Annotated in this window: 49 protein-coding genes (2 of these 49 cut by a window edge); 22 read left to right on the top strand and 27 right to left on the bottom strand. The window is 48.0% G+C overall.

The window, feature by feature from the left end:
- The 5 genes from GRF55_RS07875 to GRF55_RS07855 all read right to left on the bottom strand — a co-directional run.
- Positions 1 to 68 carry the beginning of an HU family DNA-binding protein gene (locus GRF55_RS07875; protein ID WP_220367895.1) on the bottom strand. 367 nt of this gene lie to the left of the window's left edge, so only the first 68 of its 435 coding nucleotides appear in the window; the start codon lies at positions 66 to 68; its stop codon lies beyond the left edge, outside the window.
- Positions 69 to 315: 247 nt separating this feature from the next.
- Complete coding sequence (locus tag GRF55_RS07870; protein WP_220367894.1) at positions 316 to 690, bottom strand: hypothetical protein; 375 nt, start codon at positions 688 to 690, stop codon at positions 316 to 318.
- Positions 691 to 773: 83 nt separating this feature from the next.
- Positions 774 to 1,688: a glutaminase gene (locus tag GRF55_RS07865; protein ID WP_220367893.1), complete on the bottom strand. Its 915-nt coding sequence runs from the start codon at positions 1,686 to 1,688 to the stop codon at positions 774 to 776.
- A 151-nt stretch (positions 1,689 to 1,839) separates the two neighbouring features.
- Complete coding sequence (locus tag GRF55_RS07860; protein WP_220367892.1) at positions 1,840 to 2,586, bottom strand: amidohydrolase family protein; 747 nt, start codon at positions 2,584 to 2,586, stop codon at positions 1,840 to 1,842.
- 55 nt (positions 2,587 to 2,641) lie between these two features.
- Positions 2,642 to 3,841 (bottom strand): hypothetical protein, encoded by a 1,200-nt coding sequence (locus GRF55_RS07855; protein ID WP_255563760.1) that lies wholly within the window; start codon positions 3,839 to 3,841, stop codon positions 2,642 to 2,644.
- A 172-nt stretch (positions 3,842 to 4,013) separates the two neighbouring features.
- Here GRF55_RS07855 and GRF55_RS07850 point away from each other — a divergent pair, with 172 nt between their 5' ends.
- From GRF55_RS07850 to GRF55_RS07840, 3 genes are read left to right on the top strand one after another with little or no spacing between them, the layout of a single operon-like run.
- On the top strand, positions 4,014 to 5,036 hold the full coding sequence (locus GRF55_RS07850) for a low specificity L-threonine aldolase (RefSeq protein ID WP_220369663.1): 1,023 nt from the start codon (positions 4,014 to 4,016) through the stop codon (positions 5,034 to 5,036).
- A 45-nt stretch (positions 5,037 to 5,081) separates the two neighbouring features.
- Complete coding sequence (locus tag GRF55_RS07845) at positions 5,082 to 5,846, top strand: M15 family metallopeptidase (RefSeq protein ID WP_255563758.1); 765 nt, start codon at positions 5,082 to 5,084, stop codon at positions 5,844 to 5,846.
- Positions 5,847 to 5,853: 7 nt separating this feature from the next.
- On the top strand, positions 5,854 to 6,588 hold the full coding sequence (locus tag GRF55_RS07840) for a DUF4468 domain-containing protein (protein WP_220367890.1): 735 nt from the start codon (positions 5,854 to 5,856) through the stop codon (positions 6,586 to 6,588).
- Between the two features lie 95 nt (positions 6,589 to 6,683).
- Here GRF55_RS07840 and GRF55_RS07835 read toward each other — a convergent pair whose 3' ends face one another.
- Complete coding sequence (locus GRF55_RS07835; RefSeq protein ID WP_220367889.1) at positions 6,684 to 8,675, bottom strand: glucosamine-6-phosphate deaminase; 1,992 nt, start codon at positions 8,673 to 8,675, stop codon at positions 6,684 to 6,686.
- Positions 8,676 to 9,155: 480 nt separating this feature from the next.
- Between GRF55_RS07835 and GRF55_RS07830 the strand changes: the two genes are divergently transcribed.
- Both GRF55_RS07830 and GRF55_RS07825 read left to right on the top strand, forming a co-directional pair.
- The gene (locus GRF55_RS07830) at positions 9,156 to 9,632 is read left to right on the top strand and encodes a PH domain-containing protein (protein WP_220367888.1); all 477 of its coding nucleotides are present in this window, start codon (positions 9,156 to 9,158) and stop codon (positions 9,630 to 9,632) included.
- A 56-nt stretch (positions 9,633 to 9,688) separates the two neighbouring features.
- Positions 9,689 to 10,501 (top strand): M48 family metallopeptidase, encoded by an 813-nt coding sequence (locus GRF55_RS07825; protein ID WP_220367887.1) that lies wholly within the window; start codon positions 9,689 to 9,691, stop codon positions 10,499 to 10,501.
- 82 nt (positions 10,502 to 10,583) lie between these two features.
- On the opposite strand, the gene GRF55_RS07820 is transcribed toward GRF55_RS07825, so the two are convergent.
- The 7 genes from GRF55_RS07820 to GRF55_RS07790 all read right to left on the bottom strand — a co-directional run bounded on the left by GRF55_RS07820 (position 10,584) and on the right by GRF55_RS07790 (position 18,100).
- Positions 10,584 to 10,940, bottom strand: a complete 357-nt coding sequence (locus GRF55_RS07820) for a MarR family winged helix-turn-helix transcriptional regulator (RefSeq protein ID WP_220367886.1) — start codon at positions 10,938 to 10,940, stop codon at positions 10,584 to 10,586.
- Between the two features lie 6 nt (positions 10,941 to 10,946).
- Positions 10,947 to 13,412, bottom strand: a complete 2,466-nt coding sequence (locus tag GRF55_RS07815; protein ID WP_220367885.1) for a DsrE/DsrF/DrsH-like family protein — start codon at positions 13,410 to 13,412, stop codon at positions 10,947 to 10,949.
- A 239-nt stretch (positions 13,413 to 13,651) separates the two neighbouring features.
- Positions 13,652 to 14,092 (bottom strand): hypothetical protein, encoded by a 441-nt coding sequence (locus GRF55_RS07810; RefSeq protein WP_220367884.1) that lies wholly within the window; start codon positions 14,090 to 14,092, stop codon positions 13,652 to 13,654.
- Positions 14,089 to 15,147 (bottom strand): zinc ribbon domain-containing protein, encoded by a 1,059-nt coding sequence (locus tag GRF55_RS07805; RefSeq protein WP_220367883.1) that lies wholly within the window; start codon positions 15,145 to 15,147, stop codon positions 14,089 to 14,091. Before GRF55_RS07805 ends, GRF55_RS07810 begins: the two co-directional genes overlap by 4 nt.
- 24 nt (positions 15,148 to 15,171) lie before the next feature.
- On the bottom strand, positions 15,172 to 15,867 hold the full coding sequence (locus tag GRF55_RS07800; protein ID WP_220367882.1) for a glycoside hydrolase family 25 protein: 696 nt from the start codon (positions 15,865 to 15,867) through the stop codon (positions 15,172 to 15,174).
- A 386-nt stretch (positions 15,868 to 16,253) separates the two neighbouring features.
- Positions 16,254 to 17,021, bottom strand: coding sequence for a hypothetical protein (locus tag GRF55_RS07795; RefSeq protein WP_220367881.1), 768 nt, complete (start codon positions 17,019 to 17,021; stop codon positions 16,254 to 16,256).
- 14 nt (positions 17,022 to 17,035) lie between these two features.
- A complete protein-coding gene (locus GRF55_RS07790; RefSeq protein ID WP_220367880.1) occupies positions 17,036 to 18,100 on the bottom strand; it encodes a LacI family DNA-binding transcriptional regulator in 1,065 nt (354 codons plus the stop codon).
- A 106-nt stretch (positions 18,101 to 18,206) separates the two neighbouring features.
- Here GRF55_RS07790 and GRF55_RS07785 point away from each other — a divergent pair, with 106 nt between their 5' ends.
- From GRF55_RS07785 to GRF55_RS07765, 5 genes are all read left to right on the top strand, one after another.
- A complete protein-coding gene (locus GRF55_RS07785; RefSeq protein WP_255563757.1) occupies positions 18,207 to 21,755 on the top strand; it encodes a DUF5112 domain-containing protein in 3,549 nt (1,182 codons plus the stop codon).
- A 29-nt stretch (positions 21,756 to 21,784) separates the two neighbouring features.
- Positions 21,785 to 22,510 (top strand): DUF5932 domain-containing protein, encoded by a 726-nt coding sequence (locus GRF55_RS07780; RefSeq protein WP_220367879.1) that lies wholly within the window; start codon positions 21,785 to 21,787, stop codon positions 22,508 to 22,510.
- Positions 22,511 to 22,534: 24 nt separating this feature from the next.
- Positions 22,535 to 23,143: an AbgT family transporter gene (locus GRF55_RS07775; RefSeq protein WP_255563755.1), complete on the top strand. Its 609-nt coding sequence runs from the start codon at positions 22,535 to 22,537 to the stop codon at positions 23,141 to 23,143.
- Between the two features lie 31 nt (positions 23,144 to 23,174).
- A complete protein-coding gene (locus GRF55_RS07770; protein WP_220367878.1) occupies positions 23,175 to 23,750 on the top strand; it encodes a flavodoxin in 576 nt (191 codons plus the stop codon).
- A 903-nt stretch (positions 23,751 to 24,653) separates the two neighbouring features.
- Positions 24,654 to 25,319 carry an outer membrane beta-barrel protein gene (locus GRF55_RS07765; protein ID WP_220367877.1) on the top strand — a complete coding sequence of 222 codons (666 nt, stop codon included), beginning with the start codon at positions 24,654 to 24,656 and terminating at the stop codon, positions 25,317 to 25,319.
- Between the two features lie 223 nt (positions 25,320 to 25,542).
- Here GRF55_RS07765 and GRF55_RS07760 read toward each other — a convergent pair whose 3' ends face one another.
- On the bottom strand, positions 25,543 to 26,796 hold the full coding sequence (locus GRF55_RS07760; RefSeq protein ID WP_220367876.1) for an ATP-binding protein: 1,254 nt from the start codon (positions 26,794 to 26,796) through the stop codon (positions 25,543 to 25,545).
- A gap of 380 nt (positions 26,797 to 27,176) precedes the next feature.
- Here GRF55_RS07760 and GRF55_RS07755 point away from each other — a divergent pair, with 380 nt between their 5' ends.
- The 10 genes from GRF55_RS07755 (at position 27,177) to GRF55_RS07710 (ending at position 38,666) form a co-directional block, all read left to right on the top strand.
- Positions 27,177 to 28,172, top strand: coding sequence for a MoxR family ATPase (locus GRF55_RS07755; RefSeq protein WP_220367875.1), 996 nt, complete (start codon positions 27,177 to 27,179; stop codon positions 28,170 to 28,172).
- A gap of 76 nt (positions 28,173 to 28,248) precedes the next feature.
- Complete coding sequence (locus GRF55_RS07750) at positions 28,249 to 29,118, top strand: DUF58 domain-containing protein (RefSeq protein WP_220369660.1); 870 nt, start codon at positions 28,249 to 28,251, stop codon at positions 29,116 to 29,118.
- A 16-nt stretch (positions 29,119 to 29,134) separates the two neighbouring features.
- Positions 29,135 to 30,208, top strand: a complete 1,074-nt coding sequence (locus GRF55_RS07745) for a BatD family protein (RefSeq protein ID WP_220367874.1) — start codon at positions 29,135 to 29,137, stop codon at positions 30,206 to 30,208.
- Positions 30,209 to 30,220: 12 nt separating this feature from the next.
- Positions 30,221 to 31,219 (top strand): VWA domain-containing protein, encoded by a 999-nt coding sequence (locus GRF55_RS07740; protein WP_220367873.1) that lies wholly within the window; start codon positions 30,221 to 30,223, stop codon positions 31,217 to 31,219.
- A gap of 17 nt (positions 31,220 to 31,236) precedes the next feature.
- Entirely contained in the window at positions 31,237 to 32,271 is a 1,035-nt protein-coding gene (locus GRF55_RS07735) for a VWA domain-containing protein (RefSeq protein WP_220367872.1), read from the top strand.
- Complete coding sequence (locus tag GRF55_RS07730) at positions 32,268 to 32,960, top strand: tetratricopeptide repeat protein (RefSeq protein WP_220367871.1); 693 nt, start codon at positions 32,268 to 32,270, stop codon at positions 32,958 to 32,960. Before GRF55_RS07735 ends, GRF55_RS07730 begins: the two co-directional genes overlap by 4 nt.
- Positions 32,961 to 32,977: 17 nt before the next feature.
- Positions 32,978 to 35,572: a BatD family protein gene (locus GRF55_RS07725; protein ID WP_220367870.1), complete on the top strand. Its 2,595-nt coding sequence runs from the start codon at positions 32,978 to 32,980 to the stop codon at positions 35,570 to 35,572.
- A 4-nt stretch (positions 35,573 to 35,576) separates the two neighbouring features.
- The gene (locus tag GRF55_RS07720; protein WP_220367869.1) at positions 35,577 to 36,278 is read left to right on the top strand and encodes a phosphatase PAP2 family protein; all 702 of its coding nucleotides are present in this window, start codon (positions 35,577 to 35,579) and stop codon (positions 36,276 to 36,278) included.
- A 3-nt stretch (positions 36,279 to 36,281) separates the two neighbouring features.
- Entirely contained in the window at positions 36,282 to 37,493 is a 1,212-nt protein-coding gene (locus tag GRF55_RS07715; RefSeq protein ID WP_220367868.1) for an S-adenosylmethionine:tRNA ribosyltransferase-isomerase, read from the top strand.
- A 45-nt stretch (positions 37,494 to 37,538) separates the two neighbouring features.
- Entirely contained in the window at positions 37,539 to 38,666 is a 1,128-nt protein-coding gene (locus tag GRF55_RS07710) for a CDC27 family protein (protein WP_220367867.1), read from the top strand.
- Positions 38,667 to 38,873: 207 nt separating this feature from the next.
- Here GRF55_RS07710 and galK read toward each other — a convergent pair whose 3' ends face one another.
- The 11 genes from galK to GRF55_RS07655 all read right to left on the bottom strand — a co-directional run bounded on the left by galK (position 38,874) and on the right by GRF55_RS07655 (position 53,236).
- Complete coding sequence (gene galK / locus GRF55_RS07705) at positions 38,874 to 40,037, bottom strand: galactokinase (RefSeq protein WP_220367866.1); 1,164 nt, start codon at positions 40,035 to 40,037, stop codon at positions 38,874 to 38,876.
- 35 nt (positions 40,038 to 40,072) lie between these two features.
- Positions 40,073 to 41,365: an MFS transporter gene (locus GRF55_RS07700; protein ID WP_220367865.1), complete on the bottom strand. Its 1,293-nt coding sequence runs from the start codon at positions 41,363 to 41,365 to the stop codon at positions 40,073 to 40,075.
- A 39-nt stretch (positions 41,366 to 41,404) separates the two neighbouring features.
- Positions 41,405 to 42,496: an aldose epimerase family protein gene (locus GRF55_RS07695; protein WP_220367864.1), complete on the bottom strand. Its 1,092-nt coding sequence runs from the start codon at positions 42,494 to 42,496 to the stop codon at positions 41,405 to 41,407.
- A gap of 132 nt (positions 42,497 to 42,628) precedes the next feature.
- Complete coding sequence (locus tag GRF55_RS07690) at positions 42,629 to 43,849, bottom strand: folylpolyglutamate synthase/dihydrofolate synthase family protein (RefSeq protein WP_220367863.1); 1,221 nt, start codon at positions 43,847 to 43,849, stop codon at positions 42,629 to 42,631.
- 814 nt (positions 43,850 to 44,663) lie between these two features.
- The gene (gene dnaJ, locus GRF55_RS07685) at positions 44,664 to 45,818 is read right to left on the bottom strand and encodes a molecular chaperone DnaJ (RefSeq protein ID WP_220367862.1); all 1,155 of its coding nucleotides are present in this window, start codon (positions 45,816 to 45,818) and stop codon (positions 44,664 to 44,666) included.
- A gap of 52 nt (positions 45,819 to 45,870) precedes the next feature.
- Positions 45,871 to 46,470, bottom strand: a complete 600-nt coding sequence (locus tag GRF55_RS07680) for a nucleotide exchange factor GrpE (RefSeq protein ID WP_220367861.1) — start codon at positions 46,468 to 46,470, stop codon at positions 45,871 to 45,873.
- A gap of 58 nt (positions 46,471 to 46,528) precedes the next feature.
- Positions 46,529 to 48,142: an ABC-F family ATP-binding cassette domain-containing protein gene (locus GRF55_RS07675; protein ID WP_220367860.1), complete on the bottom strand. Its 1,614-nt coding sequence runs from the start codon at positions 48,140 to 48,142 to the stop codon at positions 46,529 to 46,531.
- A gap of 711 nt (positions 48,143 to 48,853) precedes the next feature.
- Positions 48,854 to 49,297 (bottom strand): hypothetical protein, encoded by a 444-nt coding sequence (locus tag GRF55_RS07670; protein ID WP_220367859.1) that lies wholly within the window; start codon positions 49,295 to 49,297, stop codon positions 48,854 to 48,856.
- A 122-nt stretch (positions 49,298 to 49,419) separates the two neighbouring features.
- Entirely contained in the window at positions 49,420 to 50,016 is a 597-nt protein-coding gene (locus GRF55_RS07665) for a hypothetical protein (RefSeq protein WP_220367858.1), read from the bottom strand.
- A 5-nt stretch (positions 50,017 to 50,021) separates the two neighbouring features.
- Complete coding sequence (locus GRF55_RS07660) at positions 50,022 to 50,522, bottom strand: hypothetical protein (RefSeq protein WP_220367857.1); 501 nt, start codon at positions 50,520 to 50,522, stop codon at positions 50,022 to 50,024.
- Positions 50,523 to 50,527: 5 nt separating this feature from the next.
- Entirely contained in the window at positions 50,528 to 53,236 is a 2,709-nt protein-coding gene (locus GRF55_RS07655) for an FtsK/SpoIIIE domain-containing protein (RefSeq protein ID WP_220367856.1), read from the bottom strand.
- Between the two features lie 462 nt (positions 53,237 to 53,698).
- On the opposite strand from GRF55_RS07655, the gene GRF55_RS07650 reads away from it, so the two are divergent.
- Positions 53,699 to 54,589 carry an RluA family pseudouridine synthase gene (locus GRF55_RS07650; RefSeq protein ID WP_220369659.1) on the top strand — a complete coding sequence of 297 codons (891 nt, stop codon included), beginning with the start codon at positions 53,699 to 53,701 and terminating at the stop codon, positions 54,587 to 54,589.
- A gap of 23 nt (positions 54,590 to 54,612) precedes the next feature.
- Entirely contained in the window at positions 54,613 to 54,768 is a 156-nt protein-coding gene (locus GRF55_RS07645; protein ID WP_220367855.1) for a hypothetical protein, read from the top strand.
- A gap of 247 nt (positions 54,769 to 55,015) precedes the next feature.
- On the opposite strand, the gene GRF55_RS07640 is transcribed toward GRF55_RS07645, so the two are convergent.
- Together GRF55_RS07640 and GRF55_RS07635 are read right to left on the bottom strand one after the other, a co-directional pair.
- Positions 55,016 to 57,277 carry a GH92 family glycosyl hydrolase gene (locus tag GRF55_RS07640; protein ID WP_220367854.1) on the bottom strand — a complete coding sequence of 754 codons (2,262 nt, stop codon included), beginning with the start codon at positions 57,275 to 57,277 and terminating at the stop codon, positions 55,016 to 55,018.
- A 258-nt stretch (positions 57,278 to 57,535) separates the two neighbouring features.
- Positions 57,536 to 57,671 carry the final stretch of a nucleoside deaminase gene (locus GRF55_RS07635; RefSeq protein WP_220367853.1) on the bottom strand. The gene runs 332 nt beyond the window's last position, so only the last 136 of its 468 coding nucleotides appear in the window; its start codon lies beyond the right edge, outside the window; it ends in the stop codon at positions 57,536 to 57,538.

Below are 57,671 nucleotides of genomic sequence, written 5' to 3'. Positions count from 1 at the left end.
GCATAATATTTCCCGTAGTTCTTACTGCTTTTGATTTGATTTTTAATAAGTTTGTAGTGTATTGCCATAGAAAAGATAATTATTAAAGGTTGATTTTAACTTTTGCAAAGTTACTATATATGGAGGCGAAATGCAAGGTTTGGTTAACTAAAAGTTGCACTTTCTAAAAACAAATTCACTGAATTTGCTCACCAATTTCAGTGAATTTGGTCATCAATTTCAGTGAATTTGCATTTCAATCCCTGAACTTTCACGCACACTCTTTTCCAGTTTTGGCGGTCGAGATAGGCAACAGCTATCTGATAAATTGGAATTTTACTTGCTTTCTAGTTTTTCTTTCTTCTCTAGGTAATCAAGCAAATCTATTGTTCCTGTCTCATTTTCAATATTAAGAACAGGTACTTTCTCCACAATCCTTGTGTTACCTGTTTTCTTGTCAACATAAAAATGAACTGTTGCTCCCGTATAACTTCGGAATACCACTTCATACGCAGAATCCGATTCTGCCCCCATCTCGACATTCATGATGGAGGGATTTTCATTAGCGGCACTCCAGTCATAGACATCATGACAATATTTGTTTACTCCCTCGTAAGCGTTTTCTGCCGTAACCCTTTTATCGGGATGGCCTGAGCCGCACGAAAAGAAAAACATAAGTGACAAAGGAAATGTTACGATAAGCGGTTTCATTTCTCTATACGCTAAATTGGAATTTATCCGATTGATGGCTTCGCCTCGGCAGCGAGTTCTATGCTAGAAAACACAATCCACTCTTAGAAAATAGACTCTTCCGTTTCGGTGGTGAGTAGTTCAAGTGCTTTCATTCCCATGACCGAATTGCCTTTCTCGTTGAGTCGCGGACTCCATACCGCTACGGAATATCGGGATGGATAAATGGCGGCGATACCTCCGCCCACACCGCTTTTTCCGGGTAGTCCTACAAGGTAGGAGAACTCGCCAGCCTCGTCGTAGAAGCCACAGGTCTGCATGATGGCATTGATTCTCTTCACTTGCGATGAGGTGAGGCTCACACCATGAAAGTCGAACGACTGCCGATGGTTGGTAAAGGCCAGAAAAGCCTTCGACAGTTCTTTGCAGCTCATTTCAACGGAGCAGGTGAGGAAATAGAAATGCAGAACGTCGGCGATGTCGTTGTCGATGTTGTGGTGGTACTTCAGCAGATTGGCAATGGCCGCATTGAGGTATCCTTGGCTTTCCTCAGAACGCACCACCTCGTCATTGTAGTTGATGGTGTCGTTGTGGCTGATCTCGCGGATGAAGGCGATGTAGTCTTCGTGGGGATGTGAGAGGTGGCTGAGCAGAATGTCGGACATGACGATGGCCCCGGCATTGATGAAGGGATTACGTGGATAGCCTTTCTCAAGTTCTAGTTGTATGAGTGAGTTGAACGCAGTGCCCGATGGCTCTTTGCCCATGCGCAGCCATACATTATCACCAAGGATGCTCATGCAGTAGGCAAGACTGAACACTTTAGAGATGCTCTGTATGGAGAAACGCGTGTCGGCTTGCCCCAGTGCATATTCATCGCCTTGCAGTGTGTTGATGCAGATGCCGAATTGGTCGGGGTCTACCGAGGCAAGAGCGGGAATGTAGTCGGCTTGCTTGCCCACTTGTGCATATGGACGGATGTCCATGTAAATATTCTCAAGTATTTGATGGTAGTTCATGTCGATTCAGATATTCAAATGTTTTCTTTTATTCATGCTTCTGGAATAATACCTTATTTATATATAGCGAAATAACACTGTTGCCAACAGAAGCAGAAAGATGGTCAGTGTCTCGGTATTTCATATTTGTTTCTGTTTGCTAAATTGGAATTTAGAGTCTCATAAATGCCTTCGCATTATTGTAGAATATGTTTTCCAAGCCATTTTCATCTATACCGCATGCCATTACTTTTTGTATCTCTACAGTGGGATGATGAAATGGCGAATCTATACCGAACATCACTCTGTCATGACCTACAGTGTCGTAAGCGTTTTTTATCTGACAACTCATAGATGTGCCAGATGTCTCTAACCAAATATTGTCATATCTGCAAGCCATCGTTATAGCTGCATCAACATATACTCCATGAGCATGCCCCATATGTATCATAACGATAGGCAAGTAGGGATGCCGTTCTGCTAACAGTCCAATTTGCCAAGGCAAAGAAAAAGGTGGATGGCCAGAATGTACAAACAATGGTTTGCCATACTTCTCACACAATTCTGCAACAGGGTCAACACAGGGAGCATCAGCAGTATAACCATCGAACAGCGACTGCAATTTCGCACCAGCAAAATGTTCATCACGAAAATAATGTTCTAAGAGATCATAAGCAGGTTGACCTTGTGCACAATTTACCCACATCAAGGGAATAATCTTGTCTGGATGCTGTTTGTATGCTTTGAGAGTGTCATCATTAGAGTATGCACTTGAAGAGCATAAAATTGTTTTCTCAATATTGTATATGTCCATTTGCTCCAGCAGTCGTTCCGTGTTAAAATCAATATTGAAAGGACTGCCGAATGCCCCTATATGTGTGTGGGCATCTATTTTCTTTAATCTGCTAAAGTGTTCCATATAAATTCCGATTTATCTGTCTTATGAAGAATATATTCTAATTCAGAAGTGCGCATCATCCGAGCAGTTGTTCGAGTTGTTCTCGGTGGTGTCCGGGCATGATGATGTGGTGGTTGCCGATGGGCTGGTTGAGGAAATAGGCTGTGCGCTCGGGGTGTTTCAGTCGGATGACCTGCTGTGTGCGACAGAGGTCGGGCTTCGACTCGTTGGCAATGAGTTCGGCTTCCTCAATGAAGTGGCGGGAGAGGTCGCCCGCGACCTTGAAGATGGTTACCGGTCCTTCCTTCATATATCCGCGAATGCCGACGCCGATGCCCGACTCGAAGTGGGTATCGAACTCGTAACGCTCCACCAGACAGAACGGGATGGTGCAGTGGGCGAACACCATTTCGCCCGTATCGGGACGGATGCTCGCGGGGTTTGCTTGAAATGCGGCGGTGCCTGTCACCGCACGGGCGATGGTCATCGACAGCAATGCCGGTATGTCGCCTTCACACCCGGCGATAAATCCCTCGCTGTTGAGTTTTGCCAGTGCCAGACAGCCCGTGTTTCTGACCGATATGAGCAGGTCGAAACAGCGGATAGTAAAGCCTTGCAAGTGGTATTTTACAATGATGTTTTTCAGTGCGGCATAGATTCTCTCTGCTCCGGGCATGGCGTCGCTGACCGCCTTGTCAGCCACCGCCTCGCCGTTCTCGGGCGCAGGAGTGGTGGCAAGCGTGTCGAGCAGTTCCTGCATGGGAATGTCGATGAGCGTAACGCCCAGTTTCTCCTGTATCGTGTCGTAGGCAACATGGCTGGAGATGAGCCAGTCGGAGGGCTTGCCGATGACACCGAGCCGACATTCATGCAGCCATCTTCGTGCTTCGCCGCGCTTGCTCAGTTGGGCGATGCGCTCACGAATGTATTCGTTGCTGCCGTGTATAATCTCGCCCTGCAAGCCGTTTTGTCGCAGATAGGAGAGAATTTCCATCGATGCTGCCAGCGAATTGCTCTTCCCGGAGGTGAGAAAATAGAACGGCTGGCGGCTCTTCGTGCGCAGTTCGGGCAGGAGCTTGAGGAAGATGTCTTCCGTTCCGCCCGTGCGTACATATATAAGATTGAGTGGTGCACTGCCATAATCGGTGTAGTCGCCTCCGTGAAGCGTGTATTCGATATGGAGGTTGCCCAGAAATTCTTTCGTCACGGCAGCCACCGACTGCTCGTCGTGCAGCTTGGAAGTGAGTGTAAAAATGGAGATATGATTCATAGTCATTCATGATTTTGTGACAAAAATACTGATAATTTTTCGGAAATCACTTGAAAAATATGTATTTTTGCAAAAGTTAATGGAAAGCAGCGGGGTGGGGACGTGCCCGTTTTCCACCGTTGCTTGCAGTTGAAACACAAAAAACAATCATGCAATAAAGACAATGAAAGAACAGGAAATCCTTAATTTTGAATGCGACTACAATAACGGTGCGCATCCTGAAGTGTTGCGGAAGTTGGTGGAAACCAACGGCAGACAGAGTCTGACGTACGGCTTTGACGAGTGGAGCGAGCAGGCACGCGGGAAAATCCGGGCGGCTTGCGGTGATGCGTCGGCTGACGTTTTCTTCCTCGTGGGGGGCACGCAGACCAACGCCACGGTCATCGACGCGCTGCTCAGAAGCCACGAGGCGGTCATCTCAGCCGAATGTGGACATATCAATGTGCACGAGGCAGGAGCCATCGAGCAGAGCGGACACAAGGTGATTGCCTTGCCCGCTTGCGACGGGAAGATGCGGACGGAGGACCTGGATCGCTATATGGACTGGTTTGTGAACGACGAAAGTCGCGACCATGTGGCGCAGCCGGGCATGGTGTACGTCACTTTTCCGACCGAGTTCGGCACGCTCTATACTGCCCGAGAATTGCAGGATATCCATAATGTTTGCAGGAAATACGGACTGAAGCTGTTCGTGGACGGCGCCCGAATGGGCTATGGACTGGCTGCGAGCAGCGAGGTGACACTGCCTTTCCTCGCACAGCACAGCGATGCGTTTTATATCGGAGGAACGAAAGTGGGCGCGCTCTGCGGCGAGGCGGTGGTCTTTCCGCGTGGCGGAGCGCCGAAAGGCTTTTTCAGTATTATCAAACAGCACGGCGCACTCCTGGCAAAAGGACGGTTGGCAGGCATCCAGTTCGATGCACTGTTCACCGACAACCTCTATCTCAACATCTCCCGCCACGCCGTCAGCATGGCGATGCGCCTGAAAGAAATGATGCTCGCGAAGGGCTACCGGCTGCATATCGATTCGCCTACGAACCAGCAATTCTTCGTCATTGAGAACTCGAAAATGCACGAACTGGAGCCCCACGTACTTTTCACCCACTGGGAACCAGCCGACGGGGAGCACACCGTCTGCCGCTTTGTGACCAGTTGGGCGACGACCGAGGAGGACCTGCAAGCCCTCGCCGAGGTGGTCTGAAACAAAGAAACCAATACATGAAAACCAATGACACGTAACCGAAGAATGATGAAAAAGACTTTTATTGTAATATTCGCTGCCCTCATCGTGCTCACAGCATGCACCACAAGCGCACGACTGACGGCAACCGACGACTCGTCGCAGTTCGTCACACTGACCGACGCGGTGCCCGACGCTATCCTTGAAATACGCTATTTCAGCACCTACAACTTCGTAGGCACACGCATCGACGGCTATCAACAACCCACGGCACTGCTCACACGGCGGGCAGCCGACAGCCTCCGCGCAGTGAGCGACGAGCTCAAACAACAGGGCTACCGCCTCAAAATCTACGACGCCTATCGCCCGCAGCGAGCCGTCAACCACTTCGTGCGGTGGGCATCCGACCTCCCCGACACCGCCATGAAGCCCTATTTCTATCCCGACCTGGACAAGAGCGTGCTCTTCGAGCAGGACTATATCGCAGAAAAAAGCGGTCACACGCGAGGAAGCACAGTGGACCTGACACTCTTCGACATGGCATCGGAGAAGGAAGTTGACATGGGCGGCACGTTCGACTGGTTCGGTCCGGAAAGCCACCCCGATTTCTGCGGCAATCCCGAAACGGGCACCTACACAGGCGACAACAGCAAGAGTCCCACGCGACGCAGCATCACCGCCGAGCAGTTCCGTAACCGCATGATACTCCGTCGTGCGATGCTCCGTCATGGTTTCAAACCATTGGATTCAGAATGGTGGCATTTTACGTTGAAAGACGAACCGTTCCCCGACACCTATTTCACATTCCCAGTCAGACAATTAAACAAATAAAGCAGCTATGAAAAGGTACAGAATATGGATGCTCGCCGCCATCCTGACATTATGCGGTGCCACGACAACCAACGCACAAGTAATGAAGATAGCCGACCTGGAGAGGTATGCCAAAGAGCGCTACGGCGACAAATGGCTCGATGCAGCACGGAATCTCGCCTCCAGCCTGACACTCGACAAAAACGAAAACCTCACCTATCAGCAGGTAATCGAGGCGCCGGGCAAGACTAAGGAGCAACTCTATGTGGCACTTAACTACTGGGCAACAGCCACCTTCAAGGACAACAACGCCATCACACTCAACGACAAGGAAGCCGGCTGCATCATCATATCATCGACCATACGCAACATTGCCGAGCACATTGGCACCATCAACAAATACTCTGTCAGCATCACACCCATCATCCGGCTCGATATAAAAGAAGGGCGCGTCCGTGTTACATACACCGTGCAGACCTATGACGTGCTGGCAGACATCAGCGGCGGATGGCTCAGTCCGACAGATAAAGAGGGAAAAACCTTTGGTGACTCGAAGCGCAAAGCCGACGACAAAACCAACCCCATGCTCTACGACCGGCAGTGGGAGATAGCCCATCATTATCCTTTCGTCGAGAAAGATGCCCAGAAACGCACCTGCGCCAAAGCGCTTGTGATGACCCACGCCTACTCAAACGCCATCCTCGACAAGGTGGAAGAGGCGCTGAAACATGGCATTGTGGGTAACGATGATGAGGATTGGTAAGCGGAAATCCCGTCACGTCCCGATAAGAAAAAATCCTTCCAACTCTCCGGGAAAAGAGAATTGGAAGGATTTTAAGTAATATAGAAAGACTATTTTTACAGCGGCTTGTATTCCACGAAGGCTTCCATCGCCTCGTAGCAAGCCAGTCCGAGGTCGTCATAGAGTTTTGCCGTGGCACGGTTGCGGTCTTCGGCACGCTGCCAGAACAGTCGTTCGTCATTGCCCAGGAACGGCGCACTCTCCATTTGCGACTGGTGTTTCAAGATAGAGTTACGCTTCGCACGAAGCTCTTCGGGGCTCATCGGCACACACATCTCGATGTTCTCAATCTCCCATTCAGCCCATGCGCCGCGATACATCCATATACGGCACTCCTTCAGCCACTCCGCGTTGCTCTTCTTCAACTCGTCGATAGCAGCCAGGACGGCATCCGTACACTTCTTGTGGGTGCCGTGCGGGTCAGCCAAATCGCCCGCCACGTATATCTGATGGGGCTTCACGTCATCAATCAGCTTAAGCACAATCTCCACGTCAGCCTTTCCCATCGGCAGTTTCTCGATGCGTCCGCTCTCGTAGAATGGCAGGTCGAGGAAGTGCACGTGGTCAAGCGGAATCTGGTTGTAGGTGCAAGCCGTGCGCGCCTCACCGCGCCGAATCAGTCCCTTGATGGTGCGTATGTCCTGCGTGTCGATGTCACCTTCCTTCTTTTTAGCAAGGAAATCTTTTATCTCACGGTATTTTTTCTTGATGATTTCATCCCCGTCTTCTCCGAAAAGTTGGTTGAACCCGTTGATGAAGTGCATGAAACGGCTCACCTCCTCGTCGCCGACGGCAATGTTTCCGCTCGTCTGGTAAGCCACGTGCACGTCGTGTCCCTGTTGCACCAGTCGCCGGAGCGTGCCACCCATCGAGATGACATCGTCGTCGGGGTGGGGTGAGAAGACGATTACCCGCTTCGGGAACGGCTTTGCCCGCTCCGGCCGGTACGTGTCGTCGGCATCGGGCTTACCGCCGGGCCATCCCGTGATGGTGTGTTGCAGGTCGTTGAATATCTTGATATTGGCATTGTATGCGGAGCCGTAGAGTGCGAGCAGTTCCGACAGTCCGTTCTCGTTATAGTCTTTGTTGGTCAGTTTCAAGATGGGCTTCCCCGTTTTCTGGCACAGCCACACCAGCGCCGAGCGCACCAGTTTGTCGTCCCACTTGCAGGATGTGACCAGCCATGGGCGCACGATGCGTGTCAGTCGTGAGCCGGCAGCCAGGTCGATGACCACGTGTGCGGCGTTGTGCGTCTGCAGGAATGATGCCGGAATGGCGTCCGACACACGTCCCTCGACCGTCTTCTGGATGATGTCTGCCTTTTCCTCGCCCCATGCCGTCAGGAAAATCTTGCGGGCTGAGAGGATGGTGGCGATGCCCATCGTGATGGAACAGGGCGGCACCGTCTCGCCGTTATCGAAGCTGAGCGACATCTCCTCGCGTGTGGTAGGCTCGATGAGGATGATGCGCGAAGTGGTGTTATGTCCCGAACCGGGCTCGTTGGTGGCAATGTTTCCGATACGCCCGATGCCCAGCATCATGACATCAATGCCGCCGAACGTCTGTATGCGCTGCTCGTAGAGCCGGCAATGCTCCTGCACGGCGTCCTGCGGAATCGTTCCGTCGAGCGTGAAGATGTTTTGCGGGTTGATATCCACATGGTCGAGGAAGCGGCGTCTGAGCTGATTGATGCTGCACGTCTGGGTTTCCGGCGTGAGCGGGAAATATTCGTAGGCGTTGAACACCACGACGTTGTGGAAGCTGAGTCCGCATTCCTTGTGGCGGCGTATGAGTTCCTGATAGACAGGTGTGAGCGACATGCCCGTTCCCAGTCCGAGCACACAGAACTTGCCTTCCCTTTGTTTGGTGGTGATTTCTGCCTCTATCGTGTCAGCGATGTGCTTTGCACCCTCGTCGATGGTGGGGAAGATGTCTGTTTGTATCTTCTCCATACGCGTCACTTCCGAGCGTTCCACGGCGTTCTCCGGTCGATAGAATTTTGTCGGTACTTTGTTGAGTACGATTTGTGAGCTAAGATTCAGTCTCATAAGAATAGTTTTTTGTTATCTTGATACATTCTGATGCAAAGTTAGCGAAAAATTGGAAATTCAAGATAAAAAGCAACAGATTTTATTTTTTTCTTTTTGAAATTTTGTCTTACTTGGCATCGAAAACCCCAAAGGGGGAGAGGCTTTTTCCTTTCGTTTTTGTTCTATCCTTATCCAGTCCTCTTTTGTTCTAGGCGGTGCTATAATGAAAAACAAAGCTCCAGAAATTATAGAGGTTAGATATAATATAGCCAAAATTTGAGTATCTCCATGATTATCGCGTCATCCTTATATCGAACTCATGTTTAGATAAAATAAATTTCTTTTTTGCTCACTTAATCGAATTTTTAGATAAAATTGACTTTCCCTTTGGTCGTCGATTATACAATTCTTCCGTTCGAAAAAATAAATAAATTTCTTTTTTGCTCACTTAATCGAATTTTTATATTATCTTTGCTGCGAAAAGCTAAATGATGAATTATGGGATACGTAGAAAAAAGTTTGATGGAAGGTGAGCATATCGTTTATGAAGCTACCTATCACTATGTCATTTATTGGTTGCCGGCATTGTTGGCGCTGGCAGGTTTGGTACTGCTTTTTGCTCCGATAGGTGATATGACGTTCGGCACACGTCTGTTGTTCACGCTGATTATCATTGCCGTGGCAGCGGTGTGGGCTGTTGTGAAGTGGGGCGGCAAGCGGTTTGTGCTGACCAATAAGCGCATCATCGAGAAGGTGGGTATCGTGCGCCTCGAATCGAACGAACTGGTGCTGCATCGCTGTGAGGGGGTGAACCTTTCTCAGGGCATTCTCGGACGGATATTGAATTACGGCACGGTCATCGTGACGACTGGCGAGGTGGCAAACGAATATCCATACATCAAGAATCCGTTGAGGTTCAAGACACTGGTCAATCAGCAGATAGACAACTATAAGGAACTGCTGATGAAGGGATAAAAACAATGATGTTTACCGACATTTGAGAGAGAATAATTGGTTAAATATGTAATGATATGAACAAGGCAAAATTATTATTAGTGATGTTTGTTACCACATTGCTCATGGCGTGTGGAACAACGAGAACCGTACCCATCACGGGACGTAAGCAGAGTTTGATGGTCAGCGACGAGCAAGTACTGAGCCTCAGTAATCAGGAGTATGCTAACTATATGAAGTCGGCAAAACTCTCTACCAACACAAATAATACTGCAATGGTGAAGCGCGTAGGTCAGAAGCTGGCAACGGCAGTGGAAAACTATCTGCGTCAGAATGGTATGGCAGCCGACCTCGTCAATTATAAGTGGGAATTTAATCTGGTGCAGGACAAGAGCGTGAACGCCTTCTGTATGCCTGGCGGAAAGATTGTGGTTTATGAGGGGTTGTTGCCCGTCACCCAGAACGAGGCATCGCTCGCCATCGTCCTCGGTCATGAGATTGCGCACGCTGTTGCCCGTCACTCAGCAGAGCAGATGTCGAAGCAAATCAAGCAGCAATATGGTACGCAGATTGTTGGCGGTGTGCTTAGCGCAGCAGGTATGGGGTCGAACACGGCTTCTATCCTCGGTGCATTGGCACAGCAGGGATTCAAGATTCGCAACCTGTCCTATTCACGCGACCATGAGCACGAGGCAGACCACATGGGACTCATCTTCGCAGCAATGGCAGGCTACGACCCGCAGGTGGCTGTGGCTTTCTGGCAGCGCATGGCAGCCAGCTCAGGCAACAGCAACCAGTCGGACTTCTGGAGCGACCACCCGTCGGATGCAAAGCGCATAGCGAATATCCAGAAGTGGATGCCCGAAGCATTGAAATATTACAAGAAATAAACAGGAAATAGCGTGAGAAACTGGAAAGGGGATGTGCCACATTTTTGGCGCATCCCCTTTCTGCCGTTTGTCCCTCTCCCTCTCAGGAGAGCAGTTCGTTGAGCATCTCTGGAATGTCTATCTCGCTGCATTTGATGGTTTCCAGCTGTTCCATCCCCGCCTTTGTGATGGCAAAATGTATCATGCGCTTGTCGTTCTTGTCGAATGAGCGGCTGACGAACCTGCGCTTTTCTACCGAGCGGATGACCTTCGACATGTTCGAATGTGTCAGTCCCATAGCCTTTGTCAGTTCGCCTGCCGTGATACCTTTCTGCTCTTGAAGCATGCAGAGGAGCATCGCCTCGTTGATATTGAGCCCGAAACGTTTCTGAAAGCGCATCTCCATCTCCGCAATGGCGCGATAGATATCCCTTATCTTACAGATTTTTCCCTTGTCCATAGCCACTTATATGAATAGGTTGACGTTTGCCTGTTCTGCCCGTTCCATGTAGGTTGCCACGCCGCCGATGCTCACGCCGTCGATGAGTTCGTCTTTCGAGATGCCCATCATGTCCATCGTCATCTGGCAGGCTATGAATTCCACTCCAGCCTCCTGTGCCTGTGTGCGGAGTTCCTCGAGCGAATTGATGTGCTTTTCGTTCATGATGTGGCGCATCATGCGGTCGCCGATTCCCATCATGCTCATTTTCGAGAGCTTCAGCTTTTTGGACGACGAGGGGAGCATCCACGAGAACATGCGTCCCCAGAGGTCTTTCTTCACCGCCGGTTTATGTTCTTTCTTCAGCACGTTCAGTCCCCAGAAGGTGAAGAAGATAGATACTTTCTTTCCCGTAGCCGCTGCTCCGTTTGCCAGTACAAACGTGGCAATGGCACGGTCGAGGTTGTCGCTGAACATAATCAAGGTCTTGTTTCCGCTGTTTGAAGCGGCTGCCTCTTGGAGACGTTGCGGCTGTTTCTCGATAACCACCGTGTGGATGCCGCTCTCACTTATGTGGGAAACGAACTTGTTTCCCGTCGATGCGCACCATGAGCGGGCGTCTCTCGGGAAACCGGCATCGGTGGCTTTCACCTCAATCCGGTCGCCGTCGCAAGCGTTATCTACCGCTTTTTTCAGTTGAATAATGGGTCCGGGACACTGTAACCCGCAGGCATCCACCATCAGTGTCTTGCTGTTCTCTGCACAACAAACGCCCCTATGCGGGTCCGTACCATGTTTTGTGTCTCTCTCTGCAGGTGGTGTGTTTACAATCTTTTGCGTTGCCAACTGATAGATTCGGTAGCCTCCCAGCAGGTTGCGCACGTTGTTGAAGCCGCGTCCGAGCAGGATGCGTGTAGCCAAATAACCGCGCAGACCGACGGCACAGAAGATGATGACCGGCTTGTCGATAGGTATTTCGTGGAGGTGTTCGCGCAAATCGTCGAGTGGAATATTGACAGCTCCCTCGATGGTGCCGAGCGCAAATTCCTCTTTTGTGCGGACGTCGAGCAGGAACATCCCTTTCCTGTCCGTGCCTGCCAGCTGTCTCCATGTCATGGCGGGCATACTCCCGTTGATGATGTTGGCAGCAGCATAGCCGGCAATGGCAATCGGATCTTTGGCGGAAGAGTAGGGTGGAGCGTAGGCATGTTCCAGTTTGGTGAGGTCATAAATGGTGCCTCTGTTCTTGATGATGAGCGAGATTTGGTCGATGCGCTTATCCACACCATCGGCTCCCACGCACTGTGCCCCGTAGATACGTCCGTCTTTTGGGTCGAAAGTCAGTTTGGTGGTCAGTTGGAATGCCTTCGGATAATATCCGGCATGGGCACCCGAAATGGTCCATACGCTTTGATATGGCATGCCGAGTTGCTTCAGGCGCTTTCCGGGCAGTCCCGTTGAGCCGACGGTCAGGTCGAAAACCTTTGCAATAGACGTTCCGATGGCACCTTCATAGGCGGTCTTATTGCCGAAAACCATGTTGTCGGCAACGATGCGTCCCTGTCGGTTGGCGGGATTGGCGAGAAAGTTTGTCCATGGCAATTCTGTCTCCGGATGTGGAAACTCAATAGCATCGCCGACAGCATACACATCTTTCGCAGAAGTCTCCAGATACTCATTCACCTTGATGCCGCGTTCGCCGAGCTCGATGCCAGCCTGTTTCGCCAATGTGGTCTCTGCCCGGACACCGATAGAAAGCAGCACGATGTCAGCATCAATGTGTTCGACCTCAGCGTTGTCCTGCGTTCCGCTGTAATAGACTCTCAACCTTCCATCCACCTGTTCAAAGCCTTTCACGCCCTTTCCGAGCAGTAGTCCGACGCCTTTGTCCATGAAGTGGCGGTGAACATGAGAGGCGATGGAAAAGTCCACTGGCGCCATGACCTGTTCAGCCATCTCGATGATGGACACGTTTGCACCGGCTTCGTACAGGTTTTCAGCCATTTCGAGTCCGATGAAGCCACCTCCCACCACGACCGCGTTCTTGATTTGTCGTTGGGTGATGTAAGTCTTGATGCGGTCGGTGTCATCCACGTTGCGCAGGGTGAATATGCCTTCGAGGTCGATGCCCGGCAGGGGCGGGCGCACAGGCGACGAACCAGGTGAGAGCAGCAGCCGGTCGTAGTGTTCCTCGTAGGTGGTTCCGTCGGCTTTCTTCACGGTCACAACCTTTTGTTCCGTATTGATGGCGATTGCTTCGTTCTCTGTGCGCACATCGACCATGAACCTTCTTCCAAAAGCTTCGGGGGTCTGTACGAACAGTTTCTCACGGTCGCTGATAGTCCCACCTATATAATAAGGTAGTCCGCAGTTGGCGTATGAGATGTATTTGCCTTTTTCCAACATGATGATCTCTGCCGTCTCGTCAGCTCTTCTGATGCGTGCCGCAGCTGTTGCGCCGCCAGCCACGCCTCCAATGATTAGATGTTTCATTTTCTTTCGTGTTTTATTGATTACTTATTTGTTGTCTGTTTTACTTTCCTATGGAAAACGTTGCAAAGGTAAACATTTATTTCCAAACAAACAAGTTTCCCAAGGAAAATATTTGAAACGGAGACGAAAAAGCCACTATACCACCGCAGTATAGTGGCTTTTGCCGGTATTCAATACTGATATGTGAATGAATCAGGAATGTAAACGCTTACAGTCTGTTGCGGAGAGCGTGTGCTCTCTTATTCCTTGAGAATTTGTTCGAGGAAACTGTCAAGGTCTTTTTCGAGTCCCTCCATGAGGTCTTTTCCGATGATAACGGTGTCATCGTCGGCGATGTAGAGTTCGGCGAGGTTTTCTTTCTCGTCGTCTTCGAGTACGAGACTGAATGGTTTTGAGATGTTGAGTTGGTCGATAGTTTCCTGTTGTTCTTGCAGTTGTTTTCGCAGGATTTCGGCAACGTCTTGATAGAAGTTGTCATCTTTGTTTTCTATCCATTGCTCGATGACGCATCGTGTGATTTCGTTGTCATCGTCATCGAATGCGAGCAGTTCACCCGTTTCCTGATAGACTCTGATGTGGATGTCGGTGATGGGTGTGTTCTGACTGTCTGCCGGGAATTTCTGGCAGATTTTTCTGATGGCTCTTTGGATTTGCTGGATGGTTTGTTCTGAGGTTTTCATGGGTTTTCGTCGGTGATTTTGTTGATATTGATGGATGATATTTTATGGTCTGGTGAGACGATAGCTGTGATGTTGTAGTTGTTGGTGCTGTTCTGCAGGTTGTTTTTGATTTCTTCAGTTCCGTTGAGTTTGACGGTGTATTCGTAGGCGTTGTCTCCGATTTCTCTTTTTTGGATGTTGAGTTGGTGGTTGAGTCTCCAGAGGATGTGTGTTCCTTCTTCTTTATATTGTCTTCTCATCCATTGCAGCACGTCTTCCTGTGTGGGTGCTGCGATGTTGTTGAATGATGTCATGTTGGGGCTGAGTGTAGCCGTGAGTGCTTCTTCGCTTCGGCTGTTGATGCTTCGGAAGAAGTTAGTGAGTAGGTTGTCGATGGCAGTCCGTTCTTCGGGCTGTACGGTTTGTGTGTTGATTTTCTTGATGTTTTCCCGTGCTATGGGAGCGTGGTTGCTGTATGGGTGCTCTTCGAGGTATTGCTGGTAGGCATCGATGGTGTTTGACTTCTCGGTCTCAGCCCAGTCAATGGAGTCGATGAGGTTTTGTATCTCTGCTTTGTGTGTGGTGTTGGGGTATTTTGTAAGGAAGTTCTGCAAGTCGCTTTTCGATTTGGATTGGCGTGCTTTGGACCATTCATCTTGTATGCTGTTGACGAGTTGCAGTTTTTTCTGTATGGCTGCAATGTGTTCGGGTGTGGCGTTAGGGAAGTTGTTGAGGAAGTTTTCCATGAGCCGCGGGTCGTCGCTTCTGACAGCCAGTTCGTATGCGTTGTTTTCTTTTGAGCGTGTCTTTTCTTTGTTGAAGTATAGGGTTGTTGCTATGATGAGTGCTGCAAATACGGCTGCAATCATGACGGCAGAGTGCCACGGCTTCCTGTTCGTGGTGTTTTGTTTTTTTCTTTTGGGGTTGCACTGCGGGCATTCTTTGTCGCTTGTGAAGTATGCCTGACGGCAGTTTGTGCAGATTTTTATTTTTCCTGCAATCTCAACTCCACAGTTAGGACATGTGGGGGCTTTGTCACTGGTCTGATGACCGCATTCGGGGCAGTTGATTATCATGGTCTTTCTATTTCAGTTTAGTGTTTAATGGTGTCTGAATCTAATTTCTCTCATGCCGTGTTTTCCGAGGAATCGGCTTTTGTCAACGTATGTGTTTACCCCGTTGATGCGTCCTTTTCCGGTGTATTGCCACATGACGATGTCCCGGTCATCTGCGAGCCTGGGTTCGTTCTGTGAGTATTGCGCAATCATGAGCGGGTATTTGTCTATTTGCCCGACGAGGTATTTGTTGTAGAAGTTGGTGTATGTGTAGATGAGCGGCTTTTGCCTGTATGCTTCCTCTACGAGGTGGATGAATATCTGTAGAGAGTCTCTGAATGCATCGTCGGTCATGCTTTTAGGTTTGGTTTCGACATCAATCATCGGTATGAGGTCTTGGTCTCCCGGTCTGCATTGCGACATGAAGTTGTGCAGTTGTTGCCGTTGCGGTACGAGTGCCCGGTAGAAATGATAGGACCCGACTTTCAGCCCATAGTGGTGTGCGAGCTCAATGTTGCGCTTGTATTTCTCGTCGATGCGTTCTTTTCCTTCGGTTGCCTTGAGATATACGTACATCATTTTGCTGTTGGCTCCTACCGTCTCCCAGAATACATCGCCTTGGTAGTGGCTCATATCAAGACCGTGTATATGTGTGCATGTATCCTCGCACATGATGTAGTCTTGCGCTGCGATGCTGTTGAGCGTAACGATAGATAGGAGGAATATGATTAATCTTTTCATGGAACTTCTTTGATTGTTTATCATGCAAAGTTACGAATAAGTGAGGACAATACAAAATAAAACTCGTTTTAATTTTTATTGTCGAGCGAAAGTAACTTATTTAAAGTTACGAATAAGTGAGGACAATACAAAATAAAACTCGTTTTAATTTTTATTGTCGAGCGAAAGTAACTTATTTAAAGTTACGAATAAGTGAGGACACGAGTTGTTGAGTGACAGCGAAAAATACAAAATAAAACTCGTTTTTATTTTTTGTCGAGCGAAAGTAACTTATAATTAACATCCGTATGAAGCGAGCCGTCAGACAAGTTGACAAACTCGCAAAGTTTATAACATCTTTATATGATAAGTGTATTAAAACCTGTATCACGTAATCATTTTACGCTTTATTCCTCAATTTCGGAGAGGCTTTTAAGGAAGTTAGCTACAAACGTGCTTGTCGATTCAATGGCTGCGTATTTCAGGTATCTGGCGTTTCTTCTGATGTTTCTTCTCATCAGTCGCGAGTTGTTGCGTACAAAGCCGTTTTCCCTCTGCCTGAAATGCCATTCTTCCGCCGCGTCGTTCTGTGTGTGTGCGATGGTTTTGAGAAGCAGTTTGTGTGCGTCTTTTTCTATTTTTTCGACGAAGGGGATTTCTTCTTCCTGAAAGTTGAAATCGGTGATGAGGATGGACCCTTGCAGTTGTGCTATTCTTTTTAGGTGCAGTTTGTTGAGCCACTTTTCGATTTTGACGAAATCCACTTTATGCCCTTTTGTCCTGAGGAATTTTCCGAGTTCGATGATTCCCTTGAGCGACAGCTTGCTGTTGAGCATCTTTTTGACGTTGTAGATGATGATGGCAAGTAGTTGTTGTGTCTCGGGTTGTGCGTCTTCGTCGTTTTTTTCTGTTTCGAGTATCTTGATGAGTTGGTGGTTGAGATATCTGTTGCTAAGATTTGTGACATCGGTGAGCTGTTCGTCTGTCGCTTCGTCGTCATCGGGCTGTTGATGGTTGTTGCCGGTGACGTGTGTGAAATAGGCTGTGACACCTTGGTCTTGTGCCATTTGGATGAGCCTTTTCCATTTGAATGGCGACATTGGCTCGGTCTGGTTCTTTTCGTGGAATGCCCCTTGCTGCAGGATGTGGAAAAAGTTTCGTGTGATGATGTCCATTGTCGTATGGGTGTTTAGAGAATGGTTCTTTGATAGAAGTCAACGTTTTCCTTGTTGAGGATTTCGATGGGCATGTAGTTGACGGGCGGCACACCTTTTTTGAGTACGATGGCTTGGAAGAGCGTCTCTACACAGTAATATCCCTGCATGTAGGCGTGTTGTGCGATGAGGAATGAGATGCTGCCTTTCCGGAGGCATTCCGCATTCTTCTGTACCATGTCGTATCCCATGATTTGTACGTTCCGACGGTTTGTCCGCAGCAGGAATTCTCCTACGATGTGGGCTTTCGAGCAGAAGGTGATGGCATGGTGTATCTTTTTGTTCTTGGTGAAAAACTTTTCAAGCATTTCTTCATACGTCGCCTTGTCGCCGTCGAGCGGCAGGCATAATTCGCGTATGGTGACATTCGGATGATGGTCTCTCATGTAGTGCAGGAATCCTGCTTCCCGGCTGTCTTGTTGCCGGCTCGCCACTTTTCCGTCTTTGGTCATCTTCATGAGCATGATTTCCTGTTCTTTCGCTGCGAGCAACATGAGCATTTTTGCAGCGAAGAATCCGCTTGACAGCGAGTCTTGTCCGTAAAAGGAGAGGGGTTTCAGCTCCGGCATGTATGAGTCGAGGAGTATGAACGGTATGTTTTTTTCGTGTAGCCGGTTGGTGAATTGTTGCGTGACGTCGAGTGCTGCCGGTACGATGATTACGCCGTCGGGATTGTTGTTCAGGCAATTGTTGTAAGCCTTGATAAATGTGTCTTCTTCCAGCCTTGTGTAATAGATGATTTTCACTTCGATTTGGAAGTCTCTTCTTGCGTTGCGTGCTTTGAATGCTCCTTCTTCTATTTCCTGCCAATATGCCTCTGAGGCATGTTTGGGCATGATGAGGTAGAAGGTGTATGAGCGGTTGTGTGCCAGTGCGCTGGCATACATATTGGGCTGATAGTCCATTTCCTCGAGCACTTTTTTTACTTTCTCGAGTGCCTTTTTTGAAACGTTAGGGCGGTTGTGTAACACCCTGTCAACGGTTCCGACCGATACACCTGCTTTTTGTGCGATGTCCTTGATTCTGATTTGCTGCGCCATTCCTTATTATATAATGTCTCATGCAAAGGTACAAAAAAAGTTGTAATCAGTGAAAATTTTCGTTTTTTTTTCCTTAATCAGAAAATATTGGTATCTTTGTGACAAAATGAGGAAGATGTTGATAGGGCAGACAGATGTTTTTTTCGTCCGGAAGTTAATGTGTTTGTTGGCTTCTGTCGTTTTGTTGTGCTGTTGCTCTTCTTCTTCAGATGCGGATGGTGGTGACCGTTTGAATGATGCAGCTTATTATTGGCATTACCGTGATGTGGGCAGGGTGGAGGCTTGTGCCCGTGAGGTGTTGCGTCTGCCTGGCTTGTCAGACCGTTCCCGTGCTGAGGCCTATACTCATTTGGCTTTTGTAAGTATCGTCCGCATGGATTATGATTTGGCGTGGCGTCAGCTGGATTCGCTGGATGTGCTGACCGACAATCAGGTGGAGCTCTTGGTCGGTGATGTCCTGCGTATGCGTCTTTGTCAGCGTGAGTCCCGGAACAAGGATTTTTATGACTATCGTGAGCGTGCCGAGCGCCGTATGGTTCGCATTGATGAGGAGTTAGACGGCTTGTCTGCCCGTGAGCGTGGTCGTTTGTTGTATGCTCGTTCGGAGTATGACATCGTGCGTTCCACTTATTATTATTACATGGGTTTGGGTGACCAGGCGCGTGCTGCTCTTACTGGTCTGGACGTTGATGGCGAGTTGCGTGCCGACACAGCCCAGTATCTGTCTTATTTGTATAATGTCGGTTCGGGTGGCATCGTGGCAGGTGGCAGCCAGTGGGAGGTGAACCAGGAAGAGTTTGAGTATTTGCTGCGTTGCTATCAGCTGGCGTCGGAATATGACTATGTGTTTTGGGTTGCGAATTCGCTGCAGGCTTTGAGTGAGTTGTTGCAGACGAAGGGTTATCGGGAGCGCTTATTGGCTGACAATGGTCCTGCGGTGATGTATCTGAATGAGGCTGGTGTGGCTGATTCGTTGTTGGCTGGAAATCTGGCTGAGCGTTCGTTGCATTTGTTTGAGACTTATGGTGATGTCTATCAGCGTGCCGGTGCTTGGCGTACGTTGGCTGGTTGCTATTGGGAGTTGGGAGCCTATGCTTCGTCGTTGGAGTGCTTGGATTCGGCTCTGTCGGTTGATGTGCGCATTGAGCAAGCCCCTGATTTGGTTTCTTCTATCCGTGAGCAGATGAGTGTGGTATATTCGGCTTTGGGCGATAAGGGTAGGAGTGATTTCAACCGGAATATTTACCTTGATTTGCAGGAGCGTACGCGTCAGGACCGCTATCTGGAGTCACGTGTGGACCATTTGCGCCGTTCGTCTTCACAGCTGACGGCGATGATTGTTGCGGTGGTTGTGTTGATTGTGTTGGTGTTGCTGCTGTTGTTTGTCTTCAGTCGTCTGCGCCGTCGTCGGGACGGGGGGCGCAGGATAGACGACTTGCTGCAGCCTTTGGAACGTTGGAAGGTTGAGAATGACCGCCGTGTGGGTGAATTGAAGGAGCGTTATGAAGATATTTGTGAGGAAAAGGAACGCCGTCGGTTGCATATCCGCAATGGCAAGCGCCAGAGTGTGGAGCAGCGTGCGAAGGTGTCTTTGGTGAACAGCGTCACGCCGTTTATAGACCGCATCCTGAACGAGGTGGGACGCTTGTCGGCAGGTGGCGAAGGGTCTGTGAGCCGTGAGGAGCGTTTCAACTATGTGGTGGAACTGACGGAGGAGATTAACGAATATAACAGTCTTCTGACCGACTGGATTCAGTTGCGGCAGGGAGTGTTGAGCCTGCATATAGAGAGTTTTGCGTTGCAACCGCTGTTCGAAATGGTTGCTCGCGGGCGGATGGGGTTCAGTCTGAAAGGTGTTGCGCTGGATGTGCAACCGACGGATGACTGGGTGAAGGCAGACAAGGTGCTGACGCTGTTTATGATCAACACAATAGCCGACAATGCGCGCAAGTTCACTTCTTCGGGAGGGCGTGTGACGATAGGCAGCCGTTCGACGGAGGAGTATGTGGAGGTGAGTATTGAGGATACGGGCAAGGGTATGTCTGCCGAGCAGTTGGAGAACCTTTTCAAACTGAATGTCGAGATACACGATTCGGGCGATGAAAGCCATGGGTTCGGTCTGCTCAACTGCCGCGGTATCATCGAGAAATATCGCAAGATGAGTTCGCTCTTCTCTGTCTGCACCATCGGTGCCGAGAGCAGGGAGGGCGAGGGGAGCCGTTTCTTCTTCCGTCTGCCGAAGGGCGTGCGTCGCATGTGGCTGACAGTGGTGTGGCTGTTGGGCGGTCTGTTGGGTGCGCTTCCTGCAGCAGCTCAGGACGGTCCGTCGCGATATGAGGTGGTGACGCCGGCAAACAAATATGCCGACAAGGCGTATTATGCGAATATACGCGGTGAGTATGCGAAGACGTTGCTCTATGCCGACTCGGCGCGGATGTGCCTGAATGATGAATATCGGAAGCTGAAACCTCATGGCACCGATACGCTGAAGGCACTTGGAAGTGAGGCTGGCATCCCGCCTGAAATCAGCTGGTTCCGTGAGGGTCTGAATATCGACTATACGATTATCACCGACATCCGGAACGAGAGCGCCGTGGCTGCGTTGGCGCTGCACGAATGGGATGTGTATCGTTATAACAACAGGATTTATACGCAGTTGTACAAGGAGTTGTCGGCTGACAATACGCTCGACAGTTATGTGCGCATCATGCAGCAGTCGGAGACGAACAAGAATGTGGCGATTGTGATTCTCGTGTTGCTGCTGTTGTCGATATTTCCCGCTTACTATGTGTTGTATTACCGCCATGAAGTGCATTTCCGCTATTGTGTCGAGCGCATCGGGCGCATCAACGACATCTTGCTCTCCGGGACATCCGACGAAGAGAAGCTTCGCGAGATAGGGCAGATTTCTACCGACCGCTTCCCCTCTTCGTTGAAAAATGTGGTAGAGCAGATTATGACGACACTCCGGCAGAATGTAGAGGCAAGCGACGCCTTGCGTGGAGACATAGAGTTGGCTGGTGATGAACTGCACCGCTATCAGTTGGAAGACGAGAAACTGTATGTGAGCAACAGCGTGCTGGATAACTGTCTGAGCACGTTGAAGCACGAGACGATGTACTATCCTTCGCGCATCCATCAGCTGGTGGATGACGAGGCGCGTAACCTGCAGAGCATCAGTGAGACGGCGTCATACTACAAGGAGTTGTACTCATTGCTCAGTATGCAAGCCATGCGGCAGGTGGAATCGGTAAAGCCCGTGTGCAAGGCGGTGTCGTTGGAAAGTGTGTTTGGCAAGGCTTATGATGTGCTCTCGCACGATTCATCGCTACGTCTTCTCGGCGATGCCGACATGCTGTCCTATCTGTTTGAGATACTGCAGAAACAGAGCGGCGAGAAACGGCTGTCGGCACGGTTGGCAGAGAAGCGCGGGCGCTATGTGGAAGTGCGGGTGCGCATAGCCCGTCTGAGCCTGACCGATGAGGAGTGTCTGGCGCTGTTCACGCCCCGTTCGATGGCACACATTCCCTATCTGCTTTGTCGGCAGATTGTCCGCGACACGGGCGAGAGCACCAACGGGCGCGGATGTGGCATCACGGCAGAGCGTCATCCCGACGGCGGTACCGACATCGTGGTGACACTTGTGAAGGCATAATCGTTGAAAACCTAAAAGAAAAAGAAGATATGGAAAAGTTCAAAATCATTATTGTAGAAGACATCCCCCTAGAATTGAAGGGGACGGAAGGCATCATTCGCAATGACATCCCTGAGGCGGAAATCATTGGGACGGCAGAGAGCGAGACGGCGTATTGGCGCTTGTTGAAACAGCAGTTGCCCGACCTGGTGCTGCTCGACCTTGGATTGGGCGGTTCGACGACGGTCGGCGTGGAGATATGCCGCCAGACAAAGGAGCTGCATCCGAAAATCAAGATACTCATCTTCACGGGCGAGGTGCTCAACGAAAAGCTTTGGGTGGATGTGCTCGACGCCGGTTGCGACGGCATTATCCTCAAGAGCGGCGAGATGCTGACCCGCAGCGATGTGTCCAGCGTGATGAGCGGAAAGCGCATGGTGTTCAATCAGCCGATACTCGAAAAGATTGTCGAGCGGTTTAAGTATAGCGTCGGAAGTCAGCTCATGCGACAAGAGGCGTTGGTGGACTACGAGATTGACGAATACGACGAGCGCTTCCTTCGCCACTTGGCTTTGGGCTACACCAAGGAACAAATCACCAATCTGCGGGGGATGCCCTTCGGCGTGAAGAGCTTGGAGAAACGCCAGAACGAGCTCGTTCAGAAACTGTTCCCCGACGGGAACGGCGGTGTGGGCGTGAATGCTACGCGCCTGGTCGTGAGGGCATTGGAGCTTCACATCCTCGATGTAGATAACCTTCAGCCCGATGAGGATTAGGTATCAACGTGAAGTGCAGGAAAAATGATGAAATGGATATCGAGAATAGCGGCAGTACTCTTTTTTGCTGAGATGGTGCTCATCCTCGTTTCGTGGATTGTGACGGCGGCAAAACCAGAGATTGGCATGCGTTCGCTCCTTTCAGAAGAGGGCGTGCGCTGGCTCTTCGGGCATTTCACGTCCAACCTCCTCACGCCGCTGTTGGCATGGCTGCTGTTCGGAGCCATGACGTATGGGGCTGTCAGATGCAGCGGCATCGTTGCTCCGCTGCGCAACCTCCGCAGTGCCTACCGCTCGTCCTACCGTCAGCGTTTCGCGTTGCAGGTAGTTGCGGTTGAGGTCATCGTGGCACTCATCATCATCTTGCTGCTGACCCTCGTGCCCCATGCGCCGCTGTTGAGCGTGACGGGCAGCCTTTTCCCGAGCAGCTTCAGCCATAGCATCGTGCCGCTGCTGTGTTTTTGCACCACGCTGTTTGCCTTGACCTATGGCGCATTCAGCGGTTCGTTCACGTCGCTGACCGACATGTTTCGGGCGCTCTATGCAGGCATCGTCTCCGCAGCACCCCTCTTCGTCGTGTATGTGTTTGCGGCAGAACTCTATTTCTCACTCCTGTTCGTGTTCGGACTTTAATTAATAACCTAATAAAAAGAAATCATTATTTATGAAACGGAAAATGATTTTTATGGCGTTGCTGTTGTGCGGTATGCTGACAGCATGTTCGCAAAGTAAGAAAGCGGAAAGCAAGGAAACGGGCAAGGAGCCGAAAAAAGTGTTGGTGGCTTACTTCTCAGCCTCGGGCGTAACCGAAGGTGTGGCAAAACTCCTGGCAGAGACGACGGGCGGCGAGCTCCATCGCATTCAGCCCGAGCAACCCTATACGGAGGCTGACCTGGACTGGAGAGACAAGAAGTCGCGCTCAACCATCGAGATGGCAGACAAGACATCGCGACCGGCAATCACCGACAAGCTCGACGGTGTCGATGGCTTCGACATTATCTACGTGGGATTCCCCATCTGGTGGTACACCTGTCCGACGATAGTGAACACCTTCATGGAGGCATACGACTTCAAGGGAAAGACCGTCATCCCCTTCGCCACATCCGGCGGCAGCACCATCGAGAAGGCTTGCAACGACCTGAAAGCAGCCTATCCCGAAGTGAACTGGCAGGAAGGAAAACTCCTCAACCACGCCACCAAGCAGGATGTAGAGGAGTGGGTGAAGAGTCTTGAGCTCTAATCATCCTTCCCAAACCGTATGTGGGTTTCCTTTTTCGTAGGGGCGGATCGGCGTATCCGCCCGATAGTTTTTTAGGTTTCTCAAACCAAATTCACTGAAATTGATGACCAAATTCAGTGAATTTGATGAGTAATTTCACTGAATTTGGTTTCCGTAAGTTGAACTTTCATTCAGCAAATCAACTTGAATTGCTGACCAAATCAACTTGATTTGTTTTTCAATAGTGATGCTATCAGGTAGAAATAGCATTCCTTTTCTCTTCCATTTTCGTAGATTCCCAAAAATATTCTGTGTGAATCTTGCTGCAAGTCGCAATAATTTTGTATCTTTGCCGTGTCTTCCACGCCGAAGATTGCGCCCGGCGCAATGAAGGGTGGGAGAATACATATATTGGAAAAGGCGTTTACTTGACGCTTTTATGCCTACAGAATATCAAATAATTAGCAACTTTATGATTACGATTCCCACCTATAAAGCGTTTGAAATACAACGCAGAGGTACAGCTTTTTCGGGTGAAAAGCTGTGAAAGATGGAAAGATTTTTGTAATTTTGCAGTGTAAAAAAATATGCCTATGTAACAAAACAAATAAAAGACATTAAGATAAAAAAGCGTTAGCTTTATTCTGGTTTCGGAAATTTCGGCAAAAAATTAAGAAGCACCAAGAGTAAAAGTTAATGCTCATGCAATGGCGTGGGCTTATACTCGTATGTGGTGCATAGGTGTTTGCCGATACCTCCGAAACGTAGACGAAGTTATTAGTCCACGTTTTTTTATTGTCTAAACCCCAGCAAATGGACTATTACTGAAATGGACGAAATGGATGATTGACTAACGAAAACAAACAATTACCTTTGTCCTGATTTTAAAACAAACCAATTACTAATTTTTTAAACGTATTAAAAATGAAAAAGTATTTTATAATTGCGATTTTCGCTATGTTTAGTGTAAACACATTTGCTCAAGGACCAGTTGGTGAGAAGCCTAAACCTTTCTTTAAACTATTTGAATATACAGTGAGTATAGGTGTTGGAACAACAGCTTCAGATTCCCCATATGACAATGCTGTGATAAATATTAATGCAGGTGTTGATATTAAAAAAGTATTTAAATCATTTTCTAATGACAAAGCAAAATTGTATGGACTGACTGGATTGCATTTTACTCAACATGGAGGTAAGACTAGTAATCTTTTAGATGATATGATGACATCAGGTAACAGTTTTAGACAAATACACCTCAATATTCCGATTCATGTAGGATTAAAGTATAAGATTAATGACAACTTTCAACTTTTCGCCGACTTAGGTCCTTATATCGGATATAATGGTAAGTGTTCTTTTTCTGAAGGTTATGGACATCATGACTTTGTAATGGAATCAAAAGCTTTTGATTTTGGTATAGGTGGAAATATTGGTATTTGCTTTAAAAAGTTTGGAATAAGCATTGGGCTTGATAAAGGCTTCCTTGATATTGCAAAATTCTCAAGTGAAGAAGATAATATCTCCAAAAATCTAAAAAGCAAAGGTGTAGCTTATATTAGACTGCAATGGACATTTAATAAACAATAAATAATGTGGTAAAAGAGGTCGTGCCAGTTACTTTTGACACGACCTCTTTGTTTTTCTTTAGAATAATGGCGTCTATATTTCTTTTGAGTCTCCATGATTGTGGAAGTAGAGTCCTCGATGAGAATCAAGCTGGTGGTAATGTAAGAAATAGCATAGCTCACACCGTATAAAAACTAAAAAGGAAAGAAAAAGCGACTCAACGGAGCCGCTTTTTGTGGTTTGGTTATATTCCAGTCATCAGAAACTGGAATAGTCCCATGAAACGAATGCCCTTTTCGTCGGTATATTCAGCAATGTCATCGCCAACGATAACAATTTTCTGGAAACTATCGCCTATCTTTAGTAGTGAGTTCAGTTCCTGGCGTCGTTTCTCTTCGTTGCCGAGCGCAAAGGCTGACTGAATGTAATACTTTTCAACTCCATTATTGGCGACAAAGTCAACTTCATACGGAATATATTCCATTTTATTATTTCGCATCTCGCGCGTTTCGACCAAACCAACATCTACAGTAAATCCGCGCATACGGAGTTCGTTGTAGATTACGTTTTCCATGATATGCGTAATTTCCTGTTGCCGGAAATTAAGTTTTGCATTTCTCAAGCCAACATCAACAGCATAATATTTCTTGAGACTTTCAAAATATTTGTTGCCCTTAATGTTATAGCGTTTGGAACCTTCAAAAAGGAATGCTTCCTCTAAGTGGCTGATATATCGAGATACCGTATTGGGGTCTATATTCATTTTTTGTACGCTTTTTATCACATTGCTGATGCGATTGGGGTTAGAAAGTGAGCCGACAGACGAGCACAAGGCATCTGCAAGTGCTGACAACGCCTCGCGATTTCTGACGTGATGGCGCTCTACAACATCGTCGATATAGGTCTTAGTCCATAAACGCTGCAAATATGCGACTTTCTGTTCTGGTGTATGCAGTTTGCTCAGTGCTGGCATTCCTCCATAAGTATAGTATTCTTTCCATAATTCGCCAACCTGATGTGTACGACCTGAGCAGAATTCTCTGAAAGAGAGTGGATATACTCTTATTTCATCACCCCGACCCCGAAAAATGGTATTAATATCTGAAGAAAGGAAATGGGAATTGCTTCCTGTGATGTAAACATCGACATTATCCTTTGCATTGAGTCCATTGACAATTTTTTCAAATCCATCAACTTCCTGCACCTCGTCAAGTATTATATAGTAAGGTTCAGTGGCGGAAATAATACGGCTATAAAGATAAGACTTCAAAGCTTGGCGATCGGTCAAGTCGCCATATTCTTCTTGGTCCATATCAAACGAAATGATAATGATATTTTCCTCAGGAATACCATTTTCAAGCAAGTAATCTTTATAAATTCTACTCAGCAACCATGATTTGCCACAGCGTCGGGGACCAGTTATGATTTTGATTTCGCCGTTGTCCTTACGGGTTATTAACTGACGAAGGTAGGTCTCTCTTTGAATGTATTGAGTCATATCTATTCCGATTTTTCTGCAAAATTACAATAAATTCCGAATACAGAAAAATTTTATTCCGATTTTTCTGCAAAATTACAATAAATTCCGAATAGCAGGCAATGGAAAATCGTTTTGTTTTTGAAAAAAGGAAGAGGAATGATAAGTATTTCTTTCATTGAGAAGTGGTAATGATATTTCTTTTTGCCTTAAAAGGAAGTTTAATTTACAAGTCTCATTGTCAAAAGTTTCTTAAAATATAAGTTTTTGGAATGTTTTTTAATATTATTTAGTCCCTATTGTTGCGCTGAATCGTGATTATTGTTGTATTTTTGCGTGGAATTTGAGGAAATCGGGCTTCGCCCGTTGAAGAAAGAATATTAAACATAAAAAAATATATTATGGCAGAATCAATAGACATCCGCGAACTGAATATGCGGATAGAGCAGCAGAGCGCATTCGTGACGAATTTGACATCGGGCATGGATCGTGTGATTGTCGGTCAGAAACATTTGGTCGATTCGTTGTTGATTGGATTGCTGAGCGACGGGCATATCCTGTTGGAAGGTGTGCCGGGACTGGCGAAGACATTGGCAATCAAGACCCTTGCACAGCTGATTGACTCGAAATATGCGCGCATACAGTTTACGCCCGACCTGTTGCCGGCAGACGTTATCGGAACGATGATCTATTCTCAGAAAGAGGAGAAGTTCCAGGTGAAGAAGGGTCCGGTGTTTGCCAACTTCGTGTTGGCGGACGAAATCAACCGTGCGCCGGCAAAGGTTCAGAGTGCGTTGCTCGAAGCGATGCAAGAGCATCAGGTGACGATAGGCGACACGACGTTCAGTCTGCCGAGCCCGTTCCTCGTGATGGCAACGCAAAACCCGATAGAGCAGGAGGGTACTTATCAGTTGCCGGAGGCGCAGGTGGACCGTTTCATGCTGAAAGTGATGATTGACTATCCGACGCTGGAGGAGGAGAAGAAAATCATTCGCGAGAATCTGTTGAGTACGCTTCCGACGGTGACACCCGTGACCACGGCGCAGGAAATCATCGATGCGCGTGAGGTGGTGCTTCAGGTGTATATCGACGAAAAGATTGAACAATATATTGCTGATATTGTTTTTGCTTCGCGCTATCCCGACCGTTACGGTCTGCCGGAGCTGAAAGAGATGATAGCTTTCGGCGGTTCGCCCCGTGCGAGCATCAATCTGGCAAAGGCATCGCGGGCATACGCTTTTATCAAGCGTCGCGGCTATGTGGTTCCTGAGGATGTGCGTGCTGTGGCTCATGATGTGTTGCGCCACCGCATCGGTCTGTCCTATGAGGCAGAAGCCAGCAACATGACGAGTGAGGAAATCGTCAGCCAGATTATCAACAAGGTGGAAGTGCCTTAAGGGGCATCCTCCAACCTCCCCCCAAATAGGGGAGGCTATTGAGATAAATTAAAAATGTTGGATTTTCACAATTATGTTGGAGACGACAGACATTCTTAAAAAAGTCAGGAAGATTGAGATCAAGACGCGCGGATTGAGCTCGAACATCTTTGCGGGACAGTATCATACTGCCTTTAAGGGGCGTGGTATGGCTTTCTCGGAAGTGCGCGAGTATCAGTTCGGCGACGATGTGCGCGATATCGACTGGAATGTGACAGCCCGTTTCCATCGCCCCTACGTGAAGGTTTTTGAAGAAGAGCGCGAACTGACGGTCATGCTAATGGTGGATGTCAGCGGCTCGTTGGATTTCGGAACCGTCCGGCAGACGAAGCGCGAGATGGTGACAGAGATTGCTGCGACATTGGCGTTCAGTGCCATTCAGAACAACGACAAGATTGGCGTCATCTTCTTTTCGGACAGGATAGAGAAATATATTCCACCTAAGAAAGGACGCAAGCACATTCTTTATATCATACGCGAAATGCTGAACTTCAAGCCTGAAAGCCGTCGCACGGAGATTGCACAGGCGGTGGAGTTTCTGATGCGGGTGATGAAACGCCGTTGCACGGCATTTCTGTTGAGCGACTTTTATGTGCGGAACGATTTCGAGAACGCACTGACTATCTGCAACCGGAAGCACGATGTGGTGGCGATACAGGTATATGACCTGCGGGCGAAGGAACTGCCGGATGTCGGATTGATGAAGGTTCGCGACGCGGAGACAGGACATGAGACGATTATCGACACCAGTTCGAAACGTTTACGCCGTCAGCACACGGCATATTGGTTGCGGCGCGACGACCAGCTGAAACAGACTTTCACCAAGAGCAGCGTGGACCATGTGTCTATCGCAACGAACGACGATTACGTGAAACACCTGATAAGGCTGTTTGAAATGAGGAGTTGAACGAATGGGAAATGTTATGAGACGATTAAAGATAATAATCATATTGCTGATGTGTCTTTCGGTGCATGCCCACTCTCAAGTGGTTGTGGAGCAGCGTCTTGACTCAATGGAAATGTTCATCGGCGAACAGGTCCATCTGACTTTGAGCGTAACGGCGAAAAGCGGTCAGCGAGTGGAATTTCCCGCCGTGAAGGCAGGAACCTATCTACTTGACGGGATAGAACTTCTTGAGGTTGCAGATGCCGATACGGTGAAACAAGATAACGGAATGCAAAAGATTTCCCGTAAATACACACTCACGTCTTTCGATGACACGCTCTACTATCTTCCGCCCGTGACGGTCAAGGTGGACGGGAAACCCTATCAAAGCAAGAGTCTGGCGCTGAAAGTGATAACAGTGGAGGTGGACACGCTGAAGAAGGATGAATTCTTTCCTGCCAAAGGCATCCAGGACAATCCGTTTATGTGGAGCGACTGGACGCCGATTATCTGGCAGATACTTTTGGTTATACTACTGAGTGCAGTCGGCTACTACTTATATAAACGCTTGCGTAGCAATAAGCCGATTATCAAGCGTATCAAAGTCGTGAAGAAAATGCTGCCCCATCAGAAAGCCCTGAAGGAGATAGAGCGCATCAAGTCGGAGAAGATGACGTCGTCCGAAGACCAGAAGGCTTATTATACGCAGCTGACCGATACGCTCCGCACCTATTTGCAGGACCGTTTTGGCATCAATGCGATGGAAATGACCAGTGGTGAAATCATTGACCGCTTGCGACAGGAAGAGGACAAGGAGAAACTGGGTGAGTTGCGGGAGTTGTTCGAGACTGCCGACCTCGTGAAGTTTGCCAAATATTCAGCGCTTATCAACGAGAACGACCGCAACCTTACGACGGTGGTCGCATTCATCAATGATACGAAAATGGAAGATATGCCGACGGAAGAAAAAATCGTTCCGAAGTTTACAGAGGAGGAAAAGCGCAACAATCTGTCGCATAAGGTGCTGCTCTCCCTGATTGCCGTTGTCGCACTTTGTGCAGCACTGCTCTTCGCATACATCATCTGGCAAGTAGTCTTGTTAATCGGATAAAGGGAGGTGGCTATGGAATTCGTAAATAAAGAATATCTGCTGTTGCTCCTGTTGCTGATACCTTATCTGATATGGTATTTCCGATACAGAAAGAAGAGTGAGCCGGCGATGCGCATGAGTGACACCTTTGCCTATAAGAATGTGGTAAAGAGTTGGCGCATGCGGTTGCTGCACGTTCCGATGTTGCTGCGTCTGCTCTCTTTTGTGCTGATAGTCTTGGCGCTTGCGCGTCCCCAGACTCATAATTCCTGGGGCAACAGGACGGTAGAAGGAATCGACATCATGCTGGCAATGGACGTTTCGACCAGTATGCTTGCCGAAGATTTAAGCCCCAATCGCATGGAAGCGGCAAAGGCTGTGGCTGCAGAATTCATCTCCGGACGACCGGATGACAATATCGGACTGACGATTTTCGCTGGCGAAGCCTTCACGCAATGTCCCATGACTGCCGACCATCAGTCGTTGCTCAACCTTCTGCAGAATGTGCGGACGGATATCGCAGCCCGCGGACTTATCGAAGACGGAACAGCAGTCGGAATGGGTTTGGCTAATGCCGTCAGCAGGTTGGATAAAAGTAAAGCCAAGAGCAAGGTTGTCATCCTCTTGACCGATGGTAGTAATAACCGGGGAGATATCTCGCCACTGACAGCAGCGAAAATAGCAAAGAGTTATGGGATACGTGTCTATACGATTGGTGTAGGAACCAACAAGGTGGCACGCTATCCGATGACCGTCGGCGGGTCGGTTCAATATGTGAACGTTCCGGTAGAAATAGATACAAAGACCTTGGAGGATATTGCTTCTGTCACGAACGGACATTTCTACAGGGCGACGAATACCGGAGAACTGAAACAAATATATAAAGATATAGACAAACTGGAGAAGACCAAGATGGATGTCAAGAAATTCAGCAAGCATTATGATAACTTCCAGCCGTTCGTGCTGGCAGCTTTGATTGTCTTGCTGCTGGAGATTCTGCTCAGAACAACCATCCTGCGCCGCATCCCATAAGATAGAAGAAAGTAAATATGTTCAGATTTGAGAACCCTATATTTTTCTGGTTGCTACTGGTAATTCCCTTACTGGTGTTTGTGCGCTATGCCCACATCCAGCATAGGAAAAAGAAGTTGCGCAGATTCGGTGACATGAACTTGCTGAATGAAATGATGGAAGACGTTTCCAGGTATCGTCCGTCCGTGAAGTTCTGGTTGCTGATGGCTGTACTCGTACTTCTGATTATCATGCTGGCACGTCCGCAGATGGGCTCGAAAATCAGTCGGGAAAAACGACAGGGCATAGAAGTGATTATAGCAATGGATATCAGCAACTCGATGTTGGCTAAAGATGTGGTGCCCTCACGTCTGGAAAAGAGCAAGCTGTTGGTGGAAAACTTAGTGGACCATTTTACGAACGATAAAGTCGGACTGATAGTCTATGCAGGCGATGCTTTTATCCAACTCCCCATCACGAGCGACTATGTGTCGGCAAAAATGTTCTTGCAGAATATCACCCCCTCGTTGATAGCAACGCAAGGAACCGATATCGGCGAAGCTATTCGGCTGGCGATAAATTCGTTCACGCAGGATGAGAAAGCGGGAAAGGCAATCGTCGTGATTACAGACGGCGAGGACCATGAGGGAGGCGCACTCGAAGCGGCTAAAGAAGCAAAGAAACGCGGTTTCAAAGTGTTTATTCTTGGAGTTGGAACATCTGCTGGAGCACCGATAGAAATAAGTGAGGGGAGCGGTTATCTGACCGATAATGCCGGTGAAACCGTAATGACCCGACTGAATGAAAACATGTGTAAGGAAATAGCAGAAGCTGGGAGTGGCACCTATATCCATGTGGATAATACAAGCATCGCTCAGGAACGGCTTGACGATGAGATTGCCAAGATGCAGAAAGGCGAACTGACCAGCGTGATATACAGCGAATATGATGAGCAGTTCCAGGCTGTGGGCATCATTGCACTGCTCCTGCTGATACTGGAGATATGTATTTTGGAACGGAAAAATCCTATGCTGAAAAATGTCAGACTATTTAAAAAGGAGATAAAAAAATGAGACGATATATTCTGTTTCTACTGATGATGGGAGCGGTGACACTCCATGCGCAGACCGACCGGCAGCACATCCGGCTCGGGAATAAGCAATATCGTAAAGGAAACTACGATAAGGCAGAAGTGGAATACAGTAAAGCGCTGGAGAAAAACAAGCGCAACAGCCAGGCACTCTACAATTTAGGGTGTGTGATGCTGCAGAAAGAAGGTGAAGAGAGAAATGACTCCGTGGCAATATCCAGGTTCTTGGATGCTGCAAAGGCAGAAAAAGACAAGATAAGACGTGCCAAGTCGTATCACAATATCGGAGTCGTCTTTCAGGCTCACGAAGATTATGGGCAGGCGATAGAGGCATATAAGGAATCTTTGCGTTGTAACCCCAGAGACAATCAGACGCGCTACAACCTTGCCCTGTGTCAGAAACTTCTGAAAAAACAAGGTGGCGGAGGAAAAAATAATCAGAAAGAGCAAAAGCAGCAACAAGATAAGAAGCAAGACGAAAAGAATAATGAACAGCAAAAACAGAAAAAGGAGGATGAAAAGAAACAGCAACAACCTCAAGACAATCAGATGAGTAAGGAAAATGCTGAACAACTGCTGAATGCTGCCATGCAGGAAGAAAAGAACACACAGCAGCGAATGCAGAAGGCAATGACGAAACCACGCACGAAAAGTTTACAGAAAAACTGGTAGGAAAAGGAGAGAATCATATGAAACGTCATATACTATTATATATATTATTAGGTGTCATTTCACTGGTGGCAGGTGCTCAGACCCTTACGGTCAAAGCTCCTTCGTCCGTTCCGGCGGGAGAGAATTTCCGTCTGGAATATACGGTAAACACAGCCAATGTGAGCGGAAGTTTGCAGATAGGAAGTATTCCTGAAGCATTGGAAATCATATTCGGTCCCAGCATATCACGCCAAGAGAGTTTCCGGACGGTGAACGGACATACCAGTGGTTCTTCGTCCATCACCTACACCTACACCCTGATAGGAAACAAGAATGGCACCTACACCATTCCGCCGGCACGCATCAATGTGGGTGACAAAACGATTACGTCGAACTCGATTAAGATTAATATATCTGGAAATTCTAAACGTTCGTCGAATAGAGGGGGCAATAATTTCTACAATGAAGACGAGCACCGTTCACATCCGCGCAGTGCCGGTTCTCAGATAACGGACAAGGACCTCTTTATACGAGTGAGTGCAAACAAGACACGCGTGCATGAACAAGAACCAATACTGTTGACGTATAAAGTCTATACGCTGGTGGATTTGACTCAGCTGCAAGGAAAAATGCCTGAGCTCAACGGGTTCCATTCGCAGGAAATACCGCTTCCGCAACAAAAGAGTTTCCATATAGAAAATGTTGGCGGGCGTAATTATCGCTGTGTGACGTGGAGCCAATATGTCATGTATCCGCAGATGACGGGCAGTCTGGAAATCCCGAGTATCACGTTTAAGGGGGTTGTGGTTCAGGAAAACAGGAACGTTGATCCTTATGAAGCGTTTTTCAATGGAGGTTCGGGATATATAGAAGTGAAGCGTGATATCAAAGCGCCAGGATTGAAGGTGCAGGTGGATCCGTTACCGGAAAGACCGGCGAACTTCTCAGGCGGTGTCGGAAAGTTCAATGTGACGGCACAGCTGGACAAGACAGAAATAAAGGCAGGAGACCCACTCTCGCTGAGGGTAGTGGTCAGTGGAACGGGAAACCTGAAATTGATGAAACAGCCCAATGTGGAGTTCCCGAAAGATTTCGAGAAATATGATGCGAAGGTGACCGACAAGACGCGCCTGACATCCAATGGCGTGGAGGGAAATATGGTTTATGACTTCCTTGCCGTTCCTCGCAATGTGGGTGAATATGCGATTCCGGCGGTGGAACTGGTGTATTATGATACGTCTGCCAATGCCTACAAAACGGTCAAGACACAACCGTTTAACGTGAAAGTCTTGAAGGGAGACGGCTCCAGTTCTGTGGTGAGTGACTTCAGTGATGTGAAGAACAAAGATATCCGTCCGATAAAGGAAGGAAGAGTGAAGACTCATGGCGCAGAAGACTTCTTCTATCAATCGAAGTGGTATTGGGTTTGCATCTTGTTCCCGCTCTTGTTGTTCGTGGCATTGCTGATTATTTTCCGGAAACGGGCAGTCGATCGTGCAAATATCGTGAAGATGCGTGGCAAGAAGGCAAACAAAATAGCCACCAAGCGCTTGAAGAAAGCCAATGCGCTGATGAAGAAAGGTCAGCAGAACGAGTTTTATGATGAAGTCCTGCGAGCTTTATGGGGATACGTCGGCGATAAGATGAACATGCCGGTAGAGGAACTGTCGCGTGACAATATCACCGAGCGCCTTGAGGAGAAAGGGGTGAATGAGGCTACTATAAGTACATTTATCGGAGCTCTTGATGAATGTGAGTATGAGCGTTATGCACCTAGCGATGCGGCAGGTAATATGGATAGGACTTTTAATTCAGCAATGACTGCAATCATGAAAATAGAAGAAACGATGAAGGGCAGGAAACGGAAAGGCGGCGTTCAGCCAGGCAAAGTGGTGGGATGTCTGCTTCTATTCGCTTTTTCCATGAGTCCGATGAGCATGTCTGCCGTCACGAAGGCGAATGCTGATGCGGAATATGCGAAAGGGAATTATCAGCAAGCCATCAAGGATTATGAGGAGTTGTTGAAGAAGGGCATCTCTGCCGAGTTGTATTATAACCTGGGGAATGCGTATTACCGTACGGACAACATCACTCGTGCGATTATCAACTATGAGCGTGCGAGAATGCTTTCACCGGGCGATGCCGACATTCGTTTTAATCTTCAGCTTGCCCGTTCCAAGACGATAGATAAGATAACGCCGGAGTCGGAGATGTTCTTCGTCACTTGGTACAAATCAATTGTAAATCTTACCAGTGTTGACCGTTGGGCTCGAACAGCCATCGTCAGTATCATCTTGACGCTGATGTGCGTATTGCTGTATTTGTTTGCTGAGCGTATTGTCCTGCGGAAGGTTGGGTTCTTTGGAGCGATTGCGTTCTTGGTGCTTTTCATTCTTGCGAATGTATTTGCGTGGCAGCAGAAGCGGCAGTTTGTCCATCGCAATGCTGCTATTGTCGTGTCGCCGTCGGTTCAAGTGAAGGCTACGCCGGATGCTGCAGCGAAAAACAGTTTTGTCTTGCACGAGGGGACGCGTATAGAGATTACCGACAATACGTTGCTCGAATGGAAGGGCATCAGGCTGGATGACGGGCGCGAGGGATGGATTGCAGCGAAGCAGATAGAGGTGATATAGGTGTATGGCAGATATTCAGTCGATATTGGAATTAGACCGCGAGCTTCTGTTTTTCTTCAACGGGAGTGACTCGTTGTTTGTTGATGGGCTGATGGCTACTTTTACGTCGGGCTTCACGTGGATACCGCTTTATGTGGGCTGGCTTTATCTTGTGATTAAGAATAATGAAACGTTCACGCAGGTTGCGCTTACGGTTTGCGCGGCGTTGTTGTGTCTTCTCCTGGCGGACGGGGTGTCGGAAGGGATTGTCAAACCTCTTGTTGGCAGGTTGCGTCCGTGTAATGACCCGTCGATAAGGCATTTGGTTGATGTGGTTGAGGGAGTACAGGCATCGGACTATAGTTTCTTCTCGGGCCATGCGTCGAACACGTTCAGTCTGGCTGTTTTCTTTTGTTTGCTGGTGCGAAGTAGGATTTTCAATGCTTTCATGATTACGTGGTCGCTGCTCAACTGTTATACGCGGCTGTATCTCGGGATGCACTATCCGACGGACATTCTTACGGGTTTGGTATGGGGAGCGTTGGTCGGTGCGTCTGTCTATTGGGTATATTTCAAGTTGTATTTTAAAATAACGCCTAAGTTAAATTACGTCTCTACGCAGTACACTTATACGGGTTACAGCCGGGTGGACATCGATATTGTCATCTCGCTGTTGGTGTTTTGTCTGTTGTATAGTGTGGTAAGGGCGTTTCTTTATATTGTATAGCGGATGGATGTTAGGCATATTCGGATAAGTGATTACGACTACTTGCTGCCTGACGGGCGGATAGCAAAGTTCCCGTTGGCGCAGCGTGACCGTTCGAAACTTCTGGTTTACAGGGGAGGAGTGTTGAGTGAAGATGTGTTTTCTGAGCTTCCTCGCTATCTGCCGACGGATGCGTTGATGGTGTTTAACAACACGCGTGTGATTCAGGCGCGGCTTCATTTCCGCAAGGAAACGGGTGCGTTGATTGAGGTGTTCTTGCTTGAACCGGTGGCTCCGGCTGACTACGAGCAGATGTTCCAGACGCGGGATTCGTGCGCGTGGTTGTGCCTTGTGGGCAATCAGAAGAAGTGGAAGGAGGGCGAGTTGTGCCGGGAAGTGCGCGTCGGGGACGTGAACGTGCGGCTCTGCGCTGTGAAGGAGTCGGACGAGGGAGGCGTGCGTGTGCGTTTTGAGTGGGACTGTCGGGACGTGACTTTTGCCGAATTGCTCGAAGCGGCGGGCGAGTTGCCCATCCCTCCGTACCTGAACAGGAAGACGGAGGAGCGTGACAAGACGACGTACCAGACAGTATATTCGAAGATAAAGGGCAGTGTAGCGGCTCCGACGGCTGGTCTCCACTTCACGCAGAGTGTGCTGGAGCGGTTGGACAGGGGCGGTTTTGAGCGCGCAGAGGTGACGCTTCACGTTGGTGCGGGGACGTTCAAGCCCGTCAAGAGTATGGAGATTGAGGGGCATGAGATGCACACTGAGTATGTCAGCGTGCGCCGTTCGGTCCTCGACGGAATATTGCGGCACGACTGTCGGTGCATCGCCGTGGGGACGACGAGTGTGCGGACGCTCGAGAGTCTTTATTATATGGGCTGCCGGGTGAGTGCCGATGCGTCGCTTGCGGAGCATGATTTGCACATCGCGCAGTGGGAGCCTTACGACCGCCCGGGCGTGCTTTCGCCTCGGGAAGCGATAGCGGCGCTTGCGGCATATATGGACAGGCGGGGGCTTGACGTGCTTCACTCGAGCACGCAAATCATGATAGTGCCGGGCTATGAGTATAAGTTGGTGAAGGCGTTGGTGACCAATTTCCATCAGCCGCAGAGCACGTTGCTCTTGCTTGTGAGTGCGTTTGTGAACGGCGATTGGCGCAGAATCTACGACTATGCCTTGTCGCACGACTTCCGTTTCCTCAGCTATGGCGACAGCTCGCTGCTCATTCCGTAGCGTGGGTTTACGGCAGAAGTAACGATAATTTTCAACGAAAGCAACATGAGTATCAAGAACTTGTGGGCGGGAATCGCGTTCCTGCTCTTGAATTGGACGGCGGCTGCGGCGCAGGGAGTTACCCAAAGCCGTGCCGAGTTGGTGGCGGCGGGCGATAGTCTGCTGAGCAGTTACCGTATTTTCGAGGCGCTGGGCTGTTACGAGGAGGCGTGGCAGCGGTATGCAGACATCAGTGCTGCGCGCGGCTTGGCTGAGTGTCACTACCGGCGCGGCGACTATAGGCGCTGCGTGGCGCTGCTCGAACGCGTTGCGACGGTGAGTGAAGACAGTCTGACGCATACGTCGTTGCGCCAGCTCGTGTACAGTTATAAGTATTTCAAGAACACGGCTGCCGAGCTGCGCTGGGGCGAGCTGCTGCTGAGGAAGTATCCCTTTGACGCAGAGATGACGGCTGAAATCGCACGCGTCTATAACATGGACGAGGTGAATCTGCCACAGCGTGCGAATGCCTTGACTAAGGCTTATTGCGAGCGCGATTCGACGAATCTCTCCGTGCTGTTGCAGCTTGCCGACAGCTACTACTTCCAGAACGACTACGTCCGTGCGCTGCCAGCCTACGAACGGTTGCTCGCCTTGGGCGATTCCACATACAATATCTATTATTCTATCGGCATGTGTCACGTCCGCCTCGAGCAGCTTCCCGAGGCGCGGACCTACCTGCAGCGTGCGGCAGAAATCAACGGTCACAAGAGCACGGGATGCCTCTACCGCCTCGGCGAAGTATGTCTCGCACTCGATTCGCTCGACGAAAGCATCCGCTACCTTGAATTGGCGGTGCAGGCGATGGAGCCCGACCAACGCGTGATGTTCCTCGCAAAGCGCGCACTGGGCGAGGCATTCTATCAGAAAGGGGAGTGGTGGAACGCCATTTTCGCATGGCGTGAAGCTCTCAAACGCAATCAAAACAGCCTGGCGACATGCTTCAATCTCGCGCAAGTGTACGGCATCGTGGGTGAGACCGAGCTCGAAAAGACTTTCTACCGCGTATTCCTCAGCATGGCAGCGCACGAGAAAGAGACGGAAGAACTGCGGAAGTGGGTGGAGCAGGCAGTGCAGGTTGTCGGCACGGCGTATTACAAAAAGGGAGCCATCCTGTTGCCGCCCGACTTGTAAACACGACGTTCAGAAAACGCTGCATACGCGACTGCTTTCCGCTGTATTGAATAGTGCGCCTCGCTGTGTTGAATATAGCGCTTCGCTGTATTGAATGGTGCGCCTCGCTGTATTGAATACAGCGCCAGGCAGGGTTATACAAAACGACGACGGGCACTCAGCAGAAGAGTGCCCGTCGTTCGTAAACAGCCGTCGTTTCGGAGGGGCTTAGCAAAGCCTGCGCGCCCCGTCGCCAATCACGACGTCAATCACTTGCGGCTCCTTGCCATACTTCTCGGCATAGCGCCGCTTAGCCTCACGGATGAAACCGTCGTAAAGTTCGTCTTTCACCAGATTGATGGTGCAGCCGCCGAAGCCGCCGCCCATGATGCGCGAACCGGTAACACCACATTCCTTGGCAATGTCGTTGAGGAAGTCAAGCTCCTCGCAGCTCACCGCATACTCCTTGGAAAGCCCCTCGTGAGTCTCATACATCTTCTTGCCCACGGTCTCATAGTCGCCCGCAACAAGGGCGTCGCAAACCGTCAGCACACGGTCTTTCTCTCCAAGAACGAAATGAGCGCGTGTGTAGTCCGCCTCGCCAACCTCTGCGCGGACCTCTTCCAGCTGCTCCCACGAGCAGTCGCGCAGCGTCTCAAACTTCTCCTCTGGATGCTTGGCGGCAATATGCTTCACCACGTTTTCGCACGAATTGCGACGGTCGTTGTACGGCGAACCGACGAGTTCATGCTTCACACACGAATTCAACAACACCAGTTTGTAGCCTTTGGGGTCGAACGGAAAATACTCGAACTCACGCGAACGGCAGTCCAGGCGCATCAGCTTGCCAGCCTGTCCGAACACACTCGCAAACTGGTCCATGATGCCGCAGTTCACGCCCACATAGTTGTGTTCGGTAGCCTGTCCTGCAAGCGCCAAGTCCCATTTTTCAACTTTATTGTCGCCAAATATGTCATTCAACGCGAAAGCAAAGCAACTCTCGAGCGCAGCCGACGACGACATGCCCGCGCCCAAAGGAACGTCGCCCGAGAAAGCCGTGTTGAATCCCTTCACATCCACGCCACGCTTGCGCATCTCCTGCACAATGCCGTAGATGTAGCGAGCCCACGACGTGCGCGGTCCAACGGGGTCGTCCACCTTGAACTCCACCTTGTCCTTCATGTCAATCGCATAACAGATGACCGTGTTAAGACCGTTCGGTCGCACCTCAGCCATGATGCCGCAGTCCACCGCTCCGGGGAACACAAAGCCGCCGTTGTAGTCTGTATGCTCGCCGATAAGGTTAATCCTGCCCGGCGCAAAATAGATATTTCCCGTCTGCCCATCAAAATGCTTGATGAACCGACTCCTTACATGTTCAATCGTTACCATAGTATATAGCTTTAGTCATTATTCCCATTTACCATTCACTCTGCAGCCGACTTCTTGTTCTTGCAGCCCACCAAGCCGTAGAAAAGCAGGAACGAAAGCATCGCCACAACAAGCCAGTAGCTGTTGATGTCGCCCACACTGCGAGCCATCAGGTTCTGGATAAGCGGCATCACTCCACCGCCGACAACCATCGTCATGAACAGGCCTGAAGCCGAAGCAGTGTACTTTCCAAGCCCTTCCGTAGCCAAATTGAATATGCCACCCCACATCACTGAAGTGCACAAACCGCAGAGAATGAGGAACAGACATTTAACAGGAATCGTTCCGCCGGTAAACTTAAAGAGCACCAAGTCAACAGGCGACGCCTCAGAGCCGGGAAGGTTGAACGTCTTGCTTTCAGGAATCAAGATAGCCACCATAATCAGTGCCATTGCCACCGCTGACACGACAATAAGCTGCGTGCGCGACGAAACCTTTCCACTGATAAACGATCCGGCAAAGCGTCCCACGAGCATCAGCAGCCAATACAAAGCTGCAATGGTTCCCGCAATGGCAACACTTCCCAGTACGCCGCCAGGTTCGCTCAGGTAGAATATCATCTGTCCGGGGATGCCCACCTCAATGCCGACATAGAAGAAAATGGCAATGATACCTAACACAAGGTGGCGATAACCCAGCGCTCCCTTGATGCCAGCCACCGCGTCCGACTTCTCCGTCTCAGGCTCGGTAATCTTGGTAAAGTAGATGATGACAAACGACAGGGCAAAGATTGCCATCGCAATCATCAGCAGGGGAGCAACGGCAGTCATCGACGTGTCCTTCGTAATCGTTCCAATCATCGAACCCGCCAGAAGCGGTGTCAGCGTACCTGCCAGAGAGTTCAGCGTGCCACCGGTCTGAATCAGCTGGTTACCACGGTTGCCACCGCCACCCAACAGGTTGAGCATCGGGTTGACAACGGTGTTGAGGATACACACGCAGAAACCGCAGATGAATGCGCCAGCCAGATAGACAATGTATGTGCTGATGGCATTTGCATCAAGCGTGCTCGACAGATATTGTACGCAGATTCCGATGAATCCGAGTGCCAAGGCAACGAGCGCTGTCTTCTTGTAGCCGATTTTCGTAATCATCATACCTGCAGGGATACCCATGAAGAGGTAAGCTGCGAAGTTCATCATGTTACCCATCATTCCTGCCCACTCGTAATGTTCTTTCCAGATGGTGCCGAATGGTGCCGCCATGTTCGTGACGAACGAAATCATGGCGAAGAGGAACATCATGGCGATGATAGCCACGACGGTTCCGTTGTTTTTAGTTTGTGTCATAATCTTTTTATTTTTAATAATTGAAACCTATTGTTTTTTCTATTTGACGACGCCGAACCGATAGATGGTCTTCTGCTTGTATTTCTCATTCGGGCGCAGCACGACCGATGGGAAATAGGGGTGATTGGGCGTGTCGGGGAAGTGTTGCGCCTCAAAACAGATGGCGCTCCGTCTCGGGAAGGTTGCGCCGTGCTGTCCCTTGTAGCCGTCAGCCCAGTTGTCTGTATAGACCTGCATTCCCGGTTCCGTCGTATATACTTCCATTGTTCGCCCGCTGTTCGGCTCAACGATGCGTGCGGCAAACGAGAGTTCGCCCTCTTCCTGCTTGTTCAGTACAAAGCAATGGTCGTAGCCGGCTCCGTTCTTGATTTGTTCGTGGTCGGCATCAATGTCCTGTCCGATAGGTTTCGCCTGTCGGAAGTCGAACGGAGTGCCCTCCACGAAACGGATTTCACCCGTCGGGATGGAGGTCTCGTCTATGGGGAGGTAATAGTTGGCGTTGATTTCGCACTCCAGGTTTTCAATCGTTGGAGTGGGGTTGGCAATGCCGGCAAGTGAGAAGAATCCGTGGCTTGTGAGATTGATGATGGTCTTCTTGTTGGTCGTTGCCATGTATTCGATGCTCAGTTCGTTGTCTTCCGTGAGCGAATAGACCACGGTCACCTTCAGTTCGCCCGTATAACCTTCTTCGCCGTAGGCTGAAACAAGATTCAGGACCAGCGTGTGGTCGTTCATCTGCAGCGCATCCCATACCCGTGCGTGGAAACCTTTCGGACCACCGTGCAAGGCGTTCGGTCCGTTGTTGATAGCCAACTGGTATTCTTTCCCCTTCAAGTGGAACTTGCCTCTGGCTATGCGGTTGGCATATCTGCCGATGAGTGTGGAGAGGAACGGCTCCGGCGAGTTGATGACATCTTGGATGTTGTCGTGCCCCTGGATGATGTTGGCATGCTTGCCTTCTCGGTCGGGCATCATAATGGCAACGATGGCTCCACCGTAGTTGGTGATGGCGACTTCGTTGCCGACATTGTTCTTCAAGAGATATAGGTCAGTCTCTTTTCCGTTGATCGTGGTCTGGAAATCAGTTCTTTTCAGACCACAGATATTTTCTGTTTCTTGTGAGTTTACCATAATGTCAAAATTTAAGTAATTATGTCTTTTGCAAAGAAACAAAAAAATAATGAGAAAAACGAACGAATCGATAAAAAATGCGCATGGCGATATGTTAAAACACGTAAAAGGCTTGCGCGGAGAGGGGCTGGCTTATCCGAATGCGGCAAGGAAATCGGCTACGATATAGCTGCTCCCGCCCACGAAGATGAAGTCTTCGGCTGCCGCCTCTTCCTGTGCTTTCCGGAAAGCCTGCTCCACGGTGGTGAAGACACGGCTCTGCAGTCCTATATGGTCGCCGATGCGCTTGACCTCCGTTTCCGGAATGGCACGTTTCGTGGAAGCCTTTGTAAAGTAATAGACCGCCTCGCGCGGCAGCATCTTCATGACTTCCTGAATGTCTTTGTCATCCACCATGCCGAAGACGATGCGCAACTGCTTGCAATCTTGTCTGGCGAGCATCTTGCTCAGATATTCCCATCCGGCAACGTTGTGCCCCGTGTCGCACACGACGGTGGGGCGCTCCTGCATCGTCTGCCACCGCCCCATGAGTCCCGTATATTCGCAGACGTTCGCCATACCTTCCCTGATGTGCTCACCTTTCAGTCCCAACAGCATGGCGGCACAAATCACCGTCTGTTTGTTCTTTTGCTGATAGCTGCCCGTTAGTTCGTATTCCACGTCCTGCAGTTGGGCGTCAAATTCCTCCGCGAAATAGAGCGGAGCACGTTTCTCGCGGGCTGTCCGTTCGAACACGGGACGCGTCTGTTCCGTATATTCGCCGACGACGGCGGGCACGTTTGCCTTGATGATTCCTGCTTTCTCTCCGGCAATCTCCTCCAGCGTATTGCCGAGAAACTGCGTGTGGTCGAACGAGATGTTGGTGATAATCGAAAGGATGGGGGAGATGATGTTCGTGCAGTCCAGCCGTCCGCCAAGCCCCACCTCAATGACGGCGATATCTACCTGCTGCTCAGCGAAATATTTGAACGCCAAAGCCGTCGTCAGTTCGAAGAATGAGGGGTGGAGCGGTTCGAAGAAATGGCGTTCCTTCTCCACAAAGTCGATGACATACTGCTCGCTGATGCACACTCCGTTGATGCGTATCCGCTCGCGGAAATCCACCAAGTGGGGCGAAGTGTATAGTCCCACCCTGTAGCCGGCGCTTTGCAAGATGGCTGCCAGCGTGTGCGAGACCGACCCCTTTCCGTTCGTTCCTGCCACGTGAATGGTCTTATACTTGCGGTGCGGATGTCCGAAATGTTCGTCCAGCGCTTCCGTTGTCTGCAGTCCCGGCTTGTATGCTGATGCCCCTACGTGCTCAAAGACCGGGGTGCTGTTGAAAAGATACTCTACGGTTTCTTGGTAGTTCATGTTCTCTTTTTTATTTGCAAAGGTACAAATAAAATCTGAGAAACGCCTCCTTTGTTTATGATGCCTTTTTTGGTAAGTTGGTTAAAACTTAAATAAATTGTTGTTATTTGTTTAGAAATTAGTATCTTTGTACCATGAATGAGAAAGATAAGTTATTTAAGACAATTCGTTACATTTTAATTGGTTTAGCCATTATTGGACTTCTTGGTTACCTTAGTCTCTTTTTTGTAGATTATGGCAATCATTGAGTGTAAACTCCGATGAGGCTGACGAGGATTCTGCGATGTTTCTCATCCCGTTTTCATCATTCCACTCATTCAGCGGCTTGCCGCTTTTGTATATTTATGCAAGGGTGGGGCGATTGAGGGGTATTTTGTAAGCCATTGTCTTTCAATGTGTTAAGTAGTGCTTTCCAAAAGTTCAACTTTTAGCTTGCAAAAGTTGAACTTTTAGGCGGTGAAAGTTGAACTTTCAGAGTGCAAAAGTTGAACTTTTGGAAAGCGAAAGTTCAACCGTATATTTATACGCCCTTTTCCGCATGTTTATACATGGCGTTTTTTGTGGTTGTTTTCGTCGAATTCACGCATCGTGATGTAGGGTATCTTACTTTTTAGATGGGCAATTTCGGAGTTATGGAAGTAAGGTTCTTTGTTTGCAAAACGGGTCTTTAGATAGTTGATACAATCTCTAAGACTGACATGCGACGAAGAAACTTTTTCGTGAAAACCGTAGGTTGATAATAACAAAAAACCGCCCCGACACGTGCTGAGCGTGTCGGGGCGGTTCTTGTATGGTTGCTTTTGTGAAGCTGTCGTTAGTTGAAATAGTTGCGGAATTTCTGGAAGATGCTTTGTTTGGTTGCAGCATCTCCCTTGAAGTTGTCGCTTTCCTTCATTTGTTCGAGGGCGTTCTTCTCGTCGCGGCTGAGTGTCTTGGGCACATAGACGCTGACGTTGACCACCAAGTCGCCCGTTCCTCGCCCGTAGCCTTGCACGGCGGGCAGTCCTTTTCCGCGTAGGCGCAGGGTCTTGCCGGGTTGTGTGCCAGGCTCTATCTTGATTCTTACCTTGGTGCCTTCGATGGTCGGGATTTCCATTTGTCCGCCGAGAGCAGCCGTCGGGAAGTCGAGCAGCAGGTTGTATATGAGGTTGTTTCCGTCGCGGATGAAGGTGTCGTTCTCTTCTTCCTCGATGAACACCTGTATGTCGCCGTTCACGCCGTTGTGCTTACCGGCATTTCCCTTTCCGGGAACGTTGACGACCATTCCCTCGGCGACGCCGGCGGGAATCTTGATTTCCACCACTTCCTCGCCTTTGACGACACCGCTTCCGCTACATTCGCGGCATTTGTTCTTGATGACCTTTCCCTCGCCGTTGCAGGTGGGGCAGGTGGATTGTGTCTGCATCATGCCGAAGATGCTTTGTGTCGTGCGAGTTACGACACCGCTTCCGTGACAGGTCGGACAGGTTTCTGCCGCGCTGCCGTTCTCTGCGCCGCTGCCGTGGCAATGGCTGCAGGTCACGTCTTTCTTCACTTTGAATTTCTTCGTGACGCCGGTAGAGATTTCCTGAAGCGACAGGCGCACCTTCAGTCTCAGGTCACTGCCTCGGTATTGTGCCCTTCCGCGTCCGCCGCTGAATCCTCCGAAGCCACTTCCGTGTCCGCCGAAGATGTCGCCGAACATCGAGAAGATGTCGTCCATGGAGAAGCCTCCGCCGCTGAATCCTCCGAAGCCGCCCATGCCTGCGGGACCGTCGAAGCCGAACTGGTCGTACTGCTGACGTTTTTGCGGGTCGTGGAGCACGTCGTATGCCTCGGCGGCTTCCTTGAATTTCTCTTCAGCCTCCTTGTTGCCAGGATTGCGGTCAGGGTGGTATTTGATGGCAATCTTGCGATAAGCCTTCTTGATGTCGTCTTCTGAGGCGTTCTTGTCAACGCCAAGCACCTCGTAATAGTCTCTCTTTGCCATAGTTCTTGATTTTTTTTAGGACCTTAAGGACTTTAAGGACGTTAACGACACGTTATTGTCCGACAGCCACTTTCGCGTGTCGTATCACTTTGTCGTTCAGAGTGTATCCCGTTTGGATGCAGTCGATGACTTTTCCTTTCTTGTCATCGTCTGCTGCGGGCACCATTGCTACTGCCTCGTGGTAATCTACGTCGAAGTCAGCATCCTCGGTTTCGATTTTCTTGACGCCGAGCCCTTCGAGTGTCTTCATGAACTTCTTGTAGATGAGTTCCATTCCCTCTTTCAGTGCTGCCACATCGTCAGCTTTCTCTGCCGTTATGAGGGCGCGCTCGAAGTCATCGACCACGGGAAGGAATGCGTCAACGGTTTTTTCAGCACCGTTGAGAATCAGTTCAGTCTTCTCTTTGAGTGTGCGTTTTTTGTAGTTCTCGAATTCGGCAACTGTCCGGAGGAATTTGTCTTTCAACTGTTCTATCTCCTCGTTGGCAGCCTCCAGCGGGTCTTTCTCTTCAGCCTCCTCCTCATTTTCCGTTTCTTCTTCCTGTGGCGTGGTGTCTTCGGCTTCAGAAACGTTTTCTTCAGCAGTCGTTTCCGTCTCTTCGTTGATCAGGTTTTCTGCTTCTTCCTCTATGTTTTCTTTTGTCTTGTCCATAATATTTGTTGTTTTAATCTACAAACTCACTAACAAATTCCGTGCCAATATGGTTTTTTCAAGAATACATCTTCTCTTTTTGTTCCTTAATGGCAGTGTCGTAGATATAGTCGTCGTAGGTCATCAGCTTGTCGATGGTTCCGCTGGGAGTCAGCTCAATGATGCGGTCGGCAACGGTGTTGATGAACTCGTGGTCGTGGCTTGCGAACAGGATGTTGCCCTTAAATTGCATCAAGTTGTTGTTGAATGCCTGTATAGACTCCAAGTCGAGGTGGTTGGTGGGGGTGTCGAGTATGAGGCAGTTGGCATTTTTCAGCTGCATACGCGCAATCATACAGCGCATCTTTTCGCCTCCGGAGAGCACGTTCACCTTCTTCTCCACCTCTTCCTGTTTGAACAGCATGCGTCCGAGATAGCTTTTCATGACCACTTCGTTGCCCTGTCCGTATTGGCTGAGCCATTCCACGAGGTTCATGTCGCTCTTGAAAAACTCGGTGTTGTCGAGCGGAAGGTACGCCGTCGTGATGGTGATGCCCCATTTGTAGGTACCGGCATCCGGCTCCCGGTTGCCGTTGATGATTTCGAATAGGGCGGTCATCGCCTTCGGGTTGTGGCTGAGGAAGACGGTCTTCTGTCCTTTCTCGATGTTGAACGACACGTGGTCGAACAGCACCGTCCCGTCCGTATCGACAGCCTTCAGTCCCTCCACCTCGAGAATCTGGTTGCCGGGCTCGCGGTCCATCGCGAAGATGATGCCCGGATATTTGCGCGTAGATGGCGTGATTTCCTCAACGTTCAGCTTCTCCAACATCTTCTTGCGCGAGGTGGTCTGCTTACTCTTTGCCACGTTGGCAGAGAAGCGACGGATAAACTCTTCCAGTTCCTTGCGTTTCTCTTCAGCCTTCTGCCGCTGGTTCTGCGCCTGACGGAGCGCCAACTGCGAACTTTGATACCAGAACGAGTAGTTGCCGGAGAAGACAGTCACCTTTCCGAAGTCGATATCTACGGTCTGTGTGCTGACGGCATCGAGGAAGTGACGGTCGTGACTGACGACGAGCACACACTGTTCCAGGTTGCTCAGATAGCTCTCCAGCCATTGCACGGTGTCGAGGTCGAGGTCGTTCGTCGGCTCGTCGAGCAGCAGGTTGTCCGGATGTCCGAACAGCGCCTTGGCAAGCATCACGCGCACCTTCTCGTTGTTAGACAACTCGCTCATCTGCTTATAGTGTATGTCTTCCTTCACGCCCAGATTCTGCAACAGCTGTGCTGCTTCGCTCTCAGCCTCCCATCCGTTCATCTCGGCAAACTTCAATTCCAGTTCAGCGGCGAGGTTGCCGTCCTCTTCGGTCATCTCCTCTTTGGCATACAGCGCCTCGCGCTCTTTCATGTTTTTCCACAATGGCTCGTGTCCCATCAAGACGGTGTCCATCACCGAGAACTCGTCAAACTTGAAATGGTCCTGGTCCAGCACGCTCAGACGCTCACCGGGTCCCAGTTCCACCGTCCCCTTGTTCGGCTCCAGCTCGCCGCTGATGGCTTTCAGCAGCGTCGATTTGCCGGCACCGTTGGCACCGATAATTCCATAAATGTTCCCTGGTGTAAACTTGATGTTCACATCTTTATACAACACTCTTTTGCCGAATTGAACGGCTAAATTGGTCAGTGTAATCATTTTCTTCTATACCTTATTATAATAATGGGGTGCAAAGGTACGAAGTTTTTTTCACATTCAGGCATCCAGCCTCCTAAATCTTTTGTTGTCGTTTGCAACATCCAGTACACAAAAAAACTGAATGTGGAAAGAAAGTGTGGAAAAAGTTGCACCTCTGCAGGCGATGAAGACGAAATAAAGAATATGGCTTTTAGAGAAGTTTTATTTCCGCATCAACAACAAATATGTCGCCAGTTTCGTCTCTCAAGACATTTCTTGGAACCAAATCCCATTTTCCTTGGCAAATTGCTCAGCAACACGCTGTTCAATTTCAAGGTTGCCTACATGTTTTTCGCCATTTCGAAATTACGTTTCATATAGTTGGCAGCGTCTATGGAGTTCATTGGCGATTTCATAGATTTTTCTATTTTCTGGAGTTTCCTCTCCACAGCCTCTTTGTGAAACGGGTTGAGATATGTCATAACTCATTATTATTGAAGTTTGTGGCAAAGTTAAGCTTTTTTGAAGGAACTAACAAATATTCTTTCGTTTTTCATTTCAGAAAGAACTTTATTTAGAAATTTTAATGGAAAGATATTATAATACGCTTAAAGGCGCATCTCCGTTTAGGATGGTGCGCCTTTAAACATTTATAGATGTGTCGGTGTTATTTCAGTACCGCTTTTTTATAAAAATAATTATAGGAATCATTCTTTGAATGAATAAAACGTTTTAAGGTAATATATACTCTATAGAATCACTTTCTTCAAAGTCCTCAAATAAGTTTTCAAATTCAGGAGAGTCCTTAATATCAGTAAATCGAGCTGGATTTTCTTCATATTTTTCTAGTAACATGATGGCTTTTTCCCGCTGTTTTTTCGTTAAGTTTATATCTGTCTCAAGGAGTGCTCCTAAATACAATGCAGTGCTGAAATATACTTCAAAAAACTCTTTTCCTTCTTCTGTTCTTAAAAAATCATCTCTTTGAGCAATAGACATGTTGGCATATTTATCAATCATCATTTCAAATCCGTCAATGAGATCACCATTGTCCTTTTCATTTAATTGTGACGTATATTGCAATAATTTCTTCATGCGATGTATGTCAACAGTGGATTTTTCTTCACAGCTAATAAGCATGCAAATAAATGCTAATAACAAAAAACACTTTTTCATAATTTTATACTCCTAATACGTGTCGGGCGCAACTTCTAAATAATTAATGTATTTCTTGCAATTATTAAATGTGGCAGCAATAAACTTTCTGTGTTTTAAATAGTTTCTCATTGTAGTACGATTTAATTGCCACTGTTTAATTGTATGAGATTCTCCGTCAATTCAATATTTTGTCGTGTAAATGGAATGGAATATTCATCAATTAAATTCTTTATCTGATTAAGGAGAATCTCCACCTCTTTGATATGGTCGTTTTCGAACCTGTCTGAAGTTTGGACGGATAGACCATTTTCACGCATCACGTTTATGTGATGACGATATTCATTTAATCGTTCGTCCATAGTTTCTTTAAACTGATTTAAGAACGAAACTAACTGATTTAATTGCTCTAGTTGAATTTGATAGTCTTGTAGTGATGACATAATACTTAAATTTTTAGATTTAGGTGAATAATATTTTTTCTCTATTACATTATTAGTAGGTTGGAAGGATTCAGCTATTTCTACTTTTTGAGGGATTTTCTTGCTATTCTTGTCTGCAATACCTTTTTCATATCCTTTGTTGTAGCCATTGGTATAAGTATCTAAGGTTTTACTACCATTAATGGCAAATTTTAAAGACATTCCCATTCGGGTATAATCTTTTTCTTTACCATTTATTCCAGCGTTATAGCCATCGTCATATCCTCGGTCAAAATCGTTGCTGTTAAATATTCCCATGTTTGTTATTTTTTTAGAGCCATAATAATACCAATGATAATCGCAATAGCTAAAAGGAGTTCCCAAGTATGATAAACAATAATAATTCCGACAATTACAGCAACAGCAATACCAACCCCTTTAAGTATCTTTTTGTTACGCTCTTTTCTTTTTCGTTCTTCCTCTTCTAATCGCTGTCTACGTAAACGTTCTTCCTCTTCTAATCGCTGTCTACGTAAACGTTCTTCCTCTTCTAATCGTTCCTTTTCCAGACGTGTTTCTTCTATTTTGTCGTCAATGAGATTACGGATATTTTCCTCATTGAAATTTCCTTGCTCTATTTGCTGACAGATATCTTCTTCCAAATTGTACTCTAATATATCGTCCATGTTTTTAGAGAGAAACGTTTCTAAACGAGAGATTTTTTTTGTTTGTTTTTCAAACACACGTATTATGGAATTGTATGAATCTGATAGTTGACTAAGTTTTTCTGTCCTTTCAATATATTTTTCTGTAATATTCATCATAGGAGTTATTTTATTAATTGATTTATAAATTTTATGTTATCGTTAGTTTCTTTCAAAGTACACTTTGAATAAACGCGTATGAGATCAGGATTATAAGTTGTAAACTCATCTGGTGCCTGTAATAATATTGCCCCTTTATATTCTATGCGAGAAGCTGTTTGTTCTGTAATAATGCTCATGGACTTTCCACTATCAAGAGCAAGACGATTCTCAAATTCTCCGAGTGTATTTGCATCCAAAATTTCTTGTAGTCCTTGATAGGTCAAAGAATGACAAATAACGTGGATGCCATATTCTGGTCCTTCTTTTATAATCCGAATAAGTTTTTTTGTTGTTGGTGAAATATTGTATCCATCTTTTTTTAATTCCCTACAATTTTGCATATACAAAATGGACAATAACACCCGACCAGCTACCTGTTCTCTATTATTTTCTTTTTCTATTCGTAATTCAAGTTCCGAATATATCTCATCAACAATTGTACTAATTTGTTTTGAACTAAAATATTCCAAATTAGGAATATAACCTTTTGCAAATTTTAATCTATCATAAAATTCATTGTCTATATTAAAACTATCAATAATATAAAACTTACTCTCTTGACTACTCTGTTTAAATATCTGATAATTCATTAGTCCAATAAGAGTTATTGCAGAACGCAGATCATTACCAACCATCACGACATTCGACGCTTGTTGCTTTCTTATACGTATATAAGCATGTTCTGTACGAATAAACGAAGGCTCGCCTAAATACACATCGCAATAACGGTCATTTACTTTAAAGTCATCAGATTTCAGTAGTTCTCTAAACGGGACATTCAAGTCAATTCTTCCTGATGTGTTGCCGTCCGAAATAAATTGATTTAATTGTTCATTCGGGAATTCCTGTTCAAATTTGTCACGGATTTTTTCTACCAAAGGATACACGTCATCAATAAAGCCCACTTGAAAATTGATATTATGAGATTTCTCCCCATTCTGATTATTTATAATGGCATTGCCTATTCGTGTAAGTTTCAGTGCCCCATCGTTACCTAATATTTTTTCCGACTCCATATTAGACAGCAAACGGAAAGATAAACGCCAAGTAATATTCTTAATCGGAACATCAACACGTCCCAATCCTTGACTGCACAATAAAATGCTAATACCAAAGGCTCGTCCTTCAGTAAATAATTTATTTAGGGTTTCACGAATAACTCGAGAGATCTTGTCTTCATGTTCAAACAGTACTTGAAATTCATCCACAATTGTTAAAATACGTGGTAAAGATTTTCCTGTTTCTTTGCGATAAGTATGAATGTTTTCAATAAGTTTTCCTTTTTCTGAACTTGCTTTTTTAAAAAGGTCTGCACGATGATACATTTCATTTATCAAGGAGCCTAATGCACTTGCAGCAAACTCTCGATCATTTGATACGGAAAGAATTTTAACGTGTGGAAGCTTTTTATATGCATTAAATCCTGTACCGTTTTTACAATCAATAAGATAGTAATTTAACTCTTGATGTGAATACTCTAATGCACCCCAAAGAATGATATTATGAAGTAAAACAGTTTTTCCTGTGCCAGGCAATCCTCCTATCAATCCAAAATAATCATTAGTTTGTTTCCCAAAATTCAAATATTGTACTTTTCTTGGATTAACAAAACCTAGTGGAATTTTTATATTGTCGATTGCGCTACCTTTCCATATATCATTTTGCTGTAAACGCTGTTTGTAGTGTTCAAGAAAAGATACTTGAGTTTTTTCAACTTTTTTATGGTTGATTAGATTGATTATTTCATCTATATTTTTTGGCAAAGTATTGTCAAGAATAATATTAAAAGAATCATTGAATTTCTTTGAAAAGACAGAGTTTTCTATCTCATAATCAATGGGGGAATTTTGATAAATACGGCAAGAGATATCTGTAAAACGACTAACATCTATACCGAAAGCAGGTTTGTATTTTGTATCAATACTGTAAAAAATATGAATACCTGCTTTTGCAGCATTTCCTCGGCTAATTAAATTATAAAGTTTTTCTGCGGATTCTGCAGAGAAACCAGCAGGGAAGTTTGCAATAAAGACGAAATGATAAGGTTCCTGCATATCTGGGCTTGCTGCATTATATTCTTCTAAAGTTTCATAAGAAACAAGATGTTTCTGATATGATTCTATAACAGTCTGTTCCAATTCAGATATTAAATGATTAAGTTCGTTTTGGTTTGTTATAACTGCATTGCCTAATACTTTCTTGTCTATCCGATTTATTAAAGAAAAATCTCGCCCGAAATTATTATCAACAAAATAAAAACGACATAAATTTTGCGGTAAAGAAAGCATCAACCTAAAAGCCAAAAGACTAAACAATACATGAATTTCTTTTTGATCGTTTTCTTTTAAAATGAAAGATATAGCTTGGGTTTCTGTGTATGGAAGGAGTAAAGGCTTTGTAAATAACTGCTTTTTTTCACTATTGACATTGGTCGGATATAGTTTTCCTATGCGTAAGAGTTTTGGTAATCCCGTTTCCTGTTTTATACCTGTTAAAGACTGATTATCAAAATCCACCATACTGAAAGCAGAAAATTTGGATTCTCTTATCATACTTTCAATTTCAGAAGAAGTTTGCTGAATACTTTTAAAAATATCCTTTTCTTTTACTTCTTGTTCTTTTTTCAGTTTAATTCTGACCTGCTCAATACATTTTTCTATTTTCTGCGTCATAAGAATTCCTCTCTCCAAGCAGACTCCGAACTCAGATGTTTTACGTTTTGTGGATTATTTGCGTACATACACAAAAAAAGCGTGAGAGTCTGTACCTGTTACTCGTCCCGCTATACAAGGTCTTCGCATTACCCACTCAGTATGAACGAGCAACGCAGAAGCCCACGCCGAATATGTATATCTCACAATACGCGCCTATATATAATTAAGTATTAAGCGAGATTGCACAATTACATATCCCTATGGACATCTACTGTTGCCTTGTTTTGACTGAGTTTTCCAGAGTTTGCGAAGTTCTGTATAGCCAAAGACAAAGCGTCAAGTAAACGCCTTTTCCAATATATGTATTCTCCCACCCTTCATTGCGCCGGGCGCAATCTTCGGCGTGGAAGACACGGCAAAGATACACAAAAAACCTGAATGTGGAAAGAAAGTGTGGAAAAAGTTGTACCTTTGCAGGCGATGAAGACGAATGGATATCAACAGAAGGACCAGTATAGTCACTATGTGGTGCGTGAGGCGCAGCCGCTTTTGGAGTGGCTGCTGGAGAATCTGAAGCTGAGCCGCTCGAAGGTGAAGGCGACGTTGCAGGGCAGGGGCATCAAGGTGAACGGGAAAACGGTGACGCAGTTCGACTTCCCGCTGCAGGCGGGCATGAGAATCAGCGTGAGCAAGACGAAGAAGAACGACCTGTTCAAGAGCCGTTACGTGAAAGTGGTCTATGAAGACCGCTTCCTCATCGTCGTGGAAAAGGCAGAGGGAATCCTCTCGATGGCTGCCGGTGCGCGGTCGATGAATGTGAAATCGGTGCTTGACGACTATTTCCTGAAGAGCCGCCAGAAGTGCCGTGCGCATGTGGTGCACCGTCTGGACCGCGATACGTCCGGGCTGATGGTCTATGCCAAGGACATGGAGACGGAGCAGATTTTTGAGCACGAGTGGCAGCAGATTGTCTATGACCGCCGCTATGTGGCTGTGGTCAGCGGCGAAGTGGAGGAGGAAGGCGGCACGATAGCCAACTGGCTGAAGGACAACAAGGCGTTTGTGACCTACTCGTCGCCGGTGGACAACGGCGGAAAATATGCGGTGACGCATTTCCACACGTTGGCGCGCACGACGGAGCATTCGCTCGTGGAGTTCTCATTGGAGACCGGACGGAAGAACCAGATTCGCGTGCATTCGGCTGATATGGGGCACCCTGTCTGCGGTGATGCGAAATATGGAAATGGCGACGACCCGCTCCATCGGCTCTGTCTTCATGCCTACATACTGTGTTTCTACCACCCGGTGACGGGCGAACGGATGGAGTTCGAAACGCCTGTCCCCACCGCATTTAGAAAAATGTTTAAATAGTCATTTCTTAAATACGAACGGATATGGACAATACTGCTTATTATATTTTTGCATTGGTGTTGCTGATTGTGGTGTTCCTGCTGATCAGGAAGATAGCGAGCTGTCTGATAAAAATGGTCATCATGGCAATTCTCGTGGCAGCATTAGCATACATCTATTATTTCTATATCCAGCAATAGTTGTCGTTGGGCAATGTGTTTTTTCTGAGAAGGCAATATCGTTTTGCAACTCTGACAAACCAAATTCAGTGAAATTGAAGACCAAATTCACTGAATTTGGTGAGCAAACTCAGTGAATTTACTTTTCAGGAGTTGAACTATCAAAAAGTAAATCAACTTGATTTGGTTAAAGAAGGTACACAAAGACATGGGCGATAGGTCGCTGTCTGGTGTCTTTGTGGCTATGTTTTGCCGTCCAATCCGTTTCTTATCTTGTGCCTGAATAGATTCGCAGCGTTTTCCCCTTGATGAGTTCTTCATGTGAGATGCGGAATTTCTTCAGCGCTTTTCCACCGAGTGTCATGCTCTTGATGTAGCGTGCGTCGTTTTCCGCGCGTTGCGTTTCGATGACGAGGTCTCCGCCCGGATAGTAGCGTCTGTCGAGGTGGATGGTAATCTTGTCGAACGTGGGTGTCGTCAGTGTGTAGTAGGGTGAGCCCGGGCAGTCGGGATAGAGCCCTATCATGGAGAAGATTGCCCATGCCGACATTGTTCCGCAGTCGTCGTTTCCGGGAATGCCGTCGGGCGTGTCTTTATAGTGTTTCTCAAGCAGTTCGCCTACAATCTTCTGTGTGCGCCATTCTTCGCCCTTGAAGTAGCTGAAGAGGTATGGGTAGGCGATGTCGGGTTCGTTGGCAGGGTCGTATAGTCCCTCGTCGAACACGCGTTGCAACTTGCTGACAAACGCTTTGTTGCCACCCATCAGCCGTGCCAGTCCGTAGATGTCGTGTGGCACGTAGAAGGTATAGTTCCATGCGCTGCCCTCGTGGAATCCCGGTGCGTTGGAGAAGTCGGCACCGTCTTTCGGGTTGAAGGGAGTGAGGAACGTGCCGTCCTGCATGAGCGGTCTCAGCGTGCCGTCTTCCTTCGAGTAGTATTTCTTGTAGCGCAGACTTTGTTCGCGGAAGCGCTTGGCATCGGCTTTCTTTCCGAGTGCCTCTGCCAGAGAACTCAGTGCATGGTCGGCGATGTAGTACTCGAGTGCATGGCTCACGGAGTTGTCTCCGGAGGCGTCTGCGGCGTAGGTTCCAATCGGCACATATCCCTTTTCGAGGTAAGGGTCGTTGTCGGGTCGCATCTTGTTTTCCTTTCCAGGCAGCGTGGCAGAACGCCGGAAGGCTTCGTATGCCGTGTTGATATCGAAGTCGCGGAGCCCTTTCAGGTAGGTGTCGGTGATGACCGGAATGGATGGGTCGCCCTCCATCGTCCACGTCTCCCGTCCGTAGAGTTCCCATTTGGGCATCCATCCCCATTCCTTGTACATGGAAATCATGGAGCGCACCATGTCCGTCTGTTTCTCAGGATAGAGCAACGTTTCGAGTTGGTGGAGGTTGCGATAGGTGTCCCATAGCGAGAAGACGGTATATCGGTTGCCGTTTGTCGTTCCGATTTTCCCGTTTTCCATTTCGGGATATTGTCCGTTCACGTCCTGCAGGATGTTAGGATGCAGCTGTGTGTGGTAGAGCGCCGTGTAGAAGATGCGCTTTTGCTTCTCTGTTCCGCCCTCCACGGTGATGGTCTCGAGTGTTTTCTCCCAAGCGTCTCTTGCCTTTTTCCTGGTATCTTCAAAAGCGAATGTCGGCTGTTCCTTCTCCAGATTTTCACGGGCATTGGCAATGGAGACGAAAGATATTCCCATCTGCACCTCAATCTGTTCACCGTCCTCGCAGTCGAAGTTGAAGAAATAGCCTATCTCGTTGCCTGCCATCTCTTTGTGGTAGCTCGTGTAGAGCTTGTATTTCCCGTTGTCGCTGTCCCATGCCGCTTTGACACCGGTCATGGGCGGTTGCTTTTTCCAATATCCGCAGGCGTCGGGTTTCTTCGACACGCGCATGACGAAATAGACTGGGAATACGGCTTGCGCATTGTAGCAGAACGTGCCGAGCAGTCGCATGCCCTCAATTTCTGTCTCGCTGACCTTCTTGATCATTCCTCCGACCTCGTTGGTCAGTCCGTCGCCGATGTTGAGCAGGATATGCCCTTCGCCCTTCTTGAACGTGTATCGCTCGATGGACGAGCGGAGCGTGGCTGAGAGCTCGGCACGAATGCCGTATTTCTCGAGTTCTACGGAGTAGTATCCAGGCGTGGCTTGCTCGTTGCGGTAGGTTGTCCCATAGCTGCGGTAATCAACGTTGAGCGGTCCGCTTGTCGCCATGGTAAGAAGGGTTCCCATCTCGGGACATCCCACGCCGCTGAGTGTTCCGTGTGCGAAGCCGGTCATATACTTGTTGTTGTATTCGTAGGGTGCCGACCACCAGCGGGCATCCTTGTCCTGTTCGTTCAGGTCGGAGCCCATGACGTTGAAGGGCACTACGGACATCATGCCGTGGGGGAGTACCGCTCCGGGGTTGCATACGCTGAAATTGGTTGTCCCGATGAACGGGTCCACGTAATCGACAGGCTGCTGGGCGTGTGTCAGCATGCACATCATTGTCATGCTTGTTATCACGAGAAATGTTCTGACCTTCATGTTGCTTATACCTTAATTTAATATTATATGGTGTGTTCTATAAATTAGTATGTTTGTTTCATTCAGGTAGCGTTCTTTGGCTTTGATGCTCTTTGTTTCTTGTTGGCATTTTTCTCCTTTTATCCTTGACACATAGCCCGCTATGCGTCTTCGGAAAGTAAAAGAAGAAAACTGCTCAACAATCAATCAAACATCATCTAAAGCTAATTGATAGAACCCACCATATGTGTTGTTTGTTTTCTGTATGGCAGACAGGCATCAATATTCTGTTTTGTCTTCCTTCTTCTCCCATAGGCGGAAGGCTTCCAGAGCCTCTTTGCGCATGAGAACTTCCGACGGTTTCAGCCGGTCGGCAGGTTTCAGGTCGAACTCCTTGTAGATGAAATCGTCGTCG

The organism is Prevotella sp. Rep29, from assembly GCF_019551475.1.
In the GTDB taxonomy this organism is placed as follows: Bacteria; Bacteroidota; Bacteroidia; order Bacteroidales; family Bacteroidaceae; genus Prevotella.
This window is presented reverse-complemented; position numbering and strand designations above follow the sequence as displayed.

Coding starts and splice junctions, on each gene's coding strand:
- GRF55_RS07865 (WP_220367893.1), bottom strand. CDS start 1,688: ATGAACTACCATCAAATACTTGAGAATATTTACATGGACATCCGTCCA.
- GRF55_RS07820 (WP_220367886.1), bottom strand. CDS start 10,940: ATGGACAAGGGAAAAATCTGTAAGATAAGGGATATCTATCGCGCCATT.
- GRF55_RS07780 (WP_220367879.1), top strand. CDS start 21,785: ATGGAAAAGTTCAAAATCATTATTGTAGAAGACATCCCCCTAGAATTG.
- GRF55_RS07810 (WP_220367884.1), bottom strand. CDS start 14,092: ATGAAAACCTCAGAACAAACCATCCAGCAAATCCAAAGAGCCATCAGA.
- GRF55_RS07770 (WP_220367878.1), top strand. CDS start 23,175: ATGAAACGGAAAATGATTTTTATGGCGTTGCTGTTGTGCGGTATGCTG.
- GRF55_RS07800 (WP_220367882.1), bottom strand. CDS start 15,867: ATGAAAAGATTAATCATATTCCTCCTATCTATCGTTACGCTCAACAGC.
- GRF55_RS07855 (WP_255563760.1), bottom strand. CDS start 3,841: ATGACTATGAATCATATCTCCATTTTTACACTCACTTCCAAGCTGCAC.
- GRF55_RS07815 (WP_220367885.1), bottom strand. CDS start 13,412: ATGAAACATCTAATCATTGGAGGCGTGGCTGGCGGCGCAACAGCTGCG.
- GRF55_RS07860 (WP_220367892.1), bottom strand. CDS start 2,586: ATGGAACACTTTAGCAGATTAAAGAAAATAGATGCCCACACACATATA.
- GRF55_RS07840 (WP_220367890.1), top strand. CDS start 5,854: ATGAAAAGGTACAGAATATGGATGCTCGCCGCCATCCTGACATTATGC.
- GRF55_RS07650 (WP_220369659.1), top strand. CDS start 53,699: ATGAAGACGAATGGATATCAACAGAAGGACCAGTATAGTCACTATGTG.
- GRF55_RS07680 (WP_220367861.1), bottom strand. CDS start 46,470: ATGGACAAGACAAAAGAAAACATAGAGGAAGAAGCAGAAAACCTGATC.
- GRF55_RS07775 (WP_255563755.1), top strand. CDS start 22,535: ATGATGAAATGGATATCGAGAATAGCGGCAGTACTCTTTTTTGCTGAG.
- GRF55_RS07660 (WP_220367857.1), bottom strand. CDS start 50,522: ATGATGAATATTACAGAAAAATATATTGAAAGGACAGAAAAACTTAGT.
- GRF55_RS07645 (WP_220367855.1), top strand. CDS start 54,613: ATGGACAATACTGCTTATTATATTTTTGCATTGGTGTTGCTGATTGTG.
- GRF55_RS07765 (WP_220367877.1), top strand. CDS start 24,654: ATGAAAAAGTATTTTATAATTGCGATTTTCGCTATGTTTAGTGTAAAC.
- GRF55_RS07655 (WP_220367856.1), bottom strand. CDS start 53,236: ATGACGCAGAAAATAGAAAAATGTATTGAGCAGGTCAGAATTAAACTG.
- GRF55_RS07665 (WP_220367858.1), bottom strand. CDS start 50,016: ATGGGAATATTTAACAGCAACGATTTTGACCGAGGATATGACGATGGC.
- GRF55_RS07835 (WP_220367889.1), bottom strand. CDS start 8,675: ATGAGACTGAATCTTAGCTCACAAATCGTACTCAACAAAGTACCGACA.
- GRF55_RS07710 (WP_220367867.1), top strand. CDS start 37,539: ATGAGTATCAAGAACTTGTGGGCGGGAATCGCGTTCCTGCTCTTGAAT.
- GRF55_RS07640 (WP_220367854.1), bottom strand. CDS start 57,277: ATGAAGGTCAGAACATTTCTCGTGATAACAAGCATGACAATGATGTGC.
- GRF55_RS07690 (WP_220367863.1), bottom strand. CDS start 43,849: ATGAACTACCAAGAAACCGTAGAGTATCTTTTCAACAGCACCCCGGTC.
- galK (WP_220367866.1), bottom strand. CDS start 40,037: ATGGTAACGATTGAACATGTAAGGAGTCGGTTCATCAAGCATTTTGAT.
- GRF55_RS07830 (WP_220367888.1), top strand. CDS start 9,156: ATGGGATACGTAGAAAAAAGTTTGATGGAAGGTGAGCATATCGTTTAT.
- GRF55_RS07700 (WP_220367865.1), bottom strand. CDS start 41,365: ATGACACAAACTAAAAACAACGGAACCGTCGTGGCTATCATCGCCATG.
- GRF55_RS07725 (WP_220367870.1), top strand. CDS start 32,978: ATGAAACGTCATATACTATTATATATATTATTAGGTGTCATTTCACTG.
- GRF55_RS07755 (WP_220367875.1), top strand. CDS start 27,177: ATGGCAGAATCAATAGACATCCGCGAACTGAATATGCGGATAGAGCAG.
- GRF55_RS07825 (WP_220367887.1), top strand. CDS start 9,689: ATGAACAAGGCAAAATTATTATTAGTGATGTTTGTTACCACATTGCTC.
- GRF55_RS07675 (WP_220367860.1), bottom strand. CDS start 48,142: ATGATTACACTGACCAATTTAGCCGTTCAATTCGGCAAAAGAGTGTTG.
- GRF55_RS07790 (WP_220367880.1), bottom strand. CDS start 18,100: ATGGCGCAGCAAATCAGAATCAAGGACATCGCACAAAAAGCAGGTGTA.
- GRF55_RS07845 (WP_255563758.1), top strand. CDS start 5,082: ATGATGAAAAAGACTTTTATTGTAATATTCGCTGCCCTCATCGTGCTC.
- GRF55_RS07870 (WP_220367894.1), bottom strand. CDS start 690: ATGAAACCGCTTATCGTAACATTTCCTTTGTCACTTATGTTTTTCTTT.
- GRF55_RS07760 (WP_220367876.1), bottom strand. CDS start 26,796: ATGACTCAATACATTCAAAGAGAGACCTACCTTCGTCAGTTAATAACC.
- GRF55_RS07805 (WP_220367883.1), bottom strand. CDS start 15,147: ATGATAATCAACTGCCCCGAATGCGGTCATCAGACCAGTGACAAAGCC.
- GRF55_RS07745 (WP_220367874.1), top strand. CDS start 29,135: ATGAGACGATTAAAGATAATAATCATATTGCTGATGTGTCTTTCGGTG.
- dnaJ (WP_220367862.1), bottom strand. CDS start 45,818: ATGGCAAAGAGAGACTATTACGAGGTGCTTGGCGTTGACAAGAACGCC.
- GRF55_RS07795 (WP_220367881.1), bottom strand. CDS start 17,021: ATGGACATCATCACACGAAACTTTTTCCACATCCTGCAGCAAGGGGCA.
- GRF55_RS07740 (WP_220367873.1), top strand. CDS start 30,221: ATGGAATTCGTAAATAAAGAATATCTGCTGTTGCTCCTGTTGCTGATA.
- GRF55_RS07670 (WP_220367859.1), bottom strand. CDS start 49,297: ATGAAAAAGTGTTTTTTGTTATTAGCATTTATTTGCATGCTTATTAGC.
- GRF55_RS07735 (WP_220367872.1), top strand. CDS start 31,237: ATGTTCAGATTTGAGAACCCTATATTTTTCTGGTTGCTACTGGTAATT.
- GRF55_RS07715 (WP_220367868.1), top strand. CDS start 36,282: ATGGATGTTAGGCATATTCGGATAAGTGATTACGACTACTTGCTGCCT.
- GRF55_RS07730 (WP_220367871.1), top strand. CDS start 32,268: ATGAGACGATATATTCTGTTTCTACTGATGATGGGAGCGGTGACACTC.
- GRF55_RS07720 (WP_220367869.1), top strand. CDS start 35,577: ATGGCAGATATTCAGTCGATATTGGAATTAGACCGCGAGCTTCTGTTT.
- GRF55_RS07785 (WP_255563757.1), top strand. CDS start 18,207: ATGAGGAAGATGTTGATAGGGCAGACAGATGTTTTTTTCGTCCGGAAG.
- GRF55_RS07695 (WP_220367864.1), bottom strand. CDS start 42,496: ATGGTAAACTCACAAGAAACAGAAAATATCTGTGGTCTGAAAAGAACT.